Source organism: Nonomuraea sp. JJY05 (assembly GCF_043496855.1).
Taxonomy (GTDB): Bacteria; Actinomycetota; Actinomycetes; order Streptosporangiales; family Streptosporangiaceae; genus Nonomuraea.
Genome location: NZ_JBIEIS010000073.1, coordinates 1 through 40,754, shown reverse-complemented (window position 1 = coordinate 40,754; position 40,754 = coordinate 1). Strand labels below are relative to the sequence as shown.

General features: G+C 71.4%; 34 protein-coding genes. 19 read left to right on the top strand and 15 right to left on the bottom strand.

Annotation, left to right across the window (positions count from 1 at the left end):
• Positions 1-141 precede the first annotated feature (141 nt).
• Entirely contained in the window at positions 142-873 is a 732-nt protein-coding gene (locus tag ACFKCF_RS57950) for a sulfotransferase family protein (RefSeq protein WP_394505611.1), read from the top strand.
• 142 nt (positions 874-1,015) lie between these two features.
• On the opposite strand, the gene ACFKCF_RS57945 is transcribed toward ACFKCF_RS57950, so the two are convergent.
• Entirely contained in the window at positions 1,016-1,231 is a 216-nt protein-coding gene (locus ACFKCF_RS57945; protein ID WP_394505609.1) for a hypothetical protein, read from the bottom strand.
• Positions 1,232-1,262: 31 nt separating this feature from the next.
• On the opposite strand from ACFKCF_RS57945, the gene ACFKCF_RS57940 reads away from it, so the two are divergent.
• Positions 1,263-1,520 carry a cupin domain-containing protein gene (locus ACFKCF_RS57940; RefSeq protein ID WP_394505608.1) on the top strand — a complete coding sequence of 86 codons (258 nt, stop codon included), beginning with the start codon at positions 1,263-1,265 and terminating at the stop codon, positions 1,518-1,520.
• Between the two features lie 9 nt (positions 1,521-1,529).
• Here ACFKCF_RS57940 and ACFKCF_RS57935 read toward each other — a convergent pair whose 3' ends face one another.
• Genes ACFKCF_RS57935 through ACFKCF_RS57915 form a run of 5 tightly spaced genes read right to left on the bottom strand, consistent with a single transcriptional unit; the run spans position 1,530 to position 6,235 of the window.
• Complete coding sequence (locus tag ACFKCF_RS57935; RefSeq protein WP_394505606.1) at positions 1,530-2,603, bottom strand: adenosine deaminase; 1,074 nt, start codon at positions 2,601-2,603, stop codon at positions 1,530-1,532.
• Positions 2,600-3,652: an extracellular solute-binding protein gene (locus tag ACFKCF_RS57930; protein ID WP_394505604.1), complete on the bottom strand. Its 1,053-nt coding sequence runs from the start codon at positions 3,650-3,652 to the stop codon at positions 2,600-2,602. The genes ACFKCF_RS57935 and ACFKCF_RS57930 overlap by 4 nt, the downstream gene beginning before the upstream one ends.
• Positions 3,653-3,669: 17 nt before the next feature.
• Entirely contained in the window at positions 3,670-4,659 is a 990-nt protein-coding gene (locus ACFKCF_RS57925) for an ABC transporter ATP-binding protein (protein ID WP_394505602.1), read from the bottom strand.
• Positions 4,656-5,447, bottom strand: a complete 792-nt coding sequence (locus tag ACFKCF_RS57920; RefSeq protein WP_394505600.1) for an ABC transporter permease — start codon at positions 5,445-5,447, stop codon at positions 4,656-4,658. The genes ACFKCF_RS57925 and ACFKCF_RS57920 overlap by 4 nt, the downstream gene beginning before the upstream one ends.
• Positions 5,444-6,235, bottom strand: coding sequence for an ABC transporter permease (locus ACFKCF_RS57915; RefSeq protein WP_394505599.1), 792 nt, complete (start codon positions 6,233-6,235; stop codon positions 5,444-5,446). Before ACFKCF_RS57915 ends, ACFKCF_RS57920 begins: the two co-directional genes overlap by 4 nt.
• A 164-nt stretch (positions 6,236-6,399) precedes the next feature.
• Between ACFKCF_RS57915 and ACFKCF_RS57910 the strand changes: the two genes are divergently transcribed.
• From ACFKCF_RS57910 to ACFKCF_RS57900, 3 genes are all read left to right on the top strand, one after another.
• On the top strand, positions 6,400-7,341 hold the full coding sequence (locus ACFKCF_RS57910; protein WP_394505597.1) for a LacI family DNA-binding transcriptional regulator: 942 nt from the start codon (positions 6,400-6,402) through the stop codon (positions 7,339-7,341).
• A gap of 79 nt (positions 7,342-7,420) precedes the next feature.
• Entirely contained in the window at positions 7,421-7,957 is a 537-nt protein-coding gene (locus ACFKCF_RS57905) for an RNA polymerase sigma factor (RefSeq protein ID WP_394505595.1), read from the top strand.
• A complete protein-coding gene (locus ACFKCF_RS57900; protein ID WP_394505594.1) occupies positions 7,954-9,075 on the top strand; it encodes a CU044_5270 family protein in 1,122 nt (373 codons plus the stop codon). Before ACFKCF_RS57905 ends, ACFKCF_RS57900 begins: the two co-directional genes overlap by 4 nt.
• On the opposite strand, the gene ACFKCF_RS57895 is transcribed toward ACFKCF_RS57900, so the two are convergent.
• Genes ACFKCF_RS57895 through ACFKCF_RS57875 form a run of 5 tightly spaced genes read right to left on the bottom strand, consistent with a single transcriptional unit; the run spans position 9,041 to position 14,373 of the window.
• Entirely contained in the window at positions 9,041-10,042 is a 1,002-nt protein-coding gene (locus ACFKCF_RS57895; RefSeq protein WP_394505593.1) for an ABC transporter ATP-binding protein, read from the bottom strand. The two genes, ACFKCF_RS57900 and ACFKCF_RS57895, sit on opposite strands and share 35 nt — an antisense overlap.
• On the bottom strand, positions 10,039-11,016 hold the full coding sequence (locus ACFKCF_RS57890) for an ABC transporter ATP-binding protein (protein WP_394505591.1): 978 nt from the start codon (positions 11,014-11,016) through the stop codon (positions 10,039-10,041). Before ACFKCF_RS57890 ends, ACFKCF_RS57895 begins: the two co-directional genes overlap by 4 nt.
• Positions 11,013-11,870, bottom strand: coding sequence for an oligopeptide ABC transporter permease (gene opp4C / locus ACFKCF_RS57885; RefSeq protein ID WP_394505589.1), 858 nt, complete (start codon positions 11,868-11,870; stop codon positions 11,013-11,015). The genes ACFKCF_RS57890 and opp4C overlap by 4 nt, the downstream gene beginning before the upstream one ends.
• Entirely contained in the window at positions 11,867-12,826 is a 960-nt protein-coding gene (locus ACFKCF_RS57880; RefSeq protein ID WP_394505588.1) for an ABC transporter permease, read from the bottom strand. Before ACFKCF_RS57880 ends, opp4C begins: the two co-directional genes overlap by 4 nt.
• Complete coding sequence (locus tag ACFKCF_RS57875; RefSeq protein WP_394505586.1) at positions 12,826-14,373, bottom strand: ABC transporter substrate-binding protein; 1,548 nt, start codon at positions 14,371-14,373, stop codon at positions 12,826-12,828. The genes ACFKCF_RS57880 and ACFKCF_RS57875 overlap by 1 nt, the downstream gene beginning before the upstream one ends.
• 165 nt (positions 14,374-14,538) lie before the next feature.
• Between ACFKCF_RS57875 and ACFKCF_RS57870 the strand changes: the two genes are divergently transcribed.
• The 9 genes from ACFKCF_RS57870 (at position 14,539) to ACFKCF_RS57830 (ending at position 26,205) form a co-directional block, all read left to right on the top strand.
• On the top strand, positions 14,539-15,582 hold the full coding sequence (locus ACFKCF_RS57870) for a LacI family DNA-binding transcriptional regulator (protein WP_394505584.1): 1,044 nt from the start codon (positions 14,539-14,541) through the stop codon (positions 15,580-15,582).
• A gap of 233 nt (positions 15,583-15,815) precedes the next feature.
• A complete protein-coding gene (locus ACFKCF_RS57865; protein WP_394505582.1) occupies positions 15,816-16,967 on the top strand; it encodes an MFS transporter in 1,152 nt (383 codons plus the stop codon).
• A 36-nt stretch (positions 16,968-17,003) separates the two neighbouring features.
• Positions 17,004-18,035, top strand: coding sequence for a LacI family DNA-binding transcriptional regulator (locus ACFKCF_RS57860; protein WP_394505580.1), 1,032 nt, complete (start codon positions 17,004-17,006; stop codon positions 18,033-18,035).
• Between the two features lie 215 nt (positions 18,036-18,250).
• Positions 18,251-19,786 (top strand): ABC transporter substrate-binding protein, encoded by a 1,536-nt coding sequence (locus tag ACFKCF_RS57855; protein ID WP_394505578.1) that lies wholly within the window; start codon positions 18,251-18,253, stop codon positions 19,784-19,786.
• Between the two features lie 29 nt (positions 19,787-19,815).
• Positions 19,816-20,757 (top strand): ABC transporter permease, encoded by a 942-nt coding sequence (locus ACFKCF_RS57850; protein WP_394505576.1) that lies wholly within the window; start codon positions 19,816-19,818, stop codon positions 20,755-20,757.
• On the top strand, positions 20,754-22,505 hold the full coding sequence (locus tag ACFKCF_RS57845) for a dipeptide/oligopeptide/nickel ABC transporter permease/ATP-binding protein (RefSeq protein WP_394505575.1): 1,752 nt from the start codon (positions 20,754-20,756) through the stop codon (positions 22,503-22,505). The genes ACFKCF_RS57850 and ACFKCF_RS57845 overlap by 4 nt, the downstream gene beginning before the upstream one ends.
• Positions 22,506-22,509: 4 nt before the next feature.
• Complete coding sequence (locus tag ACFKCF_RS57840) at positions 22,510-23,337, top strand: ATP-binding cassette domain-containing protein (RefSeq protein WP_394505574.1); 828 nt, start codon at positions 22,510-22,512, stop codon at positions 23,335-23,337.
• 37 nt (positions 23,338-23,374) lie between these two features.
• Positions 23,375-25,393 (top strand): PKD domain-containing protein, encoded by a 2,019-nt coding sequence (locus tag ACFKCF_RS57835; protein ID WP_394505572.1) that lies wholly within the window; start codon positions 23,375-23,377, stop codon positions 25,391-25,393.
• A complete protein-coding gene (locus tag ACFKCF_RS57830) occupies positions 25,390-26,205 on the top strand; it encodes a dihydroxy-acid dehydratase (protein WP_394505570.1) in 816 nt (271 codons plus the stop codon). Before ACFKCF_RS57835 ends, ACFKCF_RS57830 begins: the two co-directional genes overlap by 4 nt.
• Positions 26,206-26,216: 11 nt before the next feature.
• On the opposite strand, the gene ACFKCF_RS57825 is transcribed toward ACFKCF_RS57830, so the two are convergent.
• The 3 genes from ACFKCF_RS57825 to ACFKCF_RS57815 are packed head-to-tail and all read right to left on the bottom strand — an operon-like array spanning position 26,217 to position 32,306.
• Complete coding sequence (locus ACFKCF_RS57825; RefSeq protein WP_394505568.1) at positions 26,217-27,737, bottom strand: family 43 glycosylhydrolase; 1,521 nt, start codon at positions 27,735-27,737, stop codon at positions 26,217-26,219.
• A gap of 4 nt (positions 27,738-27,741) precedes the next feature.
• Positions 27,742-29,493, bottom strand: coding sequence for a DUF5605 domain-containing protein (locus ACFKCF_RS57820; protein WP_394505566.1), 1,752 nt, complete (start codon positions 29,491-29,493; stop codon positions 27,742-27,744).
• The gene (locus tag ACFKCF_RS57815) at positions 29,493-32,306 is read right to left on the bottom strand and encodes a family 78 glycoside hydrolase catalytic domain (RefSeq protein ID WP_394505565.1); all 2,814 of its coding nucleotides are present in this window, start codon (positions 32,304-32,306) and stop codon (positions 29,493-29,495) included. Before ACFKCF_RS57815 ends, ACFKCF_RS57820 begins: the two co-directional genes overlap by 1 nt.
• Positions 32,307-32,475: 169 nt before the next feature.
• Here ACFKCF_RS57815 and ACFKCF_RS57810 point away from each other — a divergent pair, with 169 nt between their 5' ends.
• From ACFKCF_RS57810 to ACFKCF_RS57800, 3 genes are all read left to right on the top strand, one after another.
• A complete protein-coding gene (locus tag ACFKCF_RS57810) occupies positions 32,476-34,866 on the top strand; it encodes a glycoside hydrolase family 3 N-terminal domain-containing protein (RefSeq protein WP_394505563.1) in 2,391 nt (796 codons plus the stop codon).
• Positions 34,863-35,909, top strand: coding sequence for a family 43 glycosylhydrolase (locus ACFKCF_RS57805; protein WP_394505562.1), 1,047 nt, complete (start codon positions 34,863-34,865; stop codon positions 35,907-35,909). The genes ACFKCF_RS57810 and ACFKCF_RS57805 overlap by 4 nt, the downstream gene beginning before the upstream one ends.
• 317 nt (positions 35,910-36,226) lie before the next feature.
• Positions 36,227-37,756, top strand: a complete 1,530-nt coding sequence (locus ACFKCF_RS57800; RefSeq protein ID WP_394505560.1) for an AMP-binding protein — start codon at positions 36,227-36,229, stop codon at positions 37,754-37,756.
• Positions 37,757-38,022: 266 nt separating this feature from the next.
• On the opposite strand, the gene ACFKCF_RS57795 is transcribed toward ACFKCF_RS57800, so the two are convergent.
• Positions 38,023-39,231, bottom strand: a complete 1,209-nt coding sequence (locus ACFKCF_RS57795; RefSeq protein WP_394505558.1) for an MFS transporter — start codon at positions 39,229-39,231, stop codon at positions 38,023-38,025.
• Positions 39,232-39,428: 197 nt separating this feature from the next.
• Here ACFKCF_RS57795 and ACFKCF_RS57790 point away from each other — a divergent pair, with 197 nt between their 5' ends.
• Both ACFKCF_RS57790 and ACFKCF_RS57785 read left to right on the top strand, forming a co-directional pair.
• Complete coding sequence (locus ACFKCF_RS57790; protein ID WP_394505613.1) at positions 39,429-40,229, top strand: helix-turn-helix domain-containing protein; 801 nt, start codon at positions 39,429-39,431, stop codon at positions 40,227-40,229.
• 56 nt (positions 40,230-40,285) lie between these two features.
• The coding region (locus ACFKCF_RS57785) for an NADH-quinone oxidoreductase subunit H (protein ID WP_394505556.1) at positions 40,286-40,754 on the top strand (469 nt) is incomplete at its 3' end.

The following is a 40,754-nucleotide window of genomic DNA, read 5'->3' as shown; positions in this document are numbered from 1 at the left end:
CGCCACCGTCATCCCCGGCATGCGCAACCTCACCCACGTACGCGCCAACCTCGCCACCAGCGACGCCGAACCGCTGAGCGAAGAACTGCTGGCGCAGCTGCGCGAACACCGCTGGGACCGCCGCCCCACCGCGTGGTCGCAATGAGTGCCGCGCCGAAGCCCATCCTGCTGTGGGCCGTGCCCCGATCCCGGTCCACCGCGTTCCTGCGCATCATGCTGGAGCGCGGCGATCTCGAGGTGGTCCACGAGCCGTTCTCCTACCTGCAGGTGGACGGCCACTTCGAGCTCGCGGACCGGCGCGTCACGTCGGCGGTCGGGCTGCTCGACGTGATACTCGAGGTCAACGCCGGCGGGCGCCGGGTGTTCGCCAAGGACACCTCCGACTACACGTACACGCCGCTGCTCCAGGACGAACGCCTGTACAGCGACGTCATCAACACTTTCATGATCCGGGAGCCGCGGGGCGCGATATCCTCGCACTACGCCATGAACCCCGAGGCCACCCTGGACGAGTACGGCTTCGAATACCTGCACGCCATCTTCGAAGCCGTGCGGTCGGCCACCGGCGAGGTCCCCCTGGTGATCGACGGCGACGATCTCGTGGCCGATCCAGAGGCGACGGTCCGGGCCTACTGCGAGCGGGTCGGGCTCGAGTTCATGCCCGAGGCGATGCGCTGGGATCCCGGTCAGCAGGCGAACTGGCAGCGTACGAACCGGTGGCACGCGGAGGTGGCCGAGAGCAGCGGGCTGGAGGCCAGGACGTCCGAGCGGCGCGAGACGCCCGACACCAACGAGCACCTGCGCCGCATCGCCGAACACCACCAACCGTTCTACGACGCGCTCGCGCGCCACCGCCTCTGCCCCTCCCGATGAGCTGGTCCGCGCAGGCCGCCCCTGACGGGCCTCATCGCCGGGCTCGACGCCTCCGGCCGCCACGTCGCGCCGGTGCGGGCCGCGTCAGCCGGCCGGTCGGCGGCCCGGTCGGCGGCCCGGCCGGCGGCCCGGCCGGCGGCGGTCATCGCGCGTCCTGCGGTGACGCGGTGGCGACCGCGAAGCCGGCGATCCACTCGGGGATGGCCCGGTAGAAGCGGAAGGTCATGCGGTACCTGCCGGTTGCGGCGAGCGAGGCGAACGCGGCGATCCACGTCCGGACCTCGTGCGCCTCGGTGGCCAGGCAGAACGGCGGCATCTCCTTGTAGAAGCCGTTGTAGTGGTCGGGCGCGTACAGCACGACCAGATCCGGCTACGTGCACACGCTGGTCATGAGACTGGAGCGCGGCACGCCGTGCCCGACCGTGCCCGCCCACTCGCTGGGCACGCTGCACCACGTGTACGTCATCACCGGCAAGCTGCGCACGGGCCCCGTCGAGGACCAGGTGGAGCTGTCCGCCGGTGACTTCGTCCGGTTTCCCGGCGACGTGCCGCACCGGCACACCTGCCTGTCGGAGCGCGTGGTGGCCCATGTCGTCACCACCATCCCGCAGGCCCACCAGTTCGGCACCGCCGACCCGCGAGGCTGACACCCGCGATCAGTCCAGGTTCGCGAGCTCGCTCTCGAAGCGCCTGCGCAGCGCGTCCTTCTCCGGCTCCGGCAGCCAGCACGCCTCCACCCCCGCCAGCGCCATCGCGCGCAACCGCTCATCCGGTACGGCGAGCTGCTCGGACAGGATCCGATACTCGTTCGCCAGCGACGTCGGGAACATCCCGGGGTCGTCGGAAGCGGGGATCACGTTGAGCCCCGCCTCGAGCATCGCCGCGATCGACGCCCGCCGCCACGGCCGCCACGAGCGCCGCGAGGTGGTCGAGATGACGGTGAACGGGATCTGCTCGTCCCGCACCCTGGCGACGACCTCGTCGTCCTCGAGCACGAAGTAGCCGTGGTCGATCCGGTCGCAGCCGAGCACGTCGAGGCAGGTGACCGTGTTGACGGCGACGGGCGCGTGCTCGGAGGAGTGAGCGGTACGCCGGAGCCCGGCCTCGCCGGCCAGCCGGAAGGCGGCCTCGAACCGCTCGGGCGGCCCGGCGGTCTCCAGGTTGTCCAGCCCGATCCCCGCCACGTAGTCGTGCGGGTGGTCCACGACCGTGCGCACCCAGGAGAGCGCCTCGTCTCCCGACCTGCTCCGGTCGACGGCCGCGATGAGCCTGCCCGACATGCCGAAGTCGCGTTCGGCCATCCTGATGCCCTCGGCGTACGCCTCGATCACCGTGGCGTAGCCGAGCCTGTCCTGATGCTCGGTCAGCGCGTCGAAGGAGACCTCGAGATGCCTGGTCGCGCTGGTCCGGTGGGCGTCCTCGAACGCCTCATAGGTGATCCTGGTGAGATCGTCGGCGTCGCGCAGGACCTGGAGCACCCACGAGGACACCTGGAAGAGGGAGTAGGAGACCTCGGGCTCGTCGGCGCTCCTGCCCTGCGGGACCGGGACCCGGGTGTCCAGGTAGAGCGCCGGGTCCGGCGGGAGCGAGTTCACGTCCGCGTAGATCCGCTCGGGCGTGTCGGGCAGGTCGAGCCCCTCCCGCCTGGCCAGCTCGGCGAAGGTCGAGGCGCGTACGGTGCCGATGAGATGGCAGTGCAGATCGACCTTGGGCAGCAGGTCAAGGTTCACTTGCCGGCCACCTCGCGGGTGAAGCGGTCGACCCAGGCGGCGCGGGTGTCGACGAGCTGCGCGGGGTCGAGGGTCTTGAACCCGGCGGCCACCGGGTCCTTGGCCGCCTCGCCCGTCACCTTGGCGATGTCGGCCGGGATCTCGGCCTTCGGGTTCGTGGGCAGGTCACCGGCGGCCTTGGCCATGGCGCTCTGCGCCTCGGCCGACAGCATGTAGTCGATGAACTTCGCCGCTCCCTGCGCGTTGCGCGCGCCCTTGGGGATCATCGCCCGGTTGGTGGCCATGTAGCGGCCCTTGGCGGGCGCCGTCCAGGCGATCGGCTCGCCCGAGGTGACGAGCTTCGTGGCGAAGCCGCTCAGCGCGTCGGCGGCGACGATCTCGCCCTGGGTCAGCAGGTTCGTGACCTCGGTCGAGGAGGTGTAGAACTGCAGGACGTTCGGCGCCCAGCCGGCCAGGGTCTTCAGCGAGGTGTCGATGTCGTAGGGGCCCTTGCCGTACGACTCACCCACCCCCGAAATCATGAGTTGTCCGGCGGTCACCGAAATATCGGGAAGCGCGACCTTTCCCTTGTTCGCCGCGTTGGCGAACAGCTCCCAGTCGGCGGCCTGCTTCTGGCTCAGCTTGCCGGTGTTGTAGATGATCCCGTTGAGCTGGTGCGTGTAGGCCGGCCCCTCGTAGGCGCCCTCGGTCGCGAACGGCGCGAGCTGCTTCATGTTGGGCACGTCGACCTTCTGGAAGAGGCCGTCCTTCTGCCCGAGCGCGGCGAAGTAGTCGGAGATCAGCACCACGTCCGACTCCGGCTCGCCCTTGGCGAGCTTCAGCTTCGACAGCCGGTCGGAGTTGGACCCGGTGTCCAGCTCGACCTTGATCCCCGTCTGCTTGCTGAACGGGGCGACGACCGCCTGCTCGAACTCCTTCACGCCGAAGGGGAAGGTGCTGACGACGATGGTGTTCTGATCGGCCTGCTTGTCGCTGGAGCCGGAGCCGGAACATCCGGCTGCGGCGAGCACCGTCAGAGCGGCGGCCACTATGGCGCGGCGTGTGGGCATGGGGTCGTTCCTTACTTTCAGCGGGGGAGTGAGACGAGATGGTCGTCCGGCGCGATCACCATGACGCTCGAACCGGGCGTCAGGGTCGCGCCGCTGCGTACGTCGGCGAGCAGCCTGACGGTCGCGCCCGAAGGGTCGAGCACGTCGAGCGAGACCAGCAGGTCGACGCCGCGGAAGGCCACGTCGACCACCGTCGCGTCGAGGCTGTGGCCAGGGCCGTGACCTTTCTCCGCGATGCGCAGATGCTCGGGCCGGATGGTCAGAGGGGTGCCGTCGGCCGCGGTGAGGAAGTTCTCGTAGCCGAGGAACTCGGCGACGAAGCGGTCGGCGGGACGGGGGAAGACCTGCTGGGGAGTGCCCTGCTGCACGATCCTGCCCTCGTTCATGATGACCATCTCGTCGGACATCTCCAGGGCCTCGTCCTGGTCGTGGGTGACGAGGATGACGGTCAGCCTGGTCTCCGCCTGGATGCGCCGGATCTCGGCCCGCATCTGGACGCGCAGGCGGGCGTCGAGGTTGGACAGCGGCTCGTCGAGCAGCAGGAGCTTGGGCCTGATCGCGATCGCCCTGGCCAGCGCCACCCGCTGCTGCTGCCCGCCGGAGAGCTTCTTCGGCTTGCGGTCGGCCAGGTGCGCGAGCCCGACGAGGTCGAGCGTCTCCATGACCCGCGAGCGTCTCTCCGCGGACGGCACCTTGCGCAGCTTGAGCCCGTACCCGACGTTGTCGGCCACCGTCATGTGCGGGAACAGCGCGTACGACTGGAAGACCATCCCGAGATCGCGCTTCTCCGGCGGCGTGCGCGTGCTGTCGACCCCGTCGATGCGGATCGTCCCCGACGTCGGTGCCGAGTAGCCCGCGATCATCCTGAGCGTGGTGGTCTTGCCGCAGCCGCTCGGGCCCAGCAGCGTCGTCAGCTTCCCCGCCGGCACGGCGAGGTCGATGTCGTCGACGGCGGTGAAGGAGCCGAACCTCTGGGTGACTGCGATCAGCTCGGCGGCGGCGGTCATTGGTTGATCCCTCCGAAGATCTTGGCGAATCCGACCGTGCGCTCGGCGATCACCGCGATGACCACGGTGGCGGCCAGGATGAGGGTGGAAGCGGCGGCGACCATCGGGTCGTACGACTGCTGCACGTAGTCGAGCATCGTCACCGGCAGCGTCCGGAAGTCGCGTCCCTGCAGCAGCAGCGACAGCGGCACGTTGTTGAACGACGTGACCACGCTGAGCAGCCCGGCGGAGAAGATCCCCGGACGCAGGACGGGCAACGTCACGTTGAGGAACGCGCGCAGCGGCGAGGCGCCGAGCCCCCGGGCGGCCTCCTCCAGCGCGGGGTCGGCCAGCGCGAGCGAGGCGCCGGTCACGCGTACCGCATAAGGCAGCATCAGGGCCGTGTGCCCGACCAGCAGGGTGCTGAAGTTGTCCAGGTCCAGGCCGACCATCAGCTGCTGGAACAGCGCGAGGCCGACGACCAGCTCGGGGACGATGAGCGGCGACAGGAACAGCCCCTCGACCAGGCCCTTGCCGGGCAGCTTCCCGCGGTGGACGGCGAGCGTGACGGGCACGCCGAGCACCAGCGCGAGCGCGGTGGCGAGCACGGCGAGCTCCAGGCTGGAGAGCGCGGCCTCGATGAACGGCTCGTAGCCGAGCGCCTCGTCGAACCAGCGCAGCGAGATCCCGTCGGGCGGGAACCTCAGGGTGCTGCCGGCGGTGAAGGCGGTGGCGACCACGAAGATGATCGGCACGATCATGATGACGTAGCCGATGACCGCGAGCGCCGCCGTGATCGGCCGCTTCATGAGGTGGCCCCCTTCCGCCCGATCAGCGAGGACAGCCCGGAGACCAGGAAGACCAGGACCGTCATGATGAGCGCCGTCGCCGAGGCGGAGGCCCAGTCGACCGTGGTGCTCGCGTAGTTGAACAGCTGCGTGGACAGCATCCGCTGGCTGGACCCGCCGAGCAGGTAGGGCGTGGTGTAGGCGGTGACGGACCCCGCGAAGACCAGGGTGGCGGCCACCACGATGCCCGGCATGGTCAGCGGGATGACGACGTTCCACATCGTACGGATCCGGCTCGCGCCGAGCCCGCGCGAGGCGTCGTCCAGGCCGGGATCGACCTGGGCGACGGCCGAGTAGCAGGAGATGATCGCCAGCGGCAGGAACAGCTGGGTGAGGCCGAGGACGATCGCCAGCTTGGTGTAGAGCAGCTGCGGCGCCACGTCGACGATGCCGAGCTGGACGAGCAGCCGGCCGAGCGCCCCCTTGGAGCCGAGGATCACCAGCCAGCCGAACGTCCTTACCACGTTGCTCAGCATCAATGGGAAGATCGCCACTGCCAGGAAGACCCCGCTCCAGCGTGACGGCGAGCGGGCGAGCCAGTAGGCGATGGGGAAGCCGAGGACGACGCAGATGATCGTGACAGCCAGGGCCAGCCCGACCGTGCGCCCGATCACCTCCAGGTCGTACGGGTCCGTGAGCATCTGGCCCAGGCGTGCGAAGATCTCGCCGGTCGGCACGTCCGGCGGCGCGAAGAGCATCGCCGCGGAGGGGATGAGGAAACCTGCGACGAGGAGGACGAGACCAGGCACCAGCAGAAGGGCCGATTTGCGGGAGATGTCGGCGTCCTTTCTCCGTGGCGTACGCTTGGATGGAACCGGTTGCGGAACCGGTTGCATGAGCCTGACCATAGATTATGAGCGGCCTGCCGCACAAACCCCTGTGTGAAATCCGTGTAACGACTCAAGGAGGATCAGTGCCGACACTCGCGGACGTCGCCGCGCTGGCCGGGGTTTCCAAGGCGACGGCCTCCCGCGCCCTGGGCCGGCCGGACCTGGCCGCCCCGGAAACGGTGGCCCGCGTCCGCGCAGCCGCCGAGCAGCTCGGATTCGTCCCCAACCGGGCGGCCACCCAGCTGGCCCGCGGGCGGACCGGGGTGGTCGCCGTCGTGGTGCCCACCCTCGACAACACCTTCTTCACCCCGATCATCGGCGGCGCCCAGGCGCGCGCGGCCGGCTCGGGCATGCAGCTGACCATCGCGGTGCACTCGCTGGAGCACGCCGCCCAGGTCGCCGCCGTCGAGCAGCTCGCGCACCAGGTCGACGGCTTCCTGTTCACCGCGCCGCGAGGTTCGGACGAGATCGTCCGCGCCGCCGCGTCGTTCAAGCCGACCGTGCTCATCGACCGCGAGATCGAGGGCATGACCTCGGCGGTCGCCGACACGGCCACCGCCTTCGGCACGCTCGTCACCCGGTTCGCCGAAATGGGCCACGAGCGCATCGTCTACATCGGCGGCCCGGCGGGCTCCTGGCAGGATCGCCAGCGCCAGGCGGCCATCCGCGCCGCGGCCGGGTCGAGCGGCGCGACCCTGACCATGCTCGGCCCCCACCCCTCGACGTTCGCCGCCGGGGTGGAGACGGCGGAGGCCGTGGTGGCCGCCCGCGCCACCGCCGTGGTCCCGTACGCGACCTCGATCGGCCTCGGTCTCATGTTCGCCCTGCTCCACCGCGGGATCCGCGAGGTCGTGGTCAGCTCGGAGCGCATGATCGTCGAGAGCCTCGGCCTGGGCGACGTCCCCTCGATCGACGTGGACGGCGAGAAGCTCGGCGAGGTGGCCATGGACCAGCTCATGACCCTCCTCGGCGAGCGCAGGGAGCCGTCACCCGCCAGACGCCGCCTCACCGTCCCGATCAGCTGACCAGAAGGGTGTAACAACGGGAGGGTTGCGGCCACTTCGTGGTGTCAGAACAACGCATCCCGAACGAAGGGGCTGGGCGGTGTCAGATGATGAGCACCGGTTCACCGGCATGTACGACGAATGCCGACAACGGGTGTGGGCCTATGTCGTGAGCCGCGCGGGCCGCCAGGTGGCGGACGAGGTGGTGAGCGAGACGTTCGCGATCGCCTGGCGGCGATTGGAGGACGTGCCCGAGCCGGCGCTGCCGTGGCTGCTCGGCGTCGCCAGGAACGTGCTGCGCGACAACGTACGCGCCGAGGTCCGCCGCGAGGCGGTCGCGGCGGAGCTGCGGGCCTGGGTCGAGGGCGACGTGGCCGAGCACGTGACCGAGCGGATGGGCGTGCTGCGCGCGCTGGCCGCCGTGCCCGAGGACGACCGGGAGATCCTCGTCCTGGTCGCCTGGCACGGGCTGTCGCCGAAGGAGGGCGCGCGCGTCGTCGGCTGCTCGTCGGCGGCCTTCCGCGTACGGCTGCATCGGGCGCGCAAGCGGCTCAAGCAGGCCATGGAGGCCACGGACGCCGGCCCCCGGCGCGAACCCCTGCCCCACGTGCGGAGCCTCAACGAGGAGTGGTCATGAACCCCATCGACGAACTGCGGGCCGCCCGGCCCGCCCACCTCGGAGAGCGGCCGATCGACCCGCGCACCAGGGCCGCCGAGCTCTCCCGCGCCATGTCGCAGCCCCGGCCGGTCCGGCGCCGGCGCAGGGCCGCGCGGCCCGTATGGAGCCTGGGGCTCGCCGGAGCCGCGGCGGCCGTCACCGCGGTGGCCGTGGTCGTCGCGACCAACGGCACGACGTCTACGCCACGAGCCCCCGACAGGCCGGCGAGCACCCAGGGGACGGTGACGCTGTCGGCCCGCGAGGTGCTGCTGGCCGCCGCCGCGAGGGCGGAGCGGCAACCGGAGGGCAAGGGCGCGTACTGGCACACCGTGTCGGTGCGCCGGACCCTGTTCGCCGCCGCCAAGGGCGGCTACCGGGTGCTCGACCAGCAGCGGGACGAGGGCTGGACGCCCAGCGCCACCGGCCCGGAGCAGAAGCAGTGGGGTCGCATGCAGTCCCTCGGAGTCCGCCCGGCCACCGAGTGGGACCGGCTGGCGTGGGAGCGCGCCGGGTCGCCTGCCTCCATCGAGGTCACGGTCCCCGGGAAGCCCAAGCCCATGATCCTCAAGACGTCGCCGGGCCGGACCATGACCGGCCGCAGCCCGCTGACCGACGGGGACAAGGTGTTCTGGCTGGGCCGCAACGTCTCGGTGAAAGAACTGCGCGAGCTGCCCGGAGACCCGGACGAGCTCAAGAAGCGGCTCCTGGCCTGGAAGGGCCATGCCACCGACGTGCCGATGGTGGGCGACGGGTGGCTGTTCGTGGTCAGCACGGGGTTGATCATGAACATGCCGGTGACGCCCGAGGTGCGCGGCGCCGCGTTCCGGATGCTGGCCGAGCTCGGCGACGTACGGGTCATCGAGAACGTCACGGACGCCGAGGGGCGCACGGGCACGGCCGTGGCGATCAACGAGCAGACCGCCGACGGCGGCGTCACGGAGCACCGGCTGATCATCGACGAGGCGACCGGGCAGGCCCTGGCGAACGAGTACGTCGTGGTGAAGCCGCGCGGCTTGCAGGCCGGGTTCGAGCCCGGCACGATGTGGAACTCCATCGCGGTGATCAAGGCGGGCTGGACGGACGAGAAGCCCAGGTAGCGCCGTCGGGGAAGTGGCAGGCGACGCGGTGCCCCGCGCCGGTCAGCGCCGGCTCCTCGACGGCGCATCGCTCCCGGGCCTTCCAGCAGCGGGTACGGAAGCGGCACCCCGACGGCGGGTCAGCCGGGCTGGGCACGTCACCGGCGAGCACGATCCGCCTCCTCCTGCCGCGCTGCGACGGATCCGAGATCGGCACGGCGGAGATGAGCGCCCTGGTGTAGGGGTGGGCAGGCCGGGCGAAGATCTCCGCCCGCCCGCCCTCCTCCACGATCCGGCCCAGGTACATGATCGCCACCCTGTCGCACAGCTGCCGCACCACCGACAGGTCATGCGAGATGAACAGGTAGGCCAGGCCCAGCTCGCGCTGCAGGTGGGCGAGCTGGTTGACGACCTGCGCCTGGATCGAGACGTCCAGCGCGGAGACGGGCTCGTCCAGCACCAGCACGCGCGGGTTCAGGGCCAGCGCCCTGGCGATGCCGACGCGCTGGCGCTGGCCCCCGGAGAACTCGTGCGGATGGCGGTTGGCGTGCTCGGGCGACAGGCCCACCAGCTCCAGCAGCTCGCCGACCCGTTCCCGGCCGCCGTCGCGGTAGCGGCCCTGGGTGCGCAGCGGCTCGGCGACGATCTCGTGCACGGTCAGCCGCGGCGACAGCGACGAGTACGGGTCCTGGAAGACGATCTGGATCTCGCCGCGCAGCGGGCGGAGCTCGGCGTGCGACATGGCGGCCAGGTCGCGCCCGCCGTACAGGATGCGGCCGGAGGTGGGCTCGGCCAGGCGCACGACGAGCCGGCCCGTCGTGGACTTGCCGCAGCCGGACTCGCCGACCAGCCCGAGCGTGCGGCCGGAGTACAGCGCCAGGTCCACGCCGTCCACGGCCCGGACCGTCCCCGTCTGCCCGCGCAGGACCCCGGTGCGGATCGGGAAGTGCTTGACCAGGCCCTCGACCGCCAGGACAGGTTCGCTCACGCCGGCTCCTCGTGGAAATGACAGGCCGACAGGTGACCGGCGGCCACCGCGACCGGCTCTGGACGGTCCGCCCGGCAGGCGGCGCGGCCGGCGCCCAACGCGCAGCGCGGCTCGAAGGCGCAGCCGGGCGGCGGCGCGAGCAGGTCAGGCGGGCTGCCCGGGATCGGCACCGGTCCCCCCGCCGCCTCCAGGCCGGGCCGGCTGGACAGCAGGCCGCGCGTGTAGGGGTGGCGGGGCGTGGCGAAGACCTGGTGCACGTCGCCGTGCTCGACGACGCGGCCCGCGTACATGACCGCGACCCGGTCGGCCAGCTCGGCGATCACGCCCAGGTCGTGGGTGATGAGCACCGCCGCCGCCCCGGCCTCCCGCCGGGCCGTGTCGAGCAGGCCGAGCACCTGGGACTGGACGGTGACGTCCAGCGCGGTCGTCGGTTCGTCGGCGATGAGCAGGTCGGGCCCGTTGGCCAGGGCCATCGCGATCATCGCGCGCTGGCGCATGCCGCCGGAGTACTCGTGGGGATGGCGGCCGTACCGGTCGGCGGGGTCGGCGATGCCGACGGAGGCCAGCAGCTCCAGCACGCGGGCCCGCACGGCGGCGCGGCCGAGCCGCGGCTGGTGCAGCCTGATGGCCTCGGCGATCTGGGCGCCGACCGGGACGACCGGGTTGAGCGCCGTCATCGGGTCCTGGAAGATCATCGCGATGCGGCGGCCCCGGATCCGGCGCAGCCGGCGCGCGGGCAGGGCCAGCAGGTCCTCGCCGTCGAAGCGGACGCTGCCGCGCACCACCCGCCCCGGCGGCCGGACCAGGCCGAGCACCGACATCGCGGTGACGCTCTTGCCCGAGCCGGACTCACCGACCACGCCGAGGATCTCGCCCGGCCCCACCTCCAGGCTGACCCCGTCGACGGCGCGCACCACGCCGTCCTCCGTGGGGAACTCGACCGCGAGGTCGTCGACCGTGAGCAGCGGCGTCACCCGCGCACTCCCTTCGGGTCCACGGCGTCGCGCAGGCCGTCGCCGACGAAGTTCACGGCCAGCACGGTCAGCGCGATGGCCAGGCCGGGCGGCAGCCACAACCACGGCATGGTCTGGATGAGGGTGAGGTTCTGGGCGTCGGTCAGCATGTTGCCCCAGCTGGCCCGCGGCGGCCGCACGCCCAGGCCGAGGAAGGACAGCACCGCCTCCAGCAGGATCATCTGCGCCACCAGCAGCGTGCCGGCCACCGCGACCTGCGGCAGAACAGCGGGCAGCACGTGCCGGCCGATCACCGTCAGCCGCCCGGCGCCGAAGCCGCGCGCCGCCTGGACGTACTCCCGCTCGCGCAGCGACAGCGTCAGCCCGCGCACCACCCGGCAGGTGGTCGGCCAGTTGCACGCGGCGAGGACGAGCACGAGCATCGCGGTGCCCGGCCCGAGCACGCCCGCCAGCACGACGATGACGACCAGCGACGGGAAGGAGAGCACCACGTCGGCGGCGCGCATGACGACGGCGTCGACCGGCCCGCCGAACATGCCGGCCAGGGCGCCGAGCAGTGTGCCGACGGCGACCGCCGCCAGCGACGACAGCAGGCCGACCAGCAGCGAGACCCGGCCCGCGTGCACGAGCCTGGCGAACACGTCGCGCCCGGAGGAGTCGGTGCCGAGCAGGTGCGCCGCTGACGGCGGCTCGCGGAAGGCGGCCAGATCGACCGCGTTCGGGTCGTGCCCGGCCACCAGCGGCGCGGCCAGCGCCAGCACGCCGACGGCGGTCAGGAACACGGCGCCGGCCAGCGCCACGCGGTTGCGCCGGAAGCGCCGGGCGGCCCGGGAGGCGGGGGCGACGGTGGTCATGACAGGCTGATCCTCGGGTCGGCCACCGCGTAGAGCAGGTCGGCGGCGAGGTTGCAGAGCAGCACGAGCACCGCGACGAACATCGCGAAACCGATCACCACCGGGTGGTCGAGCTGGCCGATCGAGCTGACGGCGAGCTGCCCCATGCCCGGCCAGGCGAAGACCTGCTCCAGCGCGACCGCCCCGGCCAGCAGCTGCGGGATGGAGATCATCACGACGGTGATGAGCGGGATCAGCGCGTTGCGCAGCGCGTGCCGGATCAGCACCCGGCCGGGACCGGCGCCCTTGGCCTCGGCCGTGCGCACGTAGTCGGCGCCGAGCTCCGTCAGCAGCCCGGCTCGCACGTACCGGGTGAACGGACCGGCGATGGACAGCCCGAGGACGGCCACGGGCAGCACCAGGTGGGCCAGGACGTCGGCGCCGCCACCGTCGCCCGGTGTGGACATGCCGGAGGACGGCACCCAGCCGAGCTTCAGCGAGAAGAGGTAGATCGCGGCGATGCCCAGGAAGAAGCTGGGCACCGAGATCGTGCCGAGGCCGGCGACGGTGGTGGCGTAGTCGATCGCGGTGTTGCGCCGGGTCGCGGCCAGCGTGCCCGCCGCCACCGCCAGCACCAGGCCGATCGCCAGGGCGGTGCCCATGAGCAGCACGGTGGGTCCCATCCGCTCGCCGAGCACCTCCGCCACCGGGCGGCGGCTGACGAAGGAGTAGCCGAGGTCGCCGCCCAGCACGTCACGCAGCCAGATGCCGTACCTGACCAGGACCGGCTGGTCGAGGCCGAGTTCGGCGCGTTTGGCGGCGACGAAAGCGGGGCCGCCCGAGGCCAGTTGCTCGGGGTCGGCCATCATCCGGACCGGGTCGCCGGGCGCGGCGCGGACCAGGAGGAACACGCCGGCGCTGACGAGCAGGAAGACGGCGGCGTTGGCCAGGAGCCGGCGCACGAGGTAGGCGAGCATCAGCCGGCCAGGGTCCACTCGTCGGCGTTCCAGAAGCCGGTGGTGAAGTCGCCGCCGGGCCTGAAGCCGCGCAGCCGGGAGCCGCTGGCCCACAGGGTGTCGGGGTTGTACAACCACAGGTACGGGACCTGGGCGTTGTCCTTGCTCGCGGCCTCCCGGTAGAGCTGGGCGCGCTGCTCCCGGTCGGTGCGGGCGTCGGCTCGGGCGGTGAGAGCGTCCAGCGACTCGTCGCAGAAGTTACTGATATTTCCCCCGTTGGGGTAGAAAGCGGCGCAACTGATGATCGTGACGCTGCTGGAGGGGTCCACGGCGTAGCTGCCGCCGCCGAAGAGCGCCAGGTCGAACGTGCGCTTCTCGTAGGACTCCAGCAGCTCGGCCGCCTGCACCTGCTTGAGCTCGACGGCCATGCCCGCCGCGCTCAGCGCGCCCTGCACCACCGTGGCCGTCACGTCGCGGTCGCGCTGGCCGGGGATCCACGCCAGCGTCACCTTCTCGCCGGCCTTCCAGCCCGCCTCGGCCAGCAGCGACCTGGCCCTGGCCGGATCGTAGGCGTACTCCTCCAGCGTGCCCGGCAGCGCCCAGGGGGTGACGAACGAGGAGTTCTGCACCCGGCCCCTGCCGGCCAGGAGCTTGGCGACCAGCGCCTGGCGGTCGATGGCGTGGAGCATCGCCCGCCGTACCCTGGGATCGGCGAAGCGCCGGTCGCTCTGGTCGACCGCGATCCTGACGAAGCCCGGACTCGGCCTCGCCGAGACGGTGACGCCCTTGAGCGCCTCCACCGCCCGCAGGTCGGTGGGGGAGATCTGGACCAGGTCCATCTCGCCGGTGCCGAGCTGCGCGGTCGCCACGTCCGAGCCGATGGGTTTGAGGAAGATCCTGGGGATCGCGATGGGCTTGCGGTAGTGCGGGTTGGCGGCCAGCTCCACGTACTGGTCGGTCTTGTAGCTCACGAAGGTGTACGGGCCCATGCCGACAGTCGGGTGGTTGAAGAAGGCGCTGCCCGCGATCTTGTCCACCGGCTCCATGCCGAGCACGTGCTCGGGCAGGATGAAGGCGAACGGCCCGGCGATCAGGCTGAGGAAGCCGACGTTCGGCCTGGCCGGCCTGATCACGAACGTGGCGTCGTCCGGGGCCTCGAAGGAAGCCCCGGCGAGCTTGCCCGCCATCGCGCTGCCGCTCTTGGCATCGGCCAGCAACCTGTAGGTGAACAGCACGTCCTTGCTGGTGAACGGCATGCCGTCGCTCCACTTCAGGCCCTCGCGCAGGTGGAAGGTGATCCGGCCCTCGTCCACCTCCCAGCGCTCGGCCAGGCGCGGCGCGTAGGCGTAGGAGTCGTCGACGGTCAGCAGGTTGTCGAAGATCAATGTCATGACCTGCTGGTCGGGGCCGCTGGGCGGATCCAGCGGAGAGAAGCGCTTCGGCTTCTGGTAGAGGTGGATGCTGATCATGTTGTGCGCGGAAACCTGGGTGGGGGAGTCGGCCGGGCCGGAGCATCCGGCGGCGAGTGCGAGGACGCCGACGGCCAGCGCGCCTGACAGGCGGTTCATGGGGGCCTCCGGGGGAGCCTCCTGAAGGGAGCATGCACAATGAGTGACGATGAAGATGCTTACAGTAATATAGGCTCGATGCAAGCGGGCCAGATATGTGCAACGTTCCACTGCGGCCCTGGTTGCGCGAACGGCGCTCTCCGGGCGTCTCTGTAGGATGTCCGCGTGGAGAACCATTCCGAGGGCCGCAGGGTGACGATCGAGGACGTCGCCAGGGAGGCGGGGGTCTCGGTCTCCGCGGTCTCCAAGGTGGTGCGCGACGCCTACGGTGTCAGCCCCCAGATGCGGGAGAAGGTCTCCGCGGCGATCGAGAAGCTGGGATACCGGCCGCACGCGGGGGCGCGCGCCATGCGGGGCCGCTCCTACACGATCGGGGTCATGGTCGCGGACGTGTCGGCGCCCTTCCAGTCGGAGATCGTCGAGGGGATCAGCGACGAGCTGGAGAGCACGCCGTACCAGGAGATCTTCGTCACCGGCCTGGCCCCCGACCGTCAGGTGCGCAGGATCGAGGCGCTCATCGACCGGCAGGCCGACGGGCTCATCCTCATAACGCCCTGGATGAGCACGGCCTGGCTGGAGGAGCTCGGAGCCAGGGTGCCCACCGTGGTGATCGCCCGCCATGGCGGCGCCGACAACTTCGACACCATCGTGGACGACGACTACCTGGGCGCGCGGCTGATGGTCGACCACCTGGTGGAGCTGGGCCATCGGCGCATCCTGTACACCGGTCACCCGTCGGGCGGCCTGACCAGGCCGTACGTCCTCGCGCACACGGCGCGCGGCGACGGCTACGTCGAGGCCATGAAGCGCCACGGGCTCGAACCCGACATCATCGAGACCTCCTACTCCGAGCGCGGCGGATACGAGGCCGCGCAGGAGGCGCTCGCCAGGCCCGAGCCGCCGACCGCGATCTTCGCTGGTGCGGACATCGCGGCGCTGGGCGTCCTGCGGGCGGCCGAGGAGCGAAAGCTGCGGGTTCCGGAGGATCTCACGGTCGCCGGATACGACAACATCTACGCCTCGACGATCGGCCGGGTCTCGCTCACCACGGTCGACCAGTCGGGCCGCCTCACCGGCTCGAAGAGCGCGCGGCTGCTCCTCGAACGACTGGACGGCCGCACCCGGCCCGTGCACTATGTCGTCGTGCCTCGCCTCGTTCCGCGCGGCACGAGCGCGGCCTCCGCGAAGCGCCCGGCCGGCCACCTGTAGGGCTCCCCCCCGTTTCGCAGGGCCAGATTGCGGTTTGACAAGCTTTTTGGGGCGTCTTAGGTTGCGGTGTAGAACGTTACACACATCGGAAGGCCAAGTATGTTCACGCGGTACCGCCGCAATGCCCTTCGCTCACGGTGGTCCGCGCCGAGGCTCCACGCGCACCCGGCCGTCCATGCCGCCTCCGAGCGGCTCGCCGGCCCGGTGCCTGACGGACGCCGGGACGGCTGACCGTGTCCACCACCTATCGGGACCTCTTTCGTGTCCCATCGTTCGCGTGGCTGTTCGGGTCCTCCATCGTCGGTCGTTTCCCGCACGGGATGCTCGGGCTCGCGCTGATGATGCTCGTCACCGAGGAGTCGAGTTACGCGGTCTTCAGCCTGGTCTCGGCGGCCACGACGGCCGGGGCGTTCATCGCGGGCCCCGCGCTCAGCCGGCTGGCGGACGCCAGGGGGCATCGCCGGGTGCTGGAGATCACCGCGGTACTCAACGCCGGCGGGGTGTGCGCCCTGGCCCTCGTGCCGAACAGCGCGCCGGTGCTCATCGTCGTCGCCTTCCTCGTCGGCCTGTCCGCGCCGCCCTTGACGGCTTCGGTCCGTGCCGTGTTACCCGTCCTCGTCGGCGATGGCCGGCGGCGGACCGCCTGCGCGCTGGAGGCGATCGCGCAGGAAGTCACCTTCGTCCTCGGTCCTCCCGCCGCGGCGCTCGCCGCCTCGGCCGGAGGGCCCCGCGTCGCCATCTTCGTGGCGGCGGCGCTCGTCCTGCTCGGCACGGTCGCCTACGCCCGGGACGGCAAGGTGCAGGTGTCCCCGCCTCCGGCCGGCAAGCGCGCGAGATGGGGCGCGGTCCTGCGCTTCCCCGGCCTGGCAAGGCTCATGGGCGGCGCCGCGATGCTGACCTGCGCGCTCGCCGCGCAGGTTCTCGGCGTCGCCGCGCTGGTCAGCGGCGCGAGCGTCTCGGCCGACGCGGGCCTCGTCATGGCTTGTGGAAGTCTCGGGTCGCTCCTGGGGGGACTGCTCTACGGCTCCGTCCGCCACCGCGCGATCGATCTGCGGCACCTGCTGTTGCTCGTCGCCGCGGGCCTGGTCGTCCTGGCGCTCGCGCCGAACACGGTGGCGCTCACCGTGGTGCTGTTCCTGTGGGGCGGCACGGTCGCGCCGACGATGTCCAGGCTCTTCGAACGATTGTCGGAGCTCGTTCCCGCCGGGTCCGCCACGGAGGCGTTCGGCTGGGCGGGGAGCGCGCTGGCGATCGGGAACGCCGCGGGCACCGTGATCGCCGGGCTGCTGGTCACCCGGTTCGGCCCGCACGTGGCCCTTCCGGCGGCCGCGGTCTTCGCGCTCGTCGCCGCGCTCATCGTTCCGTCCCCGACCAAGGCCCGCTGAGCGGAGAACGTTCTACATCTCCGGTAGGCTACTCCCGTGGCTGCACCCGAGTCCCGGCGCGTGACGATCCAGGATGTCGCGAAGGTGGCCGGGGTCTCGGTCTCCGCCGTCTCGAAGGTGCTCCGCGCGGCCTACGGCGTCAGCCCGCAGATGAGGCAACGGGTCACGGAGGCCATCGACGCGCTCGGTTACCGGCCGCACGCCGGGGCTCGCGCGATGCGGGGACGTTCCTTCACGATCGGAGTGCTGATCGCGGACCTGGCCTCCCCGTTCCAGCGGGAGATCGCCGGTGGGATCGGAGCGGAGCTGGACCCGAGCCCTTACCAGGAGGTCCTCATCGGGGGCGGCCCGTCCGCGGCCAGGCAGCGTCGTGGCGTGGAGGCACTCGTCGACCGGCAGGTCGACGGTCTCGTCCTGGTCGCGCCCTGGATGGAGACCTCCTGGCTGGAGGCGCTGGGCGCGAGGATCCCCACGGTCGTCGTCGCCCGGCACGGCGGTGGCGACAGCTTCGACACGATCGTGAACGACGACCACGAGGGTGCGCGGTTGATGGTCGACCATCTCGTCGGCCTCGGCCACCGCCGGATCGTCCTCACGGGCCATCCCGCCATGGGGCTGACGTCGCCGCATGTCCTGGCCCACACCGCGCGTTGCGAGGGATACGCCGCCGCGATGAGGCGACACGGGCTCGAGCCGGACGTGGTCGAGACGTCCTACACCGAGGAGGGCGGTTACGAGGCGGCCCTACTGGCGTTGGCCGGACGGGAGCCTCCCACGGCCGTGTTCGCCGGCGCCGACATCGCCGCGCTCGGCGTTCTGCGCGCCGCCGAGGAGCGCGGCCTGCACGTGCCCGGCCGGCTCTCGGTGACCGGGTATGATAACACCTTCGTCTCCACGATCGGCCGGGTCGCTCTGACGACCATCGACCAGTCGGGTCACCGCACCGGTTCGATCGGCGCCCGCCTCCTCCTGGAGCGGATCGAGGGCCGCCGGCGACCGGTGCACTACATCATCGCGCCGAGGCTCATGCCGCGCGCCACGAGCGGCCGCCCGCGACCCCCGTCCTGATCGTTTCCGTCGCGCTGGGCGGCAACGTTCTACGAGAGATTTTTCGGAACGGTTACCACCAGGTGTCTTTTGCACTCTTGACGCGCTGTGACCCAGATCCCTACAGTGCCCGATGTAGAACGTTGCACAAGCCGAAGCGATCCCACTCTTGAGCAGCCTCCTCTGCCCCCGCAGACCGAGCGCCCACTTCGGCGGCAGCCCGAAGGAGTCCCCCCATGCGACGTAGTAAGCCGGCACTCATCGTCTCGGCATCGGCACTCGCCGTCCTGCTGGCCGGGTGCACCGGACAGTCGGCCACGAGCGCCGGGTCCACCGGCACCGCCAGGAACGCGCCCAAAGACACGCTCACGCTCGGCATGACAGCCGACATCCAGGGCTGGGACCCGTCGAACCAGCCGGGCTACCAGGGATGGGCGGGCGAGGCCGTCTGGGACAACCTCGTGAAGTGCGACGAGTTCGGCAAGCCGCAGGCCGACATCGCCGACAAGTGGTCGGTGAGCCCGGACAACAAGTCGTTCACCGCGCACATCCGGGAGGGCATGAAGTTCTCCGACGGCACGCCGGTCGACTCCGCCGCGGTCGCGGCCACGTTCCGGTACGTCACCGCGCACGGCGGCGCCCAGGGCGACTACAAGGGCATCAAGGTCGACACCCCCGACCCGCGGAACGTCACGATCACGTGGCCGGACCCCCAGCCCCTGATCGTGAGCCGCATGTGCGCCCCCAAGATCACGACGAAGGCGCTCCTGGACTCCGGGAAGGTCAACGACACCCCGATCGGGTCCGGCCCCTACCTCCTCGACACCGCTCACACCACGCGTGGGTCGGTGTACACGTTCACCAAGAACGACAGCCACTGGAACGCCGCCGGCTACCCGTACAGGAAGCTCGTCCTCAAGGTCATCGAGAGCGAGGCCGCGACCGTCAGCGCCCTCAAGACGAAGCAGATCGACGGGGCCCTGATCACCCCCCAGAGCTACAACGAGATCAAGGCCTCCGGGCTGCAGACGGTGACGATGCAGGGCGCCCAGACGACCCGCCTGCTGCTCACCGACCACCTGGGCAAGAAGATCCCGGCCCTGGGCGACGTGCGGGTGCGCCGGGCGATCAACATGGTCTTCGACCGCGACGCCATGGTCAAGAACCTCTACCAGGGCCACGGCAAGCCGTCCTACCAGATCTTCCGCCCGGGCAGCGACGCCTACCTCGACGGCCTGCGGGACCCGTACCCCTTCGACATGGCGAAGGCCAAGGCGCTCATGACCGAGGCCGGCTACGCGAAGGGCTTCAGCCTGCAGCTGCCGACCATGGCCGGCCAGAACCACGAGAAGCTGATGCCGTACGTCACCCAGCAGCTCGGCCGGCTCAACATCACCGTGAAGCAGGTGCCCCTGTCCGGCGCGAACGCGATCGGCGATCTCCTGAGCGGCACCTACCCGGTGGTCCTCTGGCAGCTCGGCAACCTGGGCCAGTCGCTGCAGGACATCGACGTCGTGGTCCGCTCGACCGGTTACTGGAACCTCAGCCACCAGCCCGACGCCACCGTGGACAAGCTCTGGAAGAAGATCCTCACCGGGGACGACGCCCAGCGGAAGGCCGCCCAGCAGGAGATCAACCGCTACGTCATCGACCAGGCGTGGTTCGCCCCGATGGTCAACCCGGACGGGTTCTACGCGCACGGCCCGGAGGTGACCATCGACCACGTCTCGGACCTCGAAGGCCTGCACCCCAAGCTGCGTGACTTCAAGTAGCCGCCGGCCCGGACCTCTGGAGATCTCTGATGGCGCTCACGCTGCTCAAGAACCTCGCGCGCTCGCTCGCCGTGCTGCTGGTGGTCACCTTCGCCACCTTCTCCCTCATGTTCGGCAACGGACCGGGCATCGCGCGGGCGGTGCTCGGGATGAACGCCAGGCAGGAGGACATCCAGCGTGAGGTCGTCGCCCTGGGGCTCGACCGGCCGCTCCTGGCGCAGTACTGGCACTGGCTGAAAGGCGTGGTCACCGGCGACCTCGGCGAGTCGTTCTACACGGGGCAGGCCGTGACGGACGCGCTCTCGTCGAGGGTGCCGGTGACCCTGGCCATCGTGGTCATCACGCTCGTGCTGACAGCGGTGCTCAGCGTGCTGCTCGGCGTCACGGCGGCCGTCAAGGGCGGGTGGGTGGACCGCGTCCTGCAGTTCCTGTCCGTGCTGGGCACCGCGGTGCCGGGGTTCATCGTCGCCATCGTGCTCGTCTTCGGCTTCGCCGTCGCCTGGCGGGTGCTTCCGGCCACCGGGTACGTCTCGCCCGAGATCAGCGTCTCCGGCTGGGTGGCGTCCGTGACGCTGCCGGTCGCCGCCCTGCTGATCGGGGCCGTGGCGGGTGCCGCCGCCCAGTTCCGCACGGCCGTCCTCGACACGCTGAGCCGCGACTACGTCCGCACGCTGCGGGCCCGCGGGATCAGCGAGCGGAACATCGTCTTCCGGCACGTGCTGCGCAACTCCGCCGCTCCCGGCCTGACGGTCCTCAGCCTGACCACCTTCAGCCTGCTGGGCGGCGCCGTGTTCATCGAGCAGGTCTTCGCCCTGCCGGGGATGGGCCAGCTGGCCAACCAGTCGGCCCAGGTGAACGACGTGCCCCTGGTCATGGGCACCGTGCTCGTGACCATCGTGATCGTTCTGATCGTCAACTTCCTCGGCGATCTGGCCACCACACTCCTGAATCCGAAGGCGAGGACCCGATGACCGCCGACTCCGGAGCCGCGGGCACCGCCCGGCGCCGGGTGATCGTCCAGCTCCTGCGCAACCCCCAGGGCGCCGTCTGCCTGGCCTACCTCGTACTCGTCGTCCTGGTCGCCGTCACGAGCCCGTGGCTGGCCCCGAGCGGGCCGGCGGTCACCGACCTGAACGTCACCAACGCCCCGCCGTTCACCCCCGGACACCTGCTCGGCGGCGACAGCGCGGGCCGCGACATCCTGTCCCGGCTGATGTGGGGCTCGCGCCAGACCGTGCTCGCCTGCCTCATCATCCTGGCGGTATCGCTGATCACAGGTGTCGTCGCCGGCCTGGCGGCAGGTTTCCACCGGGGGCGGTTCGAGACGGGCGCGAGTTTCGTGGCCGACGTGATCATGTCGCTGCCCGGGATCGTCCTGCTGATCGCCCTGTACGCCCTCACCGGGCCGAACATCCCCGTCGCCATGGCCGTGTTCGGACTGCTCATCGCCCCCATGTACTACCGTCTGGTCCGCAACGTCGTGCTGGGGGTCCGCAACGAGCTCTACGTCGACGCGGCGCGCGTGGTCGGCCTGTCCGACCTGCGGATCGTCGGACGGCACGTGCTCTGGGCCGTCCGCGCGCCCGTGATCATCCAGAGTTCGTTCGTCCTGGCCTCCGGCATCGGGATCGAGGCCGGGGTCTCGTTCCTCGGACTCGGCGACCCCGCCGGCGCGTCGTGGGGCATCGTGCTGCAGGACTCGTTCAACGGCATCTACAACAACCCGTGGGCCGTCGTCTGGCCCGCGCTCGTCATCAGCGTCACCATCCTGGCGCTGGTCCTGCTCGGCAACGCGCTCAGCGACGTCCTGCAGTCCTCCGCCCGCAGCAAGAGGCTCTCGCCGAGGCGCCGGCGTGCCGCGCTGAGGGCGGCGCGGCACGAGGACGTGGACAGCGATTCGATCCTGGTCGGCAGCTCCGACGACGTCGTGCTCTCCGTGCGCGGCCTGCGCGTGGCCTATCCGGTGGCCGGCGGCGAGCTGCGCGAGGTCGTCCACGGCGTCGACCTGGACGTCCGGCGCGGGGAGATCCACGGCCTGGTGGGGGAGTCGGGATCGGGCAAGTCGCAGGTCGCCTTCGCCACCCTCGGCATCCTGCCGCGTGAGGCGCTGATCCTCGGCGGCAGCGTGCTGCTCGACGGCCACGATCTCCTCGAGGACGAGGCGAAGATGCGCGCGGCCCGCGGCCGGCGCATCGCGTACGTGCCGCAGGAGCCCATGTCCAACCTCGACCCCTCCTTCACCATCGGCAAGCAGCTCACCTACGGCCTGCGGGCGGCGACCCCGCTGAGCGCGGACCAGGCGCGGGGGCGGCTCGTCGAGCTGCTCGACCGGGTCGGGATCAACGATCCGGAGCGCGTCATGGGGATGTACCCGCACGAGATCTCGGGCGGCATGGCCCAGCGGGTGCTCATCTGCGGGGCGGTCGCCGCCGACCCCGACATCATCGTGGCCGACGAGCCGACCACCGCCCTCGACGTCACGGTCCAGGCGGAGGTCCTGGAACTGCTGCGCGAGCTCAGCCGCGAACGCGGCCTGGCCATGATCCTGGTGACGCACAACCTCGGTGTCGTCGCCGACCTGTGCGACGTGGTGAGCGTGATGAAGGAAGGGAACATCGTCGAGCGCGCCGACGTCGAGACGATCTTCCAGGCGCCGAGCGAGGCGTACACGCGGGAGCTGCTGTCCTCCTCCCGCAGCGTCGAGCTGATGGAGATCTGACTCAATGAACGCATTGCTGCAGGTTCAGGATCTGGTGGTACGGTTCCCCGGCCGCCGCAGGACCTCGACCACCGTCATCGACGGCGTCTCCTTCGAGCTGGCGGAGGGGGAGACCCTGAGTCTGGTCGGCGAGTCCGGGTCCGGCAAGACCACGATCGGCCGGGCCATCCTGGGCCTGGCGCCGGTCAGCGGGGGGAGCATCACCTTCCGCGGGGAGACCATCAGCGGCATCCCTCGGGCGCGCCGCCGCAAGCTCGCCCGCGACCTGCAGGTCATCTTCCAGGATCCGTACTCCTCGCTCAACCCGTCCATGACGGTCGGGGACATCCTGGTCGAGCCGCTCGCCGCGGCCGGCGTCGCCGGTGGCCGCGCCCGGATCCGGGAGCTGCTGGACGCCGTCGGCCTGCCCGCCGACGCCGCGGCCAGGTATCCGCGGGAGTTCTCCGGCGGGCAGCGGCAGCGCGTGGCCATCGCCCGGGCGCTCGCGCTGGATCCGGCCGTGATCGTCTGCGACGAGCCGACGAGCGCCCTGGACGTGACCACGCAGGCGCGCGTCCTGCGCCTGCTCAGGGACATCCAGCGGGCGACCGGAGTGGCCTACCTGTTCATCAGCCACGACCTCGGCGTCGTCAACGAGATCAGCGACCGGATCGCGGTCCTGCACCGAGGGAAGATCGTGGAACTCGGCGACGCGCACCAGGTGTCCACCGCGCCCCGGCACGAGTACACGCGCCGGTTGCAGATGGCCGCGCCGGTCGCCGACCCGGCGAAGCAGCGCGAACGGCGCGAACGGCGCCTGGGTCTACTCGCTCAGGGACGCCAGGACCCGTGACTCGGGTCCGCCCACCCGCACCCCCCAAGGAGCACGCATGAACACGCACCTGCGTACCGGCGCCGCCCTCCTGGCCCTCGCCGTGGGCCAGGTCCTCCTCCCGGCCCCAGCCGCTGCCGCGGCCGCACCGGACTGCGCCGCGACCCAGCCCGGCGGGCCCGTCCAGGTCACCCCGGACTGCGCCGATCCGCTCTACGCCCACCCCGTGATCGACGGCGAGCAGGACCTGACCACCCCGGTAGCCCATCGCCGGGTGTCCGGGCATTTCGAGGGCACGGCCGTGAAGTTCACGATCTACCTGCCCGCGGCCGCGCAGTGGCAGGGGCGGTTCTTCCAGTACACCTACCCGCTGTCGGACGAGAACGCCCTGGACCGCGTCGTCGCGTTCGGCGCCGCCAGCGGCGGATACACCGTCCAGACCAGCGGGGCGCAGGGATACCGCCACGCCGCCGCGGCCGCGAAGTTCGCCGAGACCGTGGCGGCCGCCTACTACCGCTCCGGCTCCCGGCGGATCTACGGCTACCTCTACGGGCCTTCCGGCGGTTCCTTCCAGACCGTCGGCGCCATCGAGAACACCACAGGGGTGTGGGAGGGGGCGGTCCCGATCGTCCTGGGGGTTCCCACGTCCATCCCGACCAACTTCTTCCTCCGGGCGCAGGCGCGCATGGTCCTGCGGGACGTGGCCGGGCGCATCGCGGACGCCGTCCGTCCCGGCGGCTCCGGCGACCCTTATGCCGGTTTGCCGGCGGTGCGGGCGGCGATGCTGCGCGAGGCGACCAGCCTGGGCGTCCCGTTGAAAGCGTGGGAGGACCCGGACTACGTGATGGGCCTGTCCACGGCCGACGGACTGCTCGGGTTCGGCGCCGTGATCCGGCAGCTCGACCCGTCCTACGCGGCCGACTTCTGGTCCAAGCCGGGCTACCTCGGCACGGAACAGTCGCCCCTCGGCGACATCGTCCGCGCCGAGCTGGTCGACGCGACGCCGACGATCACCCAGGTGCGGGCCGACGCGGACGGCACGCCGACCGCCGTCACCCTGGCCGGCCTGCCCACCCTGACGAGCACCCTCGGCCTGGACTTCGCCGTCGAGGCCGCCGACGGCACCAGGGCCCCCTTGACCGGCACCCTCGACCCCGCCACGGGCGTCCTCACCGTGGGCGGCGGGAACTCCGCCGCGGTGCTCGCCGCGCTCACGACCGGCGCGCGCGTCCACGTCGACAACCGCTGGTTCGTCGCCCTGCCGTCGTACTACCGCCACCAGGTCCCGCCGGCGGACCAGGGCTACACCGCCTTCGACGTGCTCCGCGGCCCGGACGGACAGCCCCGCTACCCGCAGCGGCCGGTGCTCGTCGGTCCCCTGATCGCGCGCGGCCCCGCCGGCGGAGGCACCTACACCGGCAAGATCACCGGCAAGGTCATCGTGGTGGACAACCTCGTCGACTCCGACGCCTACCCCTGGCACGCGGACTGGTACGCGAAGCGGGTCCGCGCGGCGCTCGGCGACCAGGCCTTCGAGAGCGGCTTCCGGCTGTACTACAACGACAACGCCGACCACCTGGACGGCCCGGTCACCGGCGCCAAGGCGAACCGGATCGTCTCGTACGACCCGATCGTCGAGCGGGCGCTGCGTGAGGTCGCCGCCTGGGCCGAGCGCGGCGTCACCCCGCCCCGGTCCACCCGGTACGACGTCACCGACGGCGAGGTCACCGTCCCGAAGCAGGCGCCGGACAGGCGCGGCATCCAGCCCGTCGTCGACCTGACGGCCGGAGGCAGGGACCGGGTGGACGTGAAAGCCGGGCAGAAGGTCGCCTTCGTCGCCAAGGTCCAGGTGCCCCCGGGAGCCGGCACGATCGTCTCCGCCGCCTGGGACTTCACGGGCTCGGGCACCTTCACCCCGATCGGCCTCGGCCCGCTGACCGTGGGCGGTAGCCACCGTTACACCAGGCCCGGCACGTACTACGTCTCCTTCAAGGTGGCCTCGTCCCGGTCCGGCGGGGCCGACCCGTTCGCCCGGGTCGAGAACCTGGACCGCGTCCGCGTGGTCGTGCGCCCATGAGCCGCGGCGCCGAGTGGTACGCCGGCGGCGACCGCAACGCCTACATCCACCGGGCCTGGATGCGGCGCGGGCTGCCGGCCCGAGCCTTCGACGGCCGCCCGCACATCGCGATCGCCAACACCGCCTCCGACCTCGCTCCCTGCAACCTGCACCTGAACGAGGTCGCCGAGCACGTCAAGCGGGGCGTGTGGGAGGCGGGCGGGGTGCCGCTGAACCTGCCGGTCGTCTCCCTCGGCGAGACCCAGGTCCGGCCGACCGCGATGCTCTGGCGGAACATGGCGGCGATGGCCGTCGAGGAGCTGCTGCGGGCCAACCCGGTCGACGGCGTGGTGCTGCTGGGTGGCTGCGACAAGACCATCCCCGCCCTGCTGATGGGTGCCGCCTCGGTGGACCTGACCGCGGTCGTGGTGCCCGGCGGGCCGACGCTCACCGGCCACTTCCGCGGGCAGCCGCTCGGCTGCGGCACCGACGTGTGGAAGCTGAGCGAGGAGGTCCGCGCCGGGACGCTGTCACAAGCGGAGTTCCTGCGCTCGGAATCGTCGATGATCCGCAGCAAGGGGCACTGCAACACGATGGGCACCGCCTCCACCATGAGGCTGCTGGCCGAAGTGCTCGGCATGACCCTGCCCGGCCTGGCCGGCACCCCGGCCCCCGACAGCCGCCTGCTCGAAGGCGCGCACGAGACCGGCCGCCTGATCGTCGAGATGATCGCCGCGGAACGCCGTGCTGGTCCTGCGCGGCTGCGGGCCCAAGGGCTACCCCGGCATGCCGAGGTGTCCAGCGGCGACGGGGTGCCGCGCGAATCCCACTGAAAGGACCCGCCTTACGAGCCGCCTTCCCCGTGGTAGCGGAAGTGCGCGAAGCGGACCACTCCTTCTTCGGCGAACACGCCGGCGACCCGGCCCGTGAACGGCGCCGCCGTCTCGACCGCCCAGAAGCGGCCGTCGAGCTCGGCGAGCCGGGTCTCGGCGCCGGCCTCGTCGACGACGATCAGCCGGATGCGGTCGCCCGCGCCTGTCCACGGCGGTCCGCCGGGCAGCGGATGGTCCGTCTCCAGGCGCAGCAGAACCTCGTCGCCCGCCACCTGGACGCTCCATGACTGGGAGATCGTCGGCAGGCTCGCCCGCGCGGTCACCAGCGTCCCGGCTCCGGACGGGGCCCGCTCGGCGGCCAGGGCGACGGTGAAGTCGTCGTCGGAGCGCAGTCCCAGGCCGCCTCTGCCGTCGCAGGCGTCGACGCGGGTCTCGAAGACGCTCGCGACGTGGCGCTGGCGGCGGCCGATGAAGTCCGGCCTGAAGGCGCCGAGGCCGCCGGAGGTGGCGCGGACGGTGAGACAGCCCGGCCACTCGCCGAGGGAGGCGATCTCCGCGGGCGTACGCCCCACGGCCAGCCAGCCGGGGTCGTTCAGAGCGCTGTCGTCGGCGAAGTCGAAGTACTCCTCCAGCGGCTCCGGGCGGGGATCGAGCTCGACCGGGGCCGGCTGCGGCCAGCCGTCCACCCATTCGACGGCGGTGACGTACGTCTCCCGTCCCAGCGGCGAGTGCGAGCCGGCCTTGCGCGTGGCGAGGAGCACGAGCAGGTCCTGCCCGTCGGGGCCCCTGACCAGATCGGCGTGACCCGCGCAGCCCACCGGAGCGCCGGTGCCCGACGGGCGCAGGATCGGATTGCCCGGAGCGCCCTCGAACGGCCCCTCGATGCCGGGGCCGCGCGCGATGCTGACGGAGTGGGCCCAGCCGGTTCCGCCCTCGGCGATGAGCAGGTACCAGTGGCCGTCGCGCCGGTAGAGGTGCGGCCCCTCGGGAGCGACCAGCCCGGTGCCGGACCAGAGCCGGCGCGGTGTCTCCAGGAGCGTTCCCGTGACGAGGTCGGCGCGGGCCTGCAGGATGCCCCGGTGCGCCACCACCACGGTGCCGTCCAGCTCGAGATCGCTGTAGGTGATGTACGCCGTGCCGCTCTCGTCCCAGGCCAGATCGGGGTCGATCCCGCTGACACCGTCGATGGTGACCCCCTCGCTCCACGGCCCGGCCGGGTCCCGCGCGGTGAACACGACGCAGCCCCGCGGGCTCGCCGCCACGCAGACGATCACATGGAACAGCCCGTCGTGGTGGCGGATGGTCGGAGCCCACACGCCGGCCCCCGCCGGCGTCGCCGCGATGCCGGCCTGCTCCTCGCGGGTCACGACGTTGCCGATGTGCTCCCAGGTGACGAAGTCGGTGCTGCGGTAGATCGGGATGCCGGGCAGATACTCGAACGACGAGGTGATCAGGTAGTACGTGCCGTCCACGACGATGCAGCTGGGATCCGGGTTGAATCCCGAAATAAGGGGATTGGGCAGTCGGCTCACCAGGTCAGTCCTCAATCGCCCGCAGGCGGATCGCGTGGTACGGGCGGCCGGGCAGCGTCAGCGTGAATTCTCCTTCGTAGCTGCCCGGGAGCTCGGTGATGGTCATGTTCCAGGTGTCGATGACGTCGGCCCGGTAGCGGGTCCCCGGGCGGAGGGAGAAGGCCCGCCGGCGGGGCTGCAGGTGACCCAGGTAGGCGAGGTAATAGCGGCCTTCCACGCCGCCGACCGGAACGTCGAAGTCGCCCGGCAACGGGTCGATGCCGGCGACGTCGGCCGGCAGCTCGTCGAGCACGGCCCGCAGGAACCGGAGGCGTGCCGTGCTCTCGCCCTTGAGCACCCCGCCCTTGGCCCACCACAGGACGTCGTCGTCGGCCAGGAAGCACTCGCCGTGCGTGACGTGGCCGCCCCGCACCGCCCCTTCCCAGCACCGGCGGACCAGCTCCTGCGGCATCAGGTTGCCCCAGCCCCACTCGATGTCACCCTCGTAGCCGCACTCGTCGACCAGCACGGGCTTGCGCCAGCGGGCGCGCCATTCGGCGGTGTCGTCCGGCGCCCGCTGAATGCTGGCGTGGGTGACCCAGTACGCGCTGTTGTCCCAGATCTCGGCCCAGTTGTGCACGCTGAGCAGATGGTCGTGCGGATCGTGCGCGCGGATCACGGAGGCGAAGCGGTGCCAGTCGGAGGTGTCCTTGGCCCACATGAGATCGTACTCGTTGGCCAGCGACCACCACACGTTCGGACAGGCGGCAAGCCTGGACACCACGTACCGCAGATAGCGGTCGTCGGAGGCCGCGCCCATGTCGGAGAATCCCCAGCGGTCGTAGGGGTGGAAGAGGATGACATCGGCCTGGACGCCCAGGGCGTCGAGCCGCGCGATGCGCTGCTCCAGATGGCGGAAGTAGGCGGGATCGGGGCGCTCGAAGTCCCAGCCGTCCTCGGGCGAGCCCTCGAAGGGGTAGCGCGGCGGCTCGCCGGTGTTGTGGACGAACGACTTGGGGAAGACGCACATGCGGATCTTGTTGAACGGGCTCTCCGCGAGACTCCGGAGAGTCTGTTCCTCCAGGTCGTCGCCCTGGTGGGTCCAGGCGTAGGCGGTGGTGCCCACCGGAAGGTAGCGGGTGCCGTCGGCGTGGCGGAAGTGGAAGGTCCGGTGGACGCGGACGGGCCCGTGGTCGCCGTCGGCGGCGGGCTCGCAGCGGAACCCTCCGGCGATCGCATCCAGGGACCGGGCGTTGCTGAAGGTGCGGAAGGACCAGTCGCCTTCCTCGTCCGGCAGGAACCGGATGCGATAGACCCCGTCGCCGTCGTAGAAGCCGTGCGCGGTGAGGCTGCGCTCGCCGAGACGGAACTCGGCCCGAAGGGCGACGTCGGTGAACGGGTTGCCGTGCGCCGGGCCGTGCAACTCCAGCTCGAACGTCCGCCATCGGGTGGCGCGCTCCTGCTGCCGGAGCGAGGCGCTGCCGACGGGCACCTCGGCGGGCTCGTAGCGAGGGGACACGGCATCGGGCGTCCCGAAACGGGCCGGCGGCTCCTGAGCCGGCTCCTCCACCGCGGCCAGTTCGGCATAAAGGGCCTTGCGGGCCGCGGGGTCGGTCCGGATCCCCTGCGCGAAGCCGGTGACCTGCTCCAGGGTGCCGTGCATGCTCTGAACGCGCATCAGGTCGTTCTCGATGCCCGGCAGGTATCTGCGGACCACGGCCGCGGCCCGCTCGTCGCGGAGGACCTCGCCGAGAATGGATGAGGGACCGTACGGCATCATCGACTCCTGTGATCAATGGTGGAACGGAGGATCGCGTCGACCCTGTGCCGGAGGGCGCCCGTACCGGGCAGTGACCCCTGCACCGAGAGGGCCCGGGTGACGTCGGAGGCGGGCGCGTCGAGGTAGGCGGCGAGCCGCCCGGCGGCCTGCGCCTCGCCCTCCGCGGCGACGCCGGTCTCGACCGCCGCGGTGACGATCGCGGACCAGGTGGCGGGGTCGTCCAGCACGTCCCGGACGGTGACGAGGTCGCGCCCCTGCGGGAACGGGTCGGCCACCTCCCAGTGGTGCTCACCGTGTCCGACGGCGACCGGTTCGCCGGCGCCGGGCAGGAACACCCGGGCCGTGGTGCCGACCGGGACGCGTACCCGCAGGTGGAACCGGCCGTCGGCCCGCTCCCACGCGACGCCCGCCTCGCCGTAAGGCGTCAGGTGCCGCGCCGAGGCGGAGGTGAGGGCGATCGAGGGCCGGGGGTGGACGAGGAGCTCGCGGTAGCCTGGCGCGGCCGGTGCGAGGCCGGCGACCGTGCGGTGCAGCCAGTCGGCGACCGCGCCGAGCGCGTAGTGGTTGAACGAGGTCATCTCGCCGGGGTTGACGCTGCCGTCGGGCAGCATGCTGTCCCAGCGCTCCCAGATCGTGGTCGCGCCCATGGTGACCGGGTAGAGCCACGACGGGCAGCCGGTCTGCAGCAGCAGCCGGTAGGCGACGTCCACGTGCCCGGTCGAGGTCAGCGCGTCGGTCACGAGCGGGGTGCCCACGAAGCCGGTGCTGATCCGGAAGCCACTGGCGCGTACGAGGTCGGCCAGCCGGCGGCCGGCCTGCACGCGCTGTTCCTCGCCGGGCAGCAGGGCCCACTCGACGGCGAGGGCGTAGACGGTCTGCGCGTCGGACAGGACACGGCCGGCGGGCGTGACGTACGCGCGGGCGAAGGCCTCGCGGACCTCGGCGGCCAGGGCGGCGTACCGATCGGCTTCGCCGGCCCGGCCGAGCACCCGGGCGGCGTCGGCGACCACCTGCGCCGAGCGGGCCAGGTGCGCGGTGGCGATCACGTCCGGGTCGGCCTTCGCCTGCCCCGGAGCCTCCGGCGGCGCGTCCGGGTCGAGCCAGTCGCCGAACTGGAACCCGCCCGACCACAGCCGGTCCGCACCGGCCAGGCCGGCCATCCTGTCCACCCAGGCCCGCATGCTCGGCCACTGCCGCTCCAGCACGCCGCGGTCCCCGGTGCGCCGGTAGAGCACCCAGGGCACCAGCGTCGCCGCGTCGCCCCACGCCGCCGCCGCGGGAGAGTCGTCGTGCAGCACGTCCGGGATCACGAACGGCACCGATCCGTCCGGCCGCTGCTCGGCCGCGAGGTCCGCCAGCCAGGAGCCGAGGAAGCCCGCGCTGTCGAACAGGAACGTCGCCGCCGGCGCGAACACCTGGATGTCGCCCGTCCAGCCGAGCCGCTCGTCACGCTGGGGGCAGTCCGTGGGGACGTCGACGAAGTTGCCGCGCATGCTCCACACCACGTTCTCGTGGAAGCGGTCGAGCAGCTCGTGGGAGGAGGCGAACCAGCCGGTGCGCCGCAGGTCAGACCCGATCACCACGGCTTCGAGATCGCCCGCGCGCAGGCCGGGCACGCCCGACACCTCGGCGTAGCGGAAGCCGTGAAAGGTCAGCGACGGCTCCAGCATCTCCTCGTCCCGGCCCGCGACGAGGTAGGTGTCGGTCGCCTTGGCCGCGCGCAGCGGGCGGGTGCCGAGCTCCCCGTCCTCCAGGACCTCCGCGTGCCGGACGGCGACCTCGCTGCCGGGCGCGAGGTCGCGGACGCGCAGGCGCACCCACCCCACGGCGTTCTGGCCGAAGTCGACCAGGGTCCGGCCGGAGGGCGAGGTCCACACCCGCTGGGCCGGCAGGACGCCGGTGACCCGCAGCGGCGGCCCTTCGGGGGCGACCAGGCGGGCGAGATCGGCTTCGACCACCTTGACCCCGCTCGCCGCCGGGCGCCACTCGCCGCCGCGCCGGCGCAGGTCGGTGTGCTGCCCGTCGTAGAGGTCGTCGGCGAGGATCTCGCTCTCCCGGGCCGTCCACGATCCGTCACTGGCCAGGACGTGCACGCGGCCGTCGGTGGTGGTCACCTCCAGCTGTGCCAGCAGCGCGAGCCGGTCGCCGTAGCGGGCGCGCTCGCCCAGGAAACCCAGACGGCCCCGGTACCAGCCGTTGCCCAGCAGGATCTCCAGCACGTTGTGCCCGCTGGTCACCAGGTCCGTCACGTCGTAGGTCTGGTAGCGCAGCCGGTGCGGGTAAGCCGTCCACCCGGGGGCGAGGACCTGGTCGCCGACCCGGCGTCCGTTGAGCGTGGGGACGTACACGCCGTGCGCGGTGGCGTACAGGCGGGCCTCGCCGACCTCGCCCGGGACCTCGATGGACGCGCTCAGCACCGGGGCGGGCATGTGCATGCCGCCGACGCCGACCGGGCTCACGAACGCGGCGCTCCAGTCGGCGGCCTCCAGCAGCCCGGCCTCGGCGACGGACGGCTCGCTCCATTCGCTCCACTGGTCCGCGTGCGCCACCCGGACGCGCACGGCGGCGGACTCCCGGGAGGCCAGCGGCGCCGCCGGCCACGGGACCAGCACCTGCTCGGAGCCGGTCACGCGGTGCCTGCCGGTGGTCCCGTTCCGCGTGATCTCCACCTCGTACGCCGTCTGCTCGTAACCGGCGTCCGCCTCGGGAACCGTCCAGGACAGACGCGGGGCACCGGTCCCCAGCCCCAGGACCGGTGAGGGGCCGGTGTGGTGTTCGAACCGGGGCGCAGTGGGTGCGGCCGCGACCATGCAAGTCTCCAGGCTTATGTGTGTAACGTTCTACGCGAGATTAGTGGGTGAGATCGAGCCGGGCAAGACGTCGAGGAGGGTTTGGTCGCACTGGAGGTGCCCTTGACTCTCGTCGCGCGCCGTCCCTAACCTGCCGCGTAGAACGTTATACAGACGATCGGAACCAGCAATGACGAACCATCGCGATACCCGCCTGACGGCCGACGCCCGAGCCGAGCTGCTGCTGCGAGAGATGACCCTGGAGGAGAAGTGCGGCCAGCTCACCGCGGTCATGCCGTGGTCCCTGGTGCGCGCGGACGGTTCGGACGCGGAGGGCGCGGCGGACCTGTCGGCGAACCCGCCGGGTCATGTCGCCCAGCTGATCGTCGACGACCCCGCCCAGCTGGCACGCCTGGTGGGGACGATCCAGCATCGGTTCGTGACCCGGACCAGGCTCGGCATTCCGGCGCTCTTTCATGCCGAGGCGCTGAACGGGTTCCTCGCGGGCGGTCACATGATCTTCCCGACCGCCATCGGGCTGGCCGCCACCTGGAGCCCCGAGCTGGTCGAGGAGATGACGGACCTGATCCGCCGGCAGATGCGCCGCACCGGGCTGCGGCACGCGCTCTCCCCGGTGCTGGACGTGGCGCTCGACGCCCGGTGGGGCCGGGTGCACGAGACCTACGGGGAGGACCCCTACCTGGCGGCGGCCTTCGGCGTCGCCTTCACCCGCGGGCTGCAGGGGACCGACCTCGCCGAAGGCGTGATCGCCACCGGCAAGCACTTCCTCGGCTACGGCGCCACGGCGGGCGGGCGCAACCAGTCGGCGTTCGAGGCCGGTCCCCGGCAGCTCCGGGACCTGTTCGCGTACCCCTTCGAGGCGGCGATCCAGCTCGCCGGCCTGAAGTCGGTCATGAACTCCTACTCCGACATCAACGGCGTCCCGGCGGGCATCTCCCGGGAGGTGCTCACCGACCTGCTGCGCGGGACACTCGGCTTCGACGGCTTCGTCTCGGCCGACTACGGAACCCTCGAACAGGTGGTCAACCGGCAGCGGGCGGCCTCCACCCCCGGAGAGGCAGGGCGATTGGCGATCATCGCGGGGCTGGACGTCGAGTTCCCGACGCCGTTCGCCTACGGCAGCGCGCTGGCCGCGGAGGTGGAGGCCGGCCGGCTCGACGTGCGTGACCTCGACGTCTGCGTGCTGCGGGTGCTGCGAGCCAAGTTCGAGCTCGGGCTGTTCGAGAACCCGTACCCGGCCGAGCACATCGACGTCGGCGCCGTGGCGCGTGAGGGCGGGACGCTGTCGCAGGAGCTCGCCCGCAGGTCGGTGGTGCTCGTGAAGAACGACGGCATCCTGCCCCTGCCGGCGGAGCCGGCCGTCGCGGTGATCGGGCCGCACGCCGACGCCGTGGTACGCCAGTTCGCCACCTACACCTACCCGGGATGGCGCGAGGCGGTCAACGCCGAGCAGCGCGGCGAGGCCGGCACCATGGCCGGGGCCGAGGCGATCAAGGCCTCCTGGTTCGACGGGCTGTTCTCGCCGGTGGACGTGGAGGCCCTGGCCCGTGGCCGCTACGGGGCCCGTCCGCTCGCCGAGGAGATCGCCGCGTTCGCCGGTGAGGTCCTGGCCGAACCGGGCTGCGCGATGACCCGGCCGCTCGGGCAGGACGCGCTGGATCGGGCCGTGGCCGCCGCGCGCGGGGCCGACGTCGTGGTGCTCGCCCTGGGCGGATCGAGCCTGTGGTTCACCGGCGAACGCACCGAGGGGGAGGACAGCGACTCGGTCGACATCGCGCTGCCCGCCGCGCAGACGCGGCTCGCCGAGGCGGTGGCCGCGACCGGCAAACCCCTGGTGGTGGTGCTCGTCCAAGGACGGGCCTACGCGCTGCCCGAGGTGGTGCGCGATGCCGCCGCGATCGTGGTGAGCGCCTTCGGCGGGCCGTACGGGGCCAAGGCGGTGGCCGAGGTGCTCTTCGGCGCCGTCAATCCCAGCGGCAAGCTGCCGTACAGCATCCCCCGGCACAGCGGGCAGATCCCGGTCTACCACCACCAGAAGGCCGGCACCGGCTACCGCAGCCCGCTCCCGAACCACATCGCCCACCACTACCTGGACATGGAGGCCACCCCGCTGCACCCCTTCGGGCACGGCCTGAGCTACACCGGCTTCACGCTCACCGACCTGGCCTGCGACCCCGAAGTGGACACGGCCGGCACGGCCGGTATCAGCGCGACCGTCACCAACGCCGGAGCGGTCGAGGGGGCCACCGTCGTCCAGCTCTACCTGCGCGTCAACACCTCGGGAGCCACCCGACCGGCGCAGCAGCTCGCCGGATTCCAGCGGGTCGAGCTCGCGTCCGGCCGGTCCCGCCGCGTCACCTTCCACGTTCCGGCCGCCCAGCTCGGACACACCGACCTGGCCCTCGACTTCGCCGTCGAGCCCGCCACCGTCGACGTCTTCCTCGGGCTCGACTCCGACGACCGCGCCTTGTCCGGGTCGTTCGAGCTGACCGGCAAGGCCCGCGTGCTCACCGGCGGCGAGCGCTCGTTCCTGTCCGCGACCACGACCCGAGAGGCATGACGTTGTACGACTCCATCCGCCCCGGCCAGGTCTGGCTCGACACAGGCGGCAACCGCATCCAGGCGCACGCCGGCTCCATCCTCTCCGAGGACGGCACCTTCTACTGGTACGGCGAGAACAAGGAGCACACCACTCCGGACGGCGACATCTGGACCTGGGGCATCCGCTGCTACTCCTCCACCGACCTCTACAACTGGGAGGACCGCGGCCTGATCATCCCGCCGGACCTCGACGACCCCGGCTCGCCCCTGCATCCGGCCCAGCTCATCGACCGCCCGCACATCATCCGCGACCCGCGCACCGGCCGGTACGTCTGCTGGCTCAAGATCATGGGGGAGGGACACACGCAACGCTCCACCGTCCTGACCGCCGACTCGCCGCTCGGCCCCTACACGATCGTGCGCACCGGGCTCCGTCCCCTGGGCATGAACGCCGGCGACTTCGACCTCGTCGTGGATCCGGTGGACGGCAAGGGCTACTACTACTTCGAGCGCGTGCACAGCGAGCTCATCTGCGCCGACCTGTCCGACGACCTCACCGACGTCACCGGCTACTACTCCACGCACTTCCCCCGCCGCCGCCCGCCCATGGTGCGCGAGGCGCCCGCGTACTTCCGGCGTGAGGGCAGGCACTACCTCATCACCTCCGGTACGACGGGATACTTCCCCAACCCCTCGGAGGTGGCGGTCGCCGACACCTACCACGGGCCCTTCACGGTCCTGGGCGATCCGCACCCGTCGGACCCGAGCGGCACCTCGTTCCGCTCGCAGATCAGCTCCGTATTCCGGCATCCGGCCAAGCGGGATCTCTACATCGCGCTCGCCGACCGCTGGGCCCCGCGCCTGACGGAGAGCGAGTCGGACCAGAGCGAGGCCTTCGACCGGCGCTTCGCGGCCCTGGAAGCCGGCGAACGGCCCGTCCCGTTCGACGTGCCGGAGGTCGACACGTCGATCGCCGACTACGTCTGGCTGCCGATCCGGTTCGACGGGCGGATCCCGACGATCGAATGGCACGACGAGTGGCGAATAGAAGACTTCGGATGATGCCGGGCCGGTCGCCGCGGGGATGACCGCCGGGCGGATCGCGGACGAGGCCGGGCCACCGTGAGGGCGTCGACGACATGGTCGCCGTACGGCCTGGCCACCCCCGAGACCGTCGCCCCGGCCGCCGAGCCCCATGGCTGGCCGGCTGATTGACGTCGTGCCGGTCACGATGGGCTCCTCAAGGGCCGCCCTGACCGACCGCGCGCAGCGTACGGCGCCCGGTTGCCCGGCGGGCCGGCGCCGGAGCAGGCCGACGGAGTGAGCCTCATACTCGGAGGCGAACAGTACCGAGAGTCAGGAGAGCGATGCGGGTTCCGATGACGATTGCGGACTTCCTGGATCGGGCGGAGCTGGGGTTCGCGGACAGTGCTGGAGTGATCGACGAGCCGGATCAGCCCGCACCGCCCGTGACGGCATCCACGTACGGGCGGCTGGGTGAGCGGGTGCGGGCGTGGCAGGCCGGGCTGGACGCGCTCGGCACGCGTGAAGGCGACCGGGTGGCGGTGGTCAGCCACAACTCGGCCCGCCTGCTGGAACTGCTGTTCGCGGTGCCGATGAGCGGCCGCATCTGTGTCCCGGTCAACTTCCGCCTGAAGGCCGAAGAGATCGATTACGTGGTGCGGCAGAGCGGAGCCTCGGTCCTGCTGGTCGATCCCGAGGTCCGCGAGGCGACCGCCGGGATCGAGACGAACCACCGTTTCGTGCTGGGAGAGCAGACCGAGACGGAGTTGATGCGGTTCGACGCGGAGCCGCGCCCCTGGTCGAACCCGGACGAGGACGCCACCGCGACGGTCAACTACACCTCCGGGACCACGGCCCGCCCCAAGGGAGTCCAGCTCACCCACCGCAACATCTGGGTGAACGGACTGACCCTCGGCCTGCACACGCGGGCCTGGGAGCGGGACGTCTACCTGCACACGCTGCCGATGTTCCACTGCAACGGCTGGGGCATGCCGTTCGTGATGGCCGGGCTCGGCGTCAAGCAGGTGGTGCTGCGCAAGGTGGACGGAGCGGAGATCCTGCGCCGCGTGGACGAGCACGGCGTCACCCTGATGTGCGGGGCGCCGGCGGTGTGGAGCATGGTGCTGGACGCCGCGGCGGGCTGGGAGGGGGAGATCCCGGGCCGTGATCGCGTGCGGATCGTGTGTGCGGGGGCGCCGCCCCCGAGCCGGTTGATCCAGCGGGTGGAGGAGGAACTGGGCTGGGAGTTCATCCAGATCTACGGTCTGACGGAGACGTCGCCGCTCCTGACCGTCAACCGCGCTCGGCCGCAGGACGCCAACCTGCCGAGCGATCAACGGGCCCGGAAGCTCTCGCGGGCGGGGCTCCCGGCGCTGGGGGTCAAGCTGCGGATCGCCGATTCCGGGGAGGTGCTGGCACGGTCGAACGTCGTGTTCGACGGCTACTGGGAGAAGCCCGAAGAGACGGCGAACGCGCTGGACGACGGTTGGTTCCACACCGGCGACGGCGGCGACGTCGACGAGACGGACGGGCACCTGACGATCTCCGACCGCAAGAAGGACGTGATCATCACAGGAGGCGAGAACGTGTCCTCGATCGAGGTCGAGGACACCATCTTCAGCCACCCCTCGGTCGCCGAGGTGGCGGTCATAGGAGTGCCGGACGCCAAGTGGGGCGAGACGATCAAGGCGCTGATCGTGCGGGCCGAGGGTGCGACAGTGAGCGAGACGGAGATCATCACGTACTGCAAGGAGCGCATGGCCGGATACAAGGCGCCGACGAGCGTGGAGTTCCGCGACATGATTCCGCGCACGGCGACCGGCAAGATCCAGAAGTTCAAGCTGCGCGAGCCCTACTGGGCCGGGCGTGACAGAGGTGTCAACTGACTGCTTCGGTTCGGGGGCGCCAAGAGGCCGGCAGGACCGCCGGCTGCCCGGGCGGCGGGCTGGAGCGGATCTCGCGGCGCGCCCTTTCCACATGGTGCCGGGCCGTGGGGTAGCGGTCGCGGAAGTATCCGTACGCGGGACGGTCCTCGGCGGTCGCCTCCGCACCCTGCGGTTTCGCCTCCCCGGAGATGATCACGGTCTGGAACGACCCGCGCGAGTGGGGCGAGGCGCCTGCCCGGGAAGCGCGTGCCGCCGCCCAGGGGACGTCAGGGAGCAGGGGAGCGCTCTTCGTCGTGCTGAACGGTGGCCGAGCGGCGGCGGGTGTCGACGGCGGGGGCCAGGAAGACGGCGGAGGCGACGAAGGCGAGCACCGCGAGCATGGCCGTGCGCAGGCCCCAGTGGTCGCCGAGGAACCCGAGGCCGGGCGGGCCGACGAGGAAGGCGACGTAGCCGATGGTGGCGACCAGGCTGACGCGGGCGGTCTCGTTCGGCCCGGTTTCTCCGGCGGCGGACAGCGCGACGGGGAAGCCCAGCGACGCGCCGAGCCCCCAGAACAGGACGGCCGCGCCGGCCAGCACCGCGTTGTCCGAGAAGATCACCAGGACGAGACCGAGCGCCCCCGAGACGGCGCTGGCGCGGATGACGGTGGTGCGGCCGAAGCGGTCCAGGAAGAAGGTGCCGCCGAAGCGGCCGATGGTCATGGCCGCGGCGAACCCGGCGTAGACGAGGGACCCGGACGCGGCGTCCAGCCCGTGCCCGTCGACCATGAGCAGCGGCAGCCAGTCGTTGGCGGCTCCCTCGGCCAGGGCCATCGCCAGGACGATCGCGCCGATCAGGAGGAGTTTGCCGTCCTTCCAGACTTTCGATCCCGGGCCGCCGGACTCGGACTGGCCCGGTGCGCCGATGCCGATGCCCGCGGGGACGGCGCGGATGGCGTACAGGAAGATCGCGGCCGCGATCAGGGTGACGGCGGCCAGGTGCCAGTGCGCCGGAAGGCGGGCGGCGGTGGCCGCGATGCCGGCGCCGGCGCCGACGACAGTGCCCAGGCTGAAGCAGCCGTGCAGGGTGGGCAGCGTCGTCCTGCCGGTGATCCGCTCGACGTCGGCGGCGTCGACGTTCACGGCGACGTCACCGGCTCCCATGCCCGCGCCGAACGCGCACAGGCCCACCATGACCAGCGGTACGGACGCCATGAGGGTGCCGGCGCTGATGACGGCCAGGCTCACGACGATCATCGCGGTGCCGGCGACGATGACGGGCCTCGTCCCGTACCGGGAGGTGAGACGTCCGGAGCAGAGGATCCCGATCATGGAGCCCAGGGACAGGCCGAACAGGATCCAGCCCATCTGGCCGGTGGAGGCTTCCAGCCGGTCGCGGATGTCGGGGGTGCGGGTCACCCAGGACGACATCGCGATTCCCGGGAGGAAGAAGAGCAGGAACAGCGCCTGCCGGCGTCGGCGCGTGGCGAGGTCCATTGAAGATAGGTCTCCGTGGCAGTTGCGGATGTGCGGCAGGCGTACAGATGAATATTAAGGGTGAGAAGGATGCCCATAGGTGATGAAGTAGACATGTCAGGACTCGGCCCCGCCAGGCGGTCGTGGCGGGTCCCTGCCACCCGACGGCCGGCGACCCCCGGCGGCGCGGCCGCCCGGCTGGCAGGCTTGCCGGTGTGATGTCGATCCACTCGCTGCCCGCGCAGCGACAGGCGGAGCCGTACGAGATGATCGCCCGCCTGCCACCGCCGCACCTGCGTCCGTACGTGCTGGGGTGGGCCGGCTTTCGCGCCCGGGTGGGAGAGCCCGCCCGCCCCAGCCGGATGCTGCCGCTGAACGCGGCCACCCTGATCGTCGACTTCACCGGCATGGGCCCGATCGTCACCGGTCCCCGCGCCACCGCGACGTTCTCGGCCCACACGCCGTGGCGTCACGGGGTGGCGGTCGGGCTCACCCCCGCCGGGATGGCGGCGCTGACGGGTACGCCCCTCCGCGAGGTGGCCGGCACGACCGCGCGTCTGGAAGACCTCCTCGGCACCCGTGCCGAGGAGCTGACCGGCCGGTTGATCGAGCCGGGGAGCTGGGCGGACCGCTTCAGCCTGCTGGAGCAGCGGCTGACGGCGTGGCTGCGTCCCCACGCCGGCCCCAACGACCTGATCATGCGCGCCTGGTGGCGGCTGCAGGAGCCGGCCGGCCCGGCCACCATCGGGGCACTCGCCGGTGAGCTGGGCGTCAGCCGTCGTTATGTCGAGCTCGGGTTCCGGCGGGTGGTGGGCCTGTCGCCCAAGACGGTAGCCCGGATCACCCGATTCCAGCGGACCCTGGACACATGGAGACGGCCCTCGGCCACCCTGGACGAGGCCGTCGCCTGCGGTTACGCCGACCAGCCGCACCTCACCCGCGAGATCCGGGCGATGACGCAGATGAGCCCGAAACAGCTGTTCGCATTCGTTCAATACACCGACCGGCTCACCGGTTAGCGTGATCTTCCGCTCCCGGCCGAACGAGTGCCGGGGAGAGGAAGGGGCAACACGTCATGGCAGGCGTTCTCGCGGCCGATCCCACCCTGGCCGACTTCGGCAAGGACCCGCTGTGGATCACGATCGTCAAGGCCGTGATGGTGTTCCTCTTTCTGGCGCTGGGAGTCGTCTTCGGGGTCTGGTTCGAGCGCAAGCTGATCTCCAGGATGCAGAGCCGGTACGGCCCGAACCGGGCCGGCAAGTTCGGCCTCCTGCAGTCGGTGGCCGACGCGATCAAGATGGGCTTGAAGGAGGACCTCTTCCCGCGCACGGTGGACCGGGTGCTCTACCTGCTGGCCCCGGTCATCATGGTGGTGCCGGCGTTCCTGGCCTTCTCGATCGTGCCGTTCGCGGGGATGGTCGACCTGTTCGGCGTGCAGACGCCGCTGCAGCTGGTCGACCTGCCGGTGGCGGTGCTGTTCATGCTCGCCATGGGCGCGGTGTCGGTCTACGGCGTGGTGCTGGCCGGATGGTCGTCGCGCTCGC

Bases quoted from the DNA above. Each gene is read 5' to 3' on its own strand.
- ACFKCF_RS57950 (WP_394505611.1), top strand. From the start codon at position 142: ATGAGTGCCGCGCCGAAGCCCATCCTGCTGTGGGCCGTGCCCCGATCC.
- ACFKCF_RS57810 (WP_394505563.1), top strand. From the start codon at position 32,476: ATGACGAACCATCGCGATACCCGCCTGACGGCCGACGCCCGAGCCGAG.
- ACFKCF_RS57815 (WP_394505565.1), bottom strand. From the start codon at position 32,306: ATGGTCGCGGCCGCACCCACTGCGCCCCGGTTCGAACACCACACCGGC.
- ACFKCF_RS57820 (WP_394505566.1), bottom strand. From the start codon at position 29,493: ATGCCGTACGGTCCCTCATCCATTCTCGGCGAGGTCCTCCGCGACGAG.
- ACFKCF_RS57850 (WP_394505576.1), top strand. From the start codon at position 19,816: ATGGCGCTCACGCTGCTCAAGAACCTCGCGCGCTCGCTCGCCGTGCTG.
- ACFKCF_RS57805 (WP_394505562.1), top strand. From the start codon at position 34,863: ATGACGTTGTACGACTCCATCCGCCCCGGCCAGGTCTGGCTCGACACA.
- ACFKCF_RS57940 (WP_394505608.1), top strand. From the start codon at position 1,263: ATGAGACTGGAGCGCGGCACGCCGTGCCCGACCGTGCCCGCCCACTCG.
- ACFKCF_RS57800 (WP_394505560.1), top strand. From the start codon at position 36,227: ATGACGATTGCGGACTTCCTGGATCGGGCGGAGCTGGGGTTCGCGGAC.
- ACFKCF_RS57795 (WP_394505558.1), bottom strand. From the start codon at position 39,231: ATGGACCTCGCCACGCGCCGACGCCGGCAGGCGCTGTTCCTGCTCTTC.
- ACFKCF_RS57830 (WP_394505570.1), top strand. From the start codon at position 25,390: ATGAGCCGCGGCGCCGAGTGGTACGCCGGCGGCGACCGCAACGCCTAC.
- opp4C (WP_394505589.1), bottom strand. From the start codon at position 11,870: ATGACCACCGTCGCCCCCGCCTCCCGGGCCGCCCGGCGCTTCCGGCGC.
- ACFKCF_RS57900 (WP_394505594.1), top strand. From the start codon at position 7,954: ATGAACCCCATCGACGAACTGCGGGCCGCCCGGCCCGCCCACCTCGGA.
- ACFKCF_RS57880 (WP_394505588.1), bottom strand. From the start codon at position 12,826: ATGCTCGCCTACCTCGTGCGCCGGCTCCTGGCCAACGCCGCCGTCTTC.
- ACFKCF_RS57790 (WP_394505613.1), top strand. From the start codon at position 39,429: ATGTCGATCCACTCGCTGCCCGCGCAGCGACAGGCGGAGCCGTACGAG.
- ACFKCF_RS57835 (WP_394505572.1), top strand. From the start codon at position 23,375: ATGAACACGCACCTGCGTACCGGCGCCGCCCTCCTGGCCCTCGCCGTG.
- ACFKCF_RS57920 (WP_394505600.1), bottom strand. From the start codon at position 5,447: ATGAAGCGGCCGATCACGGCGGCGCTCGCGGTCATCGGCTACGTCATC.
- ACFKCF_RS57925 (WP_394505602.1), bottom strand. From the start codon at position 4,659: ATGACCGCCGCCGCCGAGCTGATCGCAGTCACCCAGAGGTTCGGCTCC.
- ACFKCF_RS57840 (WP_394505574.1), top strand. From the start codon at position 22,510: ATGAACGCATTGCTGCAGGTTCAGGATCTGGTGGTACGGTTCCCCGGC.
- ACFKCF_RS57845 (WP_394505575.1), top strand. From the start codon at position 20,754: ATGACCGCCGACTCCGGAGCCGCGGGCACCGCCCGGCGCCGGGTGATC.
- ACFKCF_RS57875 (WP_394505586.1), bottom strand. From the start codon at position 14,373: ATGAACCGCCTGTCAGGCGCGCTGGCCGTCGGCGTCCTCGCACTCGCC.
- ACFKCF_RS57930 (WP_394505604.1), bottom strand. From the start codon at position 3,652: ATGCCCACACGCCGCGCCATAGTGGCCGCCGCTCTGACGGTGCTCGCC.
- ACFKCF_RS57855 (WP_394505578.1), top strand. From the start codon at position 18,251: ATGCGACGTAGTAAGCCGGCACTCATCGTCTCGGCATCGGCACTCGCC.